Genomic DNA, 57,671 nt, shown 5'->3' with positions numbered 1-57,671 from the left:
ATGTATTTCTAATAAGCTTCTTTCAGAAAAAGGTACTTTTTCCTTTGATGAAGGCATATTATTAGTAATAAAGAGCCGAGATGTACTTATCTAGGGTCATTAACATAGGATAATCAGAAGTGATCTTTTATTGCTATCCGGAAAAGAGGAGGGGGATCTCATGAAATTTTATACGTTTAAACTCCCGCGGTTCATTGGTGGCTTTGTACGTGCAATTATGGGTTTGAAAAAGGATTAAACACAAAAAAAGCACCCTCAATGGGTGCTTTTTTTGTGTTTAACTGTATTATACTCGTTCAACTTTGCCTGATTTTAAAGCACGAGCAGATACATAAACGCGTTTTGGTTTACCGTCAACCATTATGCGTACTTTTTGAACATTAGCTTTCCAATTACGTTTATTAGCGTTCATCGCGTGAGAACGAGCGTTTCCTGCCGTCGTTTTACGACCAGTTACAGCGCATGTGCGTCCCATATAAAATCCCTCCTACTAACATCTATCTCTTTACATACTAATATAATCTAACACATAGGGAAGAATATTGCAATATATCGTTTCTTAATACTAATGATAAACCTAACTTGACAGAATTTTGATTTTCGTCCATTGTATAAAGGGGTTTGTTTCAAATAGGACTAGGGGTTTATGATTAAATAAATAGTTATCTATATTCAGTAAGGTGCTTTTTTACTAAAATTAGTGATACTAGGTTAGCTATTGTAAGTTGTTTTTTAGAATTAGCTTGAGAACGAATTTAAGATACATAATTGTTTGAAAGTGAAACAGCTTTTATATTTTCACGAGTTATAGTAAAATGACCTTAAATTTACGAGTTAGCCAAGGAGGATTACTTATGTCCATTGAACTTAATAATAAGGATGGTCATGTAACGATCACAAATGATGTTATATCTACGATTGCTGGCGGTGCAGCTATCGAATGCTATGGTATTGTAGGTATGGCTTCAAAAAACCAACTTAGAGATGGAATTGCAGAAATTCTTCGCAAAGAGAATTTTTCAAGAGGTGTAGTTGTTAGACAAGACGGAGAAAATTTGCACATTGATATGTATATCGTTGTTAGTTATGGAACGAAGATTTCCGAGGTTGCTAATAATGTACAGTCACAAGTGAAATATACATTAGATAAAACACTTGGTTTATCTATAAGCTCTGTCAATATTTATATTCAAGGTGTAAGAGTAGCTAATGATTAATAGTTGACTTTTTAGCACAAAAAATTATTTTATCCTAAATTATATTTTCTAATTACTGAGATGATAGTTCGGTCTGATAATATTCAACCGTTGAAGAAGGAGGTAGTTGTAAGTGACGTTACGAACGTTAGGCGGAAATACATTCGCACAAATGGTAAAAGCAGGAGCAAGCCATTTAACGAATAACGCCAAAATGATTGATGCATTAAATGTTTTTCCTGTACCCGACGGGGATACAGGTACTAATATGAATTTATCTATGACTTCAGGGGCTACTGAAGTTAAAAATACAAATACTGACAATGTTTCAGAGGTGACCCAGGCTTTTGCTAAAGGATTACTAATGGGGGCACGTGGAAACTCAGGCGTTATCCTGTCTCAATTGTTTAGAGGGTTTGCTAAGGGCGTTGAGGGTAAGAAAACACTAACGACTGAAGATTTAGCAGCAGGCTTTGACATGGGTGTGAAAACAGCTTATAAAGCTGTTATTAAGCCGGTAGAGGGAACAATCTTAACTGTTGCAAAGGATTCTGCTCACAGGGCTCAAAAGCTAGCTGAATCTCCAAATAAAGACATAATTGAGTTTATGGAGGGTGTTCTAGCGGAGGCAAAAGCATCGCTGAAAAGAACTCCTGACCTACTACCTGTTTTGAAAGAAGTAGGTGTTGTAGATAGTGGTGGACAAGGTCTTGTCACAATTTACGAAGGATTCCTATCATCACTAAAAGGCGAGGAGCTTCCTGAAACTGCTGATAATTCTATTGAGATGAGTGACATGGTCAATGCAGAGCATCATAAATTAGCTCAAGATTTTATGAATACTGAAGACATTGAATTTGGTTATTGCACTGAATTCATGGTGAAGATGGAAGAGGATAAGTTAGTATCAAATCCATTCAGTGAAGAAAATTTTAGAAACGAATTAAATGAATATGGTGATTCTTTACTCGTTGTCTCAGATGATGAGATTATAAAGGTTCACATTCACGCTGAACATCCTGGGGAAGTACTTAATTTAGGACAACGTTTTGGAAGCTTTATAAGTATAAAAGTAGATAATATGCGAGAACAACATACATCGATTGTTGGCGATCAGAAAAAACAAGAAAAAAAACCAAAGGATAAATCTGAGTATGGTATTGTCTCGGTTGCGATGGGTGAAGGTTTAAAGGAATTGTTAGAAAGCCTTGGTGCTACAGTAGTCATTCAAGGTGGACAAACAATGAACCCTAGTACTCAAGATATTACAGACGCAATTGGTGAAGCAAATGCGAAAAACATTATTATTCTGCCTAATAACAAAAATATTGTTATGGCTGCCGAGCAAGCTGCTGATTTAGCTTCAGAAAATGTTGCGGTTGTACCAACCAAAACAATCCCTCAAGGAATGAGTGCATTACTTGCTTTTCATCCAGAGGTTAACCTAGAAGAAAACAAGGAAAACATGGTAGAAGCAAGTAAACAGGTGAAAACCGGGCAAGTTACATATGCGGTTCGGGATACACAAATAGATGGAATGTCGATAGAAAATGGTCATTTCATGGGTCTAGCAGATGGTAAAATAAAGGCGACAAACAAAGATAAATTAGAAACGACGAAGCAATTGTTAACTGAAATGTTAACTGAAGAAGACGAAATTATTACTATCCTTCAAGGTGAGGATGCTACAGACGAAGAGCTTTCTTCCCTAACTAATTTCATAGAAGAAAATTATCAAGAAATAGAACTAGAAACACATAAAGGCAATCAGCCTATTTACTCCTTTATTTTTTCAATTGAATAAAAAATTGTAAAGCCCTTTCCTGTATAAGAGAGGGCTTTACCTATGTGGTAAAAAAGACAAAGTAGTAGATTGTAGAAATAAAAAATAAATAAGTCGCTTCTTTTTTTTATTAGTACCCTTTATACTTGGTATGAAGGATTTATCCTTCACCAGAAATCTTTTAAAAGGACGGTGTTAGAATGAAATTCAAATCCGTTTTTGATATTATTGGCCCTGTTATGATTGGCCCGTCTAGTTCTCATACTGCAGGGGCTGCTAGAATTGGAAAAGCAGCTAGAACTCTTTTTGGCATGGATCCGACATGGGCGGAGGTTCATCTCTATGGTTCTTTTGCTAAAACGTACAAAGGTCATGGAACAGATGTAGCTATCGTAGGAGGTCTACTTGGTTTTGATACTGATGATACAAGGATAAGCAGCTCTTTAGATATAGCAAAAGAAAAAGGATGGAATGTAGTTTTCTACCAGGATGAGGCAGCTACGGACCATCCCAATACGACTCGGATTAAAATTGGCAATGGCAAGGAAGACATGGAACTAGTAGGAGTTTCTATCGGTGGTGGAAAGGTGGAAATTACCGAATTAAATGGTTTTGAACTACACCTTTCTGGAAATCATCCAGCAATTCTTGTTATGCATAATGACCGGTTTGGAGCAATTGCTTCGGTAACTCAAATTTTAGCTAGACATGAAATTAATATCGGGAGAATGGAAGTATCTAGAAAAGATTTGGGAAAAGAAGCTTTAATGATAATTGAAGTTGATCAAAATGTGGAAGAAAATATCATTCAAGAATTAGAAGAAGCTGATCATATTCTACAAATAGCGAGAATTGTAGATTAAAATAAAATTTCTAGATGTCTATTTGAACAACGATGATTGAGCAACTTTTAAGCAAATGGAGGGGATACGCATGTTGTTTAGAAATGTAGCTGAATTAGTAGAAATTGCAAACCATGAAAAGATTCAATTATCAGAAGTAATGATCAGGCAGGAAATGGATGTTAACGACCGGACAAAAGAAGATGTGATGAGCCAAATGGAAAAAAACCTCCAAGTAATGGAGGATGCAGTAGAGGAAGGTTTAAAAGGCGTCTCTTCTCATTCAGGATTAACTGGTGGAGATGCAGTATTATTACAAAAGTATATAACAGAACAAGACCCATTATCCGGTACATTGTTACTGGATGCTGTTAGTAAAGCTGTAGCAACTAATGAAGTGAATGCAGCAATGGGCACCATTTGCGCAACACCAACTGCCGGTAGTGCTGGTTGTGTACCAGGTACGTTGTTTGCTGTGAAGAATAAGTTGAATCCAACTCGAGAACAAATGATCCGCTTTTTATTTACCTCAGGAGCATTTGGCTATGTCGTAGCAAACAATGCATTTATCTCAGGTGCTGCAGGTGGCTGTCAAGCTGAAGTTGGTTCTGCATCGGCTATGGCTTCTGCAGCTATTGTAGAAATGGCTGGTGGTACACCACAGCAAAGCTCAGAGGCATTCGCGATTACACTTAAGAATATGCTTGGTTTGGTTTGTGATCCGGTAGCTGGTTTAGTAGAGGTACCATGCGTGAAAAGAAATGCTGCAGGTGCGTCCAACGCGATTGTTTCTGCCGATATGGCTTTAGCTGGTGTTACAAGTAGAATTCCTTGTGATGAAGTAATTGGTGCTATGTATCGCATCGGTAAAACGATGCCAAGCGCATTAAGAGAAACTGCAGAAGGAGGCCTAGCGGCAACTCCTACAGGACGTGCTTTAGCATCAAAAATATATGGTATCCCGGTAGAGAAAGAGTGAGCAATTTGTTGAATGAACCGGTTAGTAACGTTAAGGGAATAGGAGATAAGCTGCAAGAGAATTTCACTGAAATTGGTATCAATACTGTTGAAGATTTGTTGTTTTATTTTCCAAATAGATACGATATCTATGAAATAAAACCTTTAAGTGAACTAATTCATGATGATAAAGTGACCATTGAGGGAGAAGTCATTGGAGAACCTACGCTAACCTTTTTTGGGAAAAAGAAGTCCAGATTAGTAGTAACATTACAGGTGGAACATGTAGTCGTTAAAGCAGTTATGTTTAATCGCCCCTTTGCGAAAAAGCAACTGCAGCATGGTGATACCGTTACGGTGACTGGTAAGTGGAACCAACATCGCTTACAAATCACCGTTAGTAATTATAAGAAAGGGCAGGCTAATAGCCAAGCACCAATACAGCCAGTCTATCCTCAAAAAGGGAATGTAAAAAATCAGCAGCTTAAAAAAATTATACGTCAGGCCTTTTTACAGTATAAAAACGATATAAAGGAAATACTTCCTACTAGCTATTTGCAGGAGTATAAATTACCAAAGAGAAACGAAGCACTATTTCAAATGCACTTTCCAACGAACAATCAAACGTTAAAACATGCCAGAAGAAGAATTACATATGAAGAATTTCTTTTATTCCAGCTCAAAATGCAATGGTTAAGAAAACGAAACAGAGAGGCTACACAAGGTAATAGCCAACTATTTAATCAGGTGAATGTTGACGAATTTATTAAAGAGTTACCTTTTACACTGACAAGAGCTCAGTTAAGGTCACTGAAAGAAATTCTTATTGATATGCGCTCTTCTTTTCATATGAACCGATTACTACAGGGGGATGTCGGTTCAGGAAAAACAGCTGTCGCAGCAATTTGTTTATATGCGTCAATTACAGCTGGAAAACAAGGAGCACTGATGGTTCCTACCGAAATTTTAGCTGAGCAACATTATCAATCTCTAAAAAGTTTATTCACGGATAGGGCCAATGTTGTATTATTAACAGGGTCAGTCAAAGGGAAAAAAAGAAAAGAAATACTTGAGTTGATTAAAACAAATAAAGCCGATATCATCATTGGAACACATGCATTGATACAGGAAGAAGTTGTATTTAACAACCTTGGAATGGCAATTGTCGATGAACAACACCGTTTTGGTGTTAAACAACGGAGAACATTAAGAGACAAAGGGCTTAATCCTGATGTGTTATTTATGACTGCTACACCGATTCCTAGAACTTTAGCTATTACTGCTTTTGGAGATATGGATGTATCACAAATTGATGAGATGCCTTCTGGTCGGAAAGAAGTTCAGACCTATTGGGTAAAAGATAACATGCTCAACCGCGTACTCCAATTTATCCAAAAAGAGGTTGATCAAGGATATCAAGCTTATGTAATCTGTCCACTTATTGAAGAAAGTGATAAGTTGGATATTCAAAATGCTGTAGATCTTCATCAACAGTTGGTTTCTTATTTTGAACCTGACATTCATGTCGGACTAATGCACGGTAGGTTACATACTACAGAAAAAGATGAAGTAATGAACAAATACGCTAATAATGAACTACAGGTGCTTGTTTCAACAACTGTTGTTGAGGTTGGCGTCAATGTACCAAATGCAACAATAATGGTTATCTATGATGCAGAGCGTTTTGGTTTATCGCAATTACATCAACTCCGGGGTCGTGTAGGGAGAGGTCAAGTTCAAAGCTATTGCATTCTATTAGCAGACCCCAAAAGTGATGTAGGAAAAGAAAGAATGCGAATTATGACAGAAACAACAAATGGATTTGAACTATCTGAACAAGATTTACAGTTAAGAGGACCAGGGGACTTTTTCGGTAAAAAGCAAAGTGGTTTACCTGAATTTAGAGTTGGTGATATGGTTCATGATTATCGAGCTTTAGAAACAGCTAGAAATGATGCCCAGGAAATTATTTATGCGAATTTATTAAATAATGATAAATCATATGGAAACTTAAAGGAAATGTTAAACGAAGAAATTGAAAAAGGTGTAACTTTAGATTAAAGGCTATGCTTGCATAATTTTTATTGGTATTATATATTACTATTAGTACCTAGTCTTAATTTATAAATACATTTAACTATTACGCTGTTTGTTTAGCTATTAGGGATAACTTGGATGGTGTGAGCAAATGAGAAGAAATAAAAAAAATAGGCAATTACAGCTCAAAGAAACAATAGAGGAAATGCCTTTTATAACTGATGAAGATTTAGCTAAAAAATTTGAAGTGAGTATCCAAACGATACGTTTAGATCGAATGGAACTATCGATACCTGAGTTGAGAGAACGTATTAAGTCAGTAGCGACCTATCAATGGAATGAGACAGTAAAGGCCTTGCCGATTGATGAAGTTATTGGTGAAGTTATTGATCTTGAATTAGATAAACGAGCTATCTCTATTTTAGATATTAGAGATGAACATGTTTTTTCTCGAAATAAAATTGCACGTGGTCACCACTTGTTTGCTCAAGCTAATTCTCTTGCAGTAGCTGTCATTAATGATGAACTAGCTTTGACTAGAGGAGCGGAAATTAAATTTACGAATCAGGTTAAGCAGGGAGAACGAGTGGTAGCAAAAGCTAAGGTAATTAACGCGGAACAAAAAGATAGAACTACTGTAGAAGTAGACAGCTTTGTAGAGACTGAAAAAGTATTTTCTGGTGTATTTGAAATGTTTCGTTCAAACGAACAAAAAGGAGAATAAAGTATGAATTTAGCCATTGACGCAATGGGCGGAGATCATGCACCAAAGGAAATTGTTTTAGGTGCGATGGAAGCTGTCAAAGAGATCGCTAACTTAGAAATTACTTTAGTTGGTGACGAAGAAAAAATATCTTCTTACTTAAGTGATTCGACCAATATTAAGATTTTACATACTACTGAAGTAATTACTGGTGATGATGAGCCTGTTCGAGCAGTGCGTAGAAAGAAAAATTCCTCACTTGTACTAATGGCAAAAGAAGTGAAAGAAAAAAGAGCGGATGCCTGCATATCGGCAGGAAACACAGGTGCATTGATGAGTGCTGGTTTGTTTGTTGTTGGACGTATAAAAGGAATTGACCGTCCAGCTTTAAGTCCAACCTTGCCAACACAAGACGGGAAAGGATTCTTACTTTTAGATGTTGGTGCTAACGTGGATGCTAAGGCGCAACATTTAGTTCAATACGGAATCATGGGTTCTATCTATACGGAACAAGTCCGAGGAATACCCTCTCCAAGAGTTGGATTGTTAAACATTGGTACAGAGGATGGAAAAGGAAACGAGCTAACTAAAAAAGCCTTCGAACAATTAAAGCAAACGCCAATCAACTTTATTGGCAATGTAGAAGCGCGTGATTTACTTAACGGCGTTGCTGATGTCGTTGTTACTGATGGATTCAGTGGTAACATTGCTTTGAAGACCATAGAAGGTACTGCGCAAACCATGTTTTCCATGATCAAAAAAACGTTCATGACAAATATGAAAACGAAGCTAGCTGCAGGGTTAATTAAATCTGACTTAAAAGGGCTAAAAGATCAATTGGATTATTCAGAATATGGTGGAGCTGGTTTATTTGGGTTGGCATCACCAGTGATCAAAGCCCATGGATCTTCTAATTCGCGTGCGATTTTTAATGCAATTAAACAAGCCTGTCACATGGTGGATCACAATGTCACTGGCACAATCGAAGAAACAATGAAATCAATCCAGGTAGATGAGGAGGAGTAAAATGAAGAAAGTAGCTTTTGTCTATCCAGGACAAGGCTCTCAAAAAGTGGGAATGGGAAAGGAAATGTACAGCAAGTATGCTGGTGTTAAAAAACTGTTTGACCAGGCTGATGAGTTGTTGGATTTTCCGTTAACAACATTAATGTTTGAAGGGCCGGCTGAGGAACTTACTAATACTGAAAATGCCCAACCGTCTTTACTATTAACAAGTGCTGTTATAAGTAAGTTATTGAACAATAACGATATTTATCCAGTGATGACAGCTGGACATAGTCTAGGGGAGTATAGTGCATTAGTTGCTTCTGGCGCGCTACGCCTTGAAGAAGCTTTACCGTTAGTAAGAACAAGAGGAACATTGATGGAAAGAGCTTATCCTAAAGGAAAAGGTGCGATGGCAGCAGTACTAGGTGCTAAGGTCGAGATGATCACTGAGGTATTAGCGGAAGTGAATGATTCTTCTGATGAAATAGTGGATATTGCTAATCTGAATTGTCCGGGTCAAGTCGTAATTTCTGGTACAAGACTTGGAATTGAGCAAGCTTCTGATAAATTAAAAGCAAACGGAGTTAAACGAGTAATTCCGTTAAATGTTTCTGGTCCTTTTCACTCTAGGTTAATGGAACCAGCATCAGAACAATTTTCTAAGGCTCTTGAGAAAATAGAGTTCTTTGATGCTGAAATTCCAGTCTATGCTAATGTAACGGCAGAACCAGTTAAAAGAAAAAGCGAAATTATTGATTTATTATTAAAACAACTCTATTCGCCAGTTAGATTTGAAGAAACAATTGAAAATATGATGAAAGAAGACTTGGACGCAATCGTCGAAATCGGTAGTGGCAAAGTCTTAAATGGTCTAGTTAAAAAGGTGAATCGTAAAATGACGACATTTGCTGTTCAAGACCCTGAATCATTAGAAACGTTTATCAATTGGTATAAGGAGGAATCATCCTAATGATTAAAGGAAAAGTTGCACTTGTAACCGGCGCTTCACGAGGAATTGGCAGAGCCATTGCACTTGAGCTTGCTAGTCAAGGTGCTAAAGTTGTTGTCAATTATGCGGGTAGTGAAGCAAAAGCGCAAAAAGTCGTTGATGAAATTAAGCAATTGGATACCGATGCTATAAAGATTCAAGCAGATGTATCAAATGAGTCCGAAGTGAAAAGCATGATTAAAGAAATTGTTGATGAATATGGAAGTCTTGATATACTTGTTAATAATGCGGGTATAACTAGAGATAACCTGTTAATGCGAATGAAAGAAGAAGAGTTTGATGAAGTTATTCGCATTAATTTAAAAGGAGTATTTCTATGTACCAAAGGCGTTACGAGACAGATGATGAAACAAAGAAGTGGAAGAATTATAAACATCGCCTCTGTAGTTGGTGTTAGTGGTAATCCTGGACAAGCGAATTATGTCGCAGCAAAAGCCGGTGTCATCGGTATGACAAAAACAACAGCAAAAGAGCTTGCTTCAAGAAATATTCTCGTCAATGCTATTGCTCCAGGCTTTATTGAGACAGATATGACGGATCAATTAACAGATGAGCAGCGCTCTAGTATGATGGAGATGATTCCTCTAGCAAAACTAGGCAAGGGTGAAGATGTAGCTCGAGTTGTAAAGTTTTTAGCGTCAGAGGATGCAAACTATATTACTGGTCAAACTATCCAAGTTGATGGTGGTATGGTTATGTAAGACGGGCAACATGCCGGGCTCTGCTTATGCATGTCGCGACTACCAAGCCTGTTTCGCTTTATACTCAACCTAGCTGCGGCTCCTAGGTCCTCGTTGTATAAGCAATCCCACTTCATGGCTAAAGAACACAGCCATTTTGTGGTTTTGCTTATCCAGTCGGACCAAACCAGTCGCCTACGCTTTATACTTTTTGAAAGGGGGTGAGGTTGCAATGGCAGATACTTTTGATCGCGTAAAGAAGATAGTTGTTGACCGTTTGGATGTTGAGGAATCTAAGGTTACAATGGAAGCTTCTTTTAAAGATGACTTAGAAGCAGATTCTCTAGATGTGGTGGAGCTTGTTATGGAGCTTGAAGACGAGTTCGATTTAGAAATTGCTGATGAAGATGCTGAAAAGATCGGAACGGTTGGCGATGCTGTAAACTACATAAGCAGCAAGCAATAATACATTACGTTTCAAAATACTGTTTATCAGCAGTGTAGATAATTATGGAAAGTCTCGCTACTTGCGGGACTTTCTCCATATAACCATAGAGATTTAGTAGGTGGAGAGACAATGAATTTTAAACAGTTACAAGATAAATTGGCTATTTCATTTAGTAATGAGAATTTGCTTAAGCAAGCATTTACCCATTCATCTTATGTGAATGAGCATCGTAAAAAAGATTTTGAGGATAATGAACGATTAGAATTTCTTGGAGATGCTGTTTTAGAACTGGGTGTATCTCAGTATTTATATCGTGAATTCCCTGAAATGGCAGAAGGCGAGTTGACAAAGCTTCGTGCATCGATTGTATGTGAACCTTCGCTTGTAAACTTTGCAAATGACATCGACTTCAGTGATTATATATTACTTGGAAAAGGTGAAGAACTGACTGGTGGTAGAAATCGCCCTGCACTTCTTGCTGATGTATTTGAAGCATTCATTGGTGCACTATATTTAGACTTAGGGTACGAGCAAGTTATTCAGTTCTTAGAAAAATATGTCTATCCCAAAATAAGTACAGGTGCTTTTTCTCATGCGATGGATTACAAAAGCCAACTTCAGGAAATCGTACAGCGCAATAAAAATGGTGTTGTTGATTATGAAATTACTGAAGAAAGAGGCCCAGCACACAATCGAGAATTTGTATCCGAGGTCCAAATTAATGGTAGTTTAGTTGGAGTTGGTTACGGTCGAACTAAGAAAGAAGCAGAACAACGTGCAGCCAAAAAAGCTATTGATGATTATCAAAGTAGTTTATAAAGAACAAAAGCGCAGGCGCCGGAGCTGGACGTGGCAAAGCTTAGGAATTAGTTAGCCACAGCAGTCCCATTTTATAATTTCCTAGACAAAAAACAACTGACACCTCATTGTATTCATTTAGAAGGTGTCAGATTTTTTGAAAATGAAGGAATTATAACTTTTCCCATTTAAATTTTCATCGATTATTTTCTAATAGTAGCTAACTCTTGAACAAAAGCTTGTGTTTCAGCTACACTTAATTGTCCTTTTTGTTTAATTAAATCATAAAGAGATTTTAACTCATCGTACTTTTCGAGATTATAGTCTTCTGGATCCATTATTGACTTGTTTACAACCTTCATTAAATCTGCCATTTCGTTAATGATAAACTCTAGATTTTCTTGTGTTGGTTCGTTTAAATCACTCATGTTATAAACACTCCTCATAGTAAATATTCAATGAATTCTTCTAAGTACCTTCCCTTTGTGATAAAATATATAGGTTGAAATACAAATTATCTTATCTTGAATTATACATAAATTTTTAACATAAAACAAAATGTACTTTAGTAGGAGAATAAAATTATGTTCCTTAAACGTTTAGATACGGTAGGTTTTAAATCATTTGCTGAACGCATTTCGGTTGATTTTGTTTCCGGTGTTACGGCTGTGGTCGGTCCTAATGGTAGCGGGAAAAGTAATATAACTGATGCAATAAGGTGGGTCCTTGGCGAGCAATCTGCGCGCTCTTTAAGAGGTTCAAAAATGGAAGATATTATTTTCCAAGGCAGTGATTCACGGAAGGCCTTAAATGTGGCTGAAGTCACCCTAACTCTAGATAATGCGGACCAAATGTTACCTGTAGATTATGAAGAAGTAAGTGTAACGAGACGAGTTTTTCGGTCTGGAGAAAGTGAATATCTAATAAATAAGCAAAGCTGTCGACTAAGAGATATTGTTGACTTGTTTTTGGACTCTGGACTTGGGAGAGAAGCTTTTTCTATTATAAGCCAGGGAAAAGTAGAAGAAATTTTAAGCTCGAAAGCTGAAGAGCGACGAACAATCTTCGAGGAAGCTGCAGGGGTATTAAAATATAAACAACGTAAGAAAAAAGCAGAATATAAACTTGCCGAAACACAAGAAAACTTAAACCGGATAGAAGATATTATTTATGAAATTGAAAATCAGTTGGATCCATTGAAGGAGCAAGCAGCTGTTGCTAACGATTATTTAGCAAAGAAAGATCAATTAAAAGAAAAAGAAATTTCTTTATTAATTGCGGAAATTGAAGAACTCCATTCCAAATGGAAAACAATGTTAGACGAAGTAGAAAAAGAAAAACGTAATGAAATAGAACTAAAGACGAAAATACAGGGAAAAGAAGCGAACTTGGAACAAGAACGCAGTCAAATTCAGGCTCTGGATGAGTCCATTGAAGAACTTCAAGAGACTTTACTTGTTCTCACCAAGGAACTCGAGAATTTAGATGGTAAGAAGAAATTAATAAATGAGCGATATAAGTATTTTGAATCGAATAAAGTGAAGTTACAAGAAGAAGGAAGCCAACTAGAAGAAAAGGTCTCAAAGCTTGATCTTGACCTTAAAAAAGAGCAACAGAAATTAGCTGACAATACATCAAACAGAGATTCAACTAAGGAACAGTCTCAACAGTTAAAAGAAAAGTTGGCTATGACAAAAGAAAATATCAAGGAGCAAATTGAGGAGCTTAAAAGTGAATACATTGAACGCTTAAATCAACAAGCTGCAAAGCGAAATGAAAGACAGTCAATTGAAAAACAAAACCAGCAGATAACTATAAAGAAAACTAACCAGCAGAATAAATTCAAAGGATTGCTGACAGAACGAGATGGACTTCTTGGCGAAATTGAACATCTTGAACAGGAACTAAATTCTAAAAAAACGGAACGGGAACAAACAGAGCAAGACCTAATTGATGCTAAAAACTACTTAGATACTGAGAAGGAAAAATATCAAGAGCTGCAAACTAAGTTGTATCAAGGTTATCAATATATTGAAAAGTTGAAGTCAAAAAAAGAAATGTTAGAAGATATGAAAGAGGATTTTCAAGGGTTCTTTCAGGGTGTAAAAGAAGTGTTGAAAGCAAGAGAAAATAATGTACTTACCCACATAGATGGAGCTGTGATTGAACTAATTAATGTACCAACTAAATACATTACCGGTATCGAGACGGCTCTTGGTGGACAAGCACAACACATTTCAGTAAAAGATGAGCCTGCTGCAAGAACTGCGATAAATTGGCTTAAAACGACAAATAAAGGTCGTGCAACTTTCTTACCACGAACAGCAATAAAACCAAAATACATCCCAAATGATCTCTTGAAAACAGTTGTCAATCAAAAAGGATTTATTGGTGTTGCTTCGGATTTGATTACATTCGATAATGATTATGAACGTGTAATTAAGAGCTTGTTAGGTAATGTTGTTATAGCAGAGACACTAAAAGACGCTAATGCGATTGCAGTGAAACTAAGTAGAAGGTACAGAGTAGTAACACTAGAAGGTGATGTTGTTAATCCAGGAGGTTCGATGTCTGGGGGAGCACAGAAGAAAACAAATCAATCTTTGTTTACCAGAGAAAAAGATCTTGAAGAAGTAACTAAAAAACTGACAGATTTTGAAAGTAAAGCTCTTGAATTTGAACAAAGAGTTAATAAACATAAACAAGCTATCGACGAAAAAGAGGAAAGTTTAGAGCAGTTAAGGGTTAATATCAGGCAAAAACAACAAGATGAACAATTAGCTAAATCAAAATTAACCGAGAAAGAAATGAATATTACACATTTAAATGAAAATTTACAGTTATTTGATCAAGATAAGGTTCAATTTGAACAAGACATAACAGGCTTAATGGAAAGAGATCAGCAGTTATCAAATCAACTAGAAGAGATTGAGAACAGTTTGGTTGATTTACAAGCAAATATCGATCAGCTTTCTAGACAACAGTCTGAATACCAACAAAATCATGATGATCTACAAAACAAATATCATCAATTACAAATTACATTGGCTGAACAAGAAACACTTGTTAAAAATCACCAAGAAAAGACTAGTCTTATTAAGGAATCATTAGACGAATCAAAAGAAGCACTTCTTGAAAATCAACAACAGCTTTCCGATATGTATGAATTTAAAAATAATGGTGAGTCAGAAGCAGAAATAGATGCGACGCTAAATGAAAAACAACAACAAAAAGATAATGTAGTTGAAACAATTCAATCAAGACGTCAAGAACGGTTGAAGCGAACACAAGCGGTTACAGATGATGAACGCGAATTAAAAGAACAAAACAGGTTACATCAATCACTTATACAGGCTGTACAAGATAAAGAAGTTAAATCCAATCGACTCGATGTTGAACTAGAAACCAGATTAAATCATTTGCAGAATGAATATACAATGACATTTGAAAAAGCACAAAAAGAATATCCAAAAGCATTGGATATTGAGGAAGCTAAACGGTCAGTTAAATTGATTAAACTCTCGATAGACGAACTTGGAACCGTGAATATTGGAGCAATTGAAGAGTACGAACGAATTGAGGAAAGATATCAGTTCCTTTCTGAACAAAAAGATGATCTTGTTCAAGCAAAAGAAACGCTGTACGGGGTTATTTCAGAAATGGACGATGAGATGAAGAGAAGATTCGAATCAACTTTTTATCAAATAAAAGAACAATTCGGTCAGGTTTTTGAACAGTTATTTGGAGGAGGCCATGCTGAGCTTAAGTTAACAGATCCAACTAACATTCTAGATACTGGAGTCGACATTATTGCTCAACCACCTGGGAAGAAATTACAGCACCTCGGATTACTATCAGGAGGTGAAAGAGCGTTAACTGCAATCGCACTATTATTTGCAATATTACGGATAAGACCAGTTCCTTTTTGTGTGTTGGACGAGGTTGAAGCAGCATTAGATGAGGCTAACGTTAATCGCTTCGCTCGTTATTTAAAACTATATAGTAAAGATACGCAATTTATAGTAATTACACATAGAAAAGGAACGATGGAAGAAGCTGACGTCCTATATGGAGTAACAATGCAGGAAGCTGGTGTATCACGTCTAGTATCAGTTAGGTTGGAAGACACCGCTGAACTTGTTCAGTCTTAGAAAGGAAGTATAACAAAATGAGTTTTTTAAAAAAATTAAAAGAAAAATTTAAGAGTGAAGAATCAGAGCAGGTATCAGATAAATATAAAGATGGTTTATCAAAAACTAGAAACTCCTTCTCTGGTAAAATTAATGACCTTGTTGCTAGATATCGTAAAGTCGATGAAGACTTTTTTGAGGATTTAGAGGAGATATTGATCTCAGCAGATGTAGGTGTTTCTACAGTCATGGATTTAATTGATGAACTGAAAATGGAAGTCAAACGCCAAAATATAAAAGATACAGCACAGGTAAAGGAAGTCATCTCGGAAAAACTAGTTGAAATATATCAAGGTGAAGATGATGATGTAGTAGAAGGTTTAAATATACAAGAGAATCAATTGTCTGTTATTTTATTTGTCGGTGTTAATGGTGTTGGTAAAACGACAACAATAGGCAAAATGGCAAATAAGCTAAAAGAAGAAGGAAAAAGTGTAGTTCTGGCTGCTGGTGATACATTTAGAGCAGGTGCGATAGAACAACTAGAAGTATGGGGCCAACGTGCAGATGTAGAAGTGATTAAACATAGCGAAGGAAGTGACCCGGCAGCTGTTATTTACGATGGAATTCAAGCAGCAAAATCACGTAAAGCAGATGTACTTCTTTGCGATACAGCAGGTAGATTACAAAATAAAGTTAACTTAATGAATGAATTAACAAAAGTAAAGCGAACAATTGAAAAAGAAATACCAGGGGCACCACATGAAGTTTTACTAGTTCTAGACGCTACCACAGGTCAAAATGCAATGAGTCAGGCAAAAACTTTCTCACAAGCTACAGACGTGTCCGGAATAGTGTTAACAAAGCTAGACGGTACAGCAAAAGGTGGTATTGTCCTTGCTATTCGAAATGAATTACAAATACCGGTTAAGTTTGTCGGTTTAGGAGAAAAGATTACAGATTTACAGCCTTTTGATGCGAATGCATTTGTATATGGTTTATTTGCTGATATGCTTGAGGACGATGTTCAGTAAAAGTGACGAGCTATAATCACTAGCTTCTTTAAGATATAAAAACTTTTTTTCAAGTACAATACAGAAATTCCCTTGACAGAATAAGGTTATTTCCTTTAATATCTTTATATGTAAAGGCATTTCACTTAACAAGGAGTGCTATAGTGTGTTAGAAAAAACAAACCATATTAATTCATTGTTTGATTTTTACCAAGATCTGTTAACTCCAAAGCAAAAAAATTATATGGAGTTGTATTATCTTGAAGATTATTCATTGGGAGAGATATCTGAATCCTTTGATGTTTCGAGACAAGCTGTTTATGATAATATCCGTAGAACAGAGACAATATTAGAAGCATATGAGGAGAAATTGCACTTATATGAAAAGTTTCAAGAACGAAAAAAATTATTAGAACAATTAGAAGAGAAATTAACTAATCAAGAATTGGAAGCTGTCAATCAGTTAGTTAAATCTCTAAAAGAATTAGATTAGGAGGGCACCTTCTATGGCATTTGAAGGCTTGGCCGACCGCCTGCAGAGTACGATACAAAAGATTAAAGGCAAAGGTAAAGTTTCCGAGCAAGATGTGAAAGAAATGACCCGTGAAGTTCGTCTTGCTTTACTTGAAGCAGATGTTAACTTTAAAGTTGTCAAAGACTTTGTGAAACGTGTAAAAGAGCGCTCGATTGGTCAAGAAGTAATGGAAAGTTTAACACCAGGCCAACAAGTAATTAAGGTAGTGAAAGAGGAACTTACAAGCTTAATGGGCGGTGAGCAAAGCAAGATTGCTGTTGCTGACAGGCCTCCTACTGTTATTATGATGGTTGGATTACAAGGTGCTGGTAAGACAACAACTACTGGTAAACTTGCTAATTTGTTAAGAAAGAAATTTAATAGAAATCCATTATTAGTTGCTGCTGACGTGTACCGTCCTGCTGCTATTAACCAATTACAAACACTAGGAAAACAATTGGATATGCCTGTTTTCTCCTTAGGTACTGAGGTTAGTCCTGTCGAAATTGCTAATAAGGCAATTGAACAGGCTAAAGAAAATCATAATGATTATGTCATAATCGACACAGCAGGTCGCTTGCATGTTGATACTGATTTAATGGATGAATTACAGCAAATTAAGTCTGATGTAAAACCAAACGAGATTTTTCTAGTCGTTGACGCCATGACTGGACAGGACGCTGTTAATGTAGCTGAAAGCTTTAATGAACAGTTAGATATATCCGGTGTTGTCCTTACTAAATTAGATGGTGATACTCGTGGTGGAGCGGCATTATCGATTAAGGCTGTGACAGATAAACCGATAAAGTTTGCTGGTATGGGTGAAAAATTAGATGAATTTGAGCCATTCCACCCGGAACGTATGGCTTCTCGTATTCTTGGTATGGGTGATGTCTTATCATTGATAGAAAAAGCCCAAGACAATGTAGATGAGAAGAAAGCGAAAGAATTAGAAGAAAAGATGCGCTCAGCATCTTTCACGTTTGATGACTTTTTGGATCAAATGGCCCAAGTTAAAAGTATGGGACCCATGGAGGATTTAATTGGTATGCTCCCAGGTGCCAATAAGATGAAGGGCTTAAAGAATGTCCAGTTTGATGAAAAACAGATTACACATGTTGAGGCTATTATCCAGTCAATGACAAAAAAAGAACGACAGGACCCTGGTTTAATGAATGCTAGTAGAAAGAAACGAATTGCCAAGGGATCCGGAAGAAGTGTTTCTGAAGTCAATCGCCTGCTGAAGCAGTTTGATGAAATGAAGAAAATGATGAAACAAATGACGAATCAGCAAAAAGGTAAAAAGGGTAAAAAAGGTAAAGGAATGAATTTTCCGTTCATGTAATGGAAAAACACTTTACAGACATTAAATCATCTGATACAATCTAAACTTGTGTAAAACAATTATTTGGAGGTGTAACAACATGGCAGTAAAAATTCGTCTAAGACGTATGGGATCTAAAAGAAATCCATTTTATCGTGTAGTAGTAGCTGATTCACGTGCTCCTCGTGATGGACGTTTGATTGAACAAATTGGCACATACAATCCGGTTACTAACCCGGTTGAAGTTAAGCTTGATGAAGCAAAAGCGCTTGACTGGATGGCTAAAGGTGCAAAACCAAGCGATACAGTACGTAACTTATTCTCAAATGAAGGCATCATGAAGAAATTCCACGACATGAAAAACCAAAAGTAAAGTAGTGTGATATCATGAAAGCCCTAATTGAAACAATAGTAACGCCATTAGTTGATTATCCAGAAGACATTGTTGTCGCTGTAAATGAAGAGGAACATAAGATTGTTTATCATTTAACAGTGAATGCAGATGATGTTGGTAAGGTGATTGGCAAAAATGGAAGAATTGCAAAAGCTGTTCGAACTGTTGTTTATGCGGCAGGATCGGATACAAAGAAACGTATTTATCTAGATATTATGTAAAAGACTTGATATTGAAAAAGGGAGAGGGAAACCTTTCCCTTTTTCAATAGATTGACAATACTCTTAAATTAATTGGCTGTTTATCAAGAGGGGCGGTAGTTGAATGAAAATAATCCGCAAAATTCCTGTCAAACAAATTATTACAGAAACAAGTAAAAGTAAACTAAAAAATCAATTCCTGAAGGATCAACAGCAGCTTGAACAAGAGTGTCAACAGCTTGTATTTGAACAAAAGAAACTGCAAAATAAAAAAGGGAATTCAAAACAAGAAGTATATAAAAGGTTCCAACAAGAAATAACAAGAAGAAAAGATAAAGTTACTTGGTTAACTTTTCAATTGGAGCAGTTGGAAATTTTACCCCTTGGAAGTCAAATAGTCGAAGATGAAGTTGAAGCTCTTGTTGAAGTTGAAGAAGGTACAAATTGGGAAGAACTAAACAAAGAGACAGCGATTATTATTAAGGATGGAATCGTAACTCAATTAAAATAGCGGGTGGACAAAATGGAAAATAATTTCTTTAATGTAGGAAAAATAGTCAATACACACGGAATTAAAGGTGAAGTAAAAGTAGTACGCATTACTGATTTCGACGAACGGTTTCAAAAGGGCAAACAGTTGTATTGGGTAGATAAAGATGGAAATAACCTTACACCTTTGACAGTTGCTGGACATCGAATACATAAAAATTTTGATTTACTTTACTTTGAGTCGTATAACTCAATTAATGATGTTGAACCTCTCAAAGAAGGAATGCTCAAAATAAATGAAGAAAGTTTAACAGATTTGGATGATGGAGAGTATTATTACCATGAGATCATTGGTTGTTCAGTTCAGACAACATCAGGAGAAGTACTTGGATCAGTTAAAGAGATTCTATCGCCTGGAGCGAATGATGTTTGGGTAGTTGAACGTCCAAAGCAAAAGGATTTACTTATTCCATATATTGCAGATGTAGTTAAACAAATCAATGTAGAGGAAAACCGAATAGTAATTGAACCATTGGAAGGACTGCTTGACTGATGAGAATAGACATTCTATCCCTTTTCCCAGAAATGTTTGAAGGTGTTTTTAGCTCTTCTATTCTTAAAAAGGCTCATGAACTTGGCGCGTTTGATTATAGATTCGTGAACTTTAGGGATTATACTGAAAATAAGCATAAAAAAGTAGATGATGCACCTTATGGGGGTGGTGCCGGTATGGTATTAACCCCTCAACCTATTTTTGATGCTGTGACAGATATAACTAAAGATAGTACAAAAAAGCCAAGGGTTGTCCTGATGTGTCCACAAGGTGAACCATATAACCAACAAAAAGCGGAAGAGTTAGCAAATGAAGAACATTTAGTCTTTATTTGTGGTCATTATGAAGGGTATGATGAACGAATTCGTGAGCACTTAGTTACAGATGAAATTTCGATTGGTGACTATGTGCTAACTGGTGGTGAATTGGGTGCGATGGTCGTAGTAGACAGTGTTGTCCGCTTACTTCCAGGTGTTCTCGGGAATGAAGCTTCTGCACCAGAGGATTCGTTCTCAAGTGGATTATTGGAACACCCACATTATACTCGTCCAGCTAATTTTCGTGGAATGGAAGTACCTGAAGTTTTAAAGTCAGGTAATCACGCAAAGATTGAAGAATGGCGAAAACTGCAATCTCTAAAAAGGACTTTCGAACGCCGAAAGGATCTACTTGATAGCTATCCACTTTCAGATAAAGAGAAAGACTGGTTAAAAAAATTATCTGAACATTAATTTTTTTGTTGTACTGATAGACCAAATATGTTATATTATTTGTTGTGCTTGAGTAGAATCTCAAGGGCATATAAACGATGTTCCGCTTTCGTATTTCGTTAAGAGCATTGGTTTGGAAGGAGTGTTACATGATGCAAAACATAATCGAAGAAGTAACCAAAGAACAGCTTCGCAGTGATCACCCTAATTTCCGTCCTGGTGATACGGTAAAGGTCCACGTTAAAGTTGTGGAAGGAAACCGTGAGCGTGTACAGGTATTCGAAGGCGTTGTAATTAAACGTCAAAACGGTGGAATTAGTGAAACTTTCACTGTACGTAAGATTTCTTATGGTGTAGGTGTTGAACGTACTTTTCCAGTACATTCTCCACGTCTAGATAAGATTGAAGTAAGCCGTCGTGGTAAAGTACGTCGTGCTAAACTTTACTATCTACGTGAACTACGTGGTAAAGCTGCTCGTATTAAAGAAATTCGTTAATTAGAAATGGAAAGGAGCTTGCACTGTCAAGCTCCTTTTTTCTAATACATAAATTAGAAAAAACTTAATGATTAACTTGTTAAATATCATCTCACATACGTATAAAAGTCAGTGGATTTTATAACAATAAATAGATTACCGTAAGTTGTGGGGGTAAAGGAATGGCCAAAAAAAAGAGTGAATGGATGGATTGGATCAAAGCACTAATTATTGCTGGTCTACTAGCCTTTATTGTGAGAACATTCCTTTTTGCACCTATTGTTGTCGATGGTCCATCTATGCTGCCATCCCTTGAAGATGGCGATCACATGATAGTAAATAAATTTTCCTATGTTTTAGGTGAGCCCGAACGATTTGATATTGTAGTATTCCATGCTACCGCAAATAAGGATTACATTAAACGTGTCATTGGTCTCCCAGGAGAGCATGTTGCCGTGGAAAATGATGCTTTGTATATCGATGGACAAAAAGTAGATGAAGGTTTTTTGAAGCTTGAAAAAAGTATGTTAGAGGCAAATCAAGTGTACACATATAACTTTTCTTTGGAAGACCTCCCTGGTGATTATAGTGAAATTCCGGCAAATCACGTACTAGTACTTGGTGATAACCGTGGTAATTCTACTGATAGCAGGCTATTGGGTCTAATACCGATTGACCAGTTGGTAGGTAACACGAAGCTCATTTATTGGCCACTAGATCGCATTCGAATACTAAACGATTAGGGGGACGTCAAGTTATGATAATACAATGGTTTCCCGGACATATGGCTAAAGCAAAAAAACAAGTGCAGGAGAAGCTAAAGCTTGTTGATTTTGTAATTGAATTGGTAGATGCTCGGGCTCCGGAATCATCTCAAAATCCAATGCTTGAGCAAGTGATTCAGGATAAACCCCGTATGTTAGTCTTAATGAAAAAGGATTTAGCCGATCCTAAACAAACAGCAAATTGGCTAAATCATTACAAAAATAACAACATACCCGCAATAGCTGTTGATGTACAGGAAAAGCAAGATATACAGGAAGTTATCGCGTTGGGTAAGGAAATGGGAAAAGAGAAACTAGAAAAGTTGAAGAAAAAAGGGATTAGGCCTAGACCTATTCGTGCAATGATTATAGGTATTCCTAATGTTGGAAAATCGACTTTAATTAATCGTCTAGCAAATAAAAAAATTGCTAAAACTGGTGATCGGCCTGGTATTACGACAAGCCAGCAATGGATCAAAGTTAAAAAAGATTTTGAATTGTTGGATACTCCAGGAATTCTGTGGCCAAAATTCGAAGATGAACTGGTTGGGTACAGATTAGCAGCTATTGGTACCATTAAAGATCAACTTTTGTCTTTGGAGGATATTGCAGCTTTTGTAATTAACTATTTACAAGAAAAATACCCAGAAATATTAGAATCAAGGTTCAAAGTAGCCGCTGATATGGAAGATATGGGTAAGATTTTTGATGAAATAGGAAGTTTAAGAGGTTGTTTAGAAAGTGGCGGAAAAATAAATTATGAAAAGACAGCTGATGTCGTTATTCGCGACTTAAGATCTGGACGACTTGGACGGTTAACATTAGAGGAACCAATTTCATGAACAAAAGCGAAAGTGCCTTCGAAATAAGAAATACACTTATTCTTTAAAGGTTATTCTAAGTTGCCTTCCTTTGTGCTCTCCTCCGACAAGCTCAGGGACCTCAGGCGAGGGGGCATTCGAAATAAGTAAATCGCTTATTTCCGGGTAGACGCTGAAGCTGGATGTGGCTAACTTAGTAATTAATTATCCAAAGAGCAGTCCATTTTATAAATTCCTAGACATAGAAAAAATAAGTAAAGGCATCTTTTAGAAGGTGCCTTTACTTATTTGTTGTACCATTTATGTTACTTTGTTTAGTAAATAATAAATTTACAGGTGACAATTTAAATTATTTATAAATTAACCGATATATAAGCAAATGGGGGAAAATGATGAATAATCAATTAACGATAGCTGAAATAACAGAGTTGATTTCTAGTGAAATGTTTACAAAAGTTGAACTTGAAAATTTAAAGTTAGATGAGCGCAAAGGAGTACAGAAGGTAATTAATAAATATGAAAAGAAACTACTATTAAAAGCTCAACAACAGGAAAACTTTAATCGCATGCTTGTTTTTGAAAACAGACAATACGATTTAGGGAATAGGACTGTCGCCGGTATCGATGAAGCTGGTAGAGGACCGCTTGCAGGCCCAGTGGTAGCTGCAGCTGTAATTCTAAAGAAAGATTTCTATCTACCTGGATTAAATGATTCGAAGCAGCTTAGTAAACAAATGCGTGAAAGTTTTTTTGCTATTATCAAAGAAGAAGCTATCTCCTATGGCGTGGGTGTAATTGACAATAACCAAATTGATGAAATAAATATTTACGAAGCAACGAAAAGAGCGATGAAATCCGCTATCCAACAACTAAATCCAATTCCGGATCATCTGTTAATAGATGCAGTACCGCTCGACAATTTGCCATGTACAAGTGAGTCAATTACTAAGGGAGATCAAAAAAGTATATCAATTGCTGCAGCAAGTGTACTTGCGAAAGTAACTAGAGATAAAATGATGGAAGAATTTCATACTAAGTATCCAATTTATAATTTTGCCTCTAACATGGGTTATGGCACAAAAGAGCACTTAAACGCCATTGATTTAAATGGAGTCTCTCCATATCATCGCAAATCCTTTGCCCCTGTTAGAGACGCTATAAGCGGGTAAGGAGGCCCTGTATGGTCGGTACAAACCAAATATCATCCGAACTAGTCACATCATTACATAAAGGAGCGCCACTTGCTGATAGGCAGTTGCAATTAAAGCCAGGCCAAATTCTTTCGGGTAAAGTTCTTGAACTATATCCAAATCAAAGAGCATCTATTTTGTTGGGTAATCAACAACTTACTGCACAGTTACAGGCACCTCTAAATCTTCATGAAAACTATTGGTTTCAGGTGCAATCTGTTGATAAACTACTCCGCCTAAAAGTAATTGCGGACAAAGCTACCAATAAGCGTACGCAAGGAATTGATGTCCTATTAAAGTCTATTGGACTTAAGAATAACAAAAATAATGCAGCGTTTTTAATGGAATTATTTGATGAAAAGATACCTTTTGATAAAGAAAATATAAAGGATGCAGTTCATTTACTAGAAAAACAATCGAATAAAAAGATGGCCCAATCAACCCTAATCGAAATGATAAAACATAAATTACCGATTACACAATCGGTATTTAATGCACTTTTAATGAAAAGTTCTACTAGTTTAACTGAACAAATTTCGACAGTACTTTCCGCCTTATCAAATGAGAATGACCTTACAAGCGCAGCATTGCAGCTACGACAACAATTGCAGTTGATCAACAATGAAAACACCAATCATAATATCATAGAGACAATTGCATCAAGCGCCGCAAAAGGAGAAACAAGCTTTTTTCAATTGCTAAAAGTTGCAGGTGAAATCCCTTCTTCAACTCAATTCGATCAATGGAAAGGCTCTTGGACAAATTGGACAAACAAGTCTGATTTCAAACCACCTTTTGGTGTCGATGAGTCTAAGCTTATTGATGCACTGCAGCAATTAAAAATGAAGCAATTGCATCTTTCCCAACCGGAACATTCTCAGTTGGTTAAGTTCATCAATCAATCTGAATTGGCGTTAAACGGGGCGGATAGTATGCAGGTTAATCGACTTAAAAACCTTTTCCTTTCAACAGCGAATTTGCAACGTATCTATTCCAAACTACCAAGTAGTTATCAGTCTTTACTAACCAAATGGTTAGATGAGCCAACCAAGAATAATTTACAACAAATGTTAACGCCACTTAAGCAATTAGTAGATAAACAGCTGAATTCAGAAATGGATAAAAATATGACCGAATTGTTAGTGAAGTCTGAACTGGGGCAGTTACAGGTAGCGAAAAATCCTAGAGACCATTTTATCACTCAATTAAAGCATTTTCTCTATTTTTCCGGATCACAATATGAAAATGATTTTTTAACTAGCTTAATGAACCAGAAAAATTTAAATGAGCAAAATTCCTTGAAATCGACTTTAATTCAAGTCATGCAAGAGGGTAATTTAAACAACACTAAGGCTATAGAGTCTCTGATCCATTTATTAAACGGCGTACAATTAACCTCTGTACAAGAAAACAATACAATGATGCTAGTAAACTTTCAACTACCAGGTGGTAGCTTTGGTTTAACAAAGGACTTACAGATAAGCTTTGAAAGTCAAAAGGATAAATCCAACCAAATTAACCCTGATTATTGTCACATTTTATTCTATTTACAGTTAGAGAAATTAGGAGATACAGTAATAGATATGCAAATCCAAAAGCGGATGGTGACGATAACTGTAGTGAATGATAAACCACAAGCGGAACAGATTTTATCTCAATTAAAACCCACTTTAAACGAAGGACTAAAACAACTAGATTACCAGCTATCTTCTGTTCAGTTTAGGAGTAATACTCCTGAAAAAAAAGCTATCGATACTAGTCCTAGCAACAATTATGATAAAGAACAACCCCTTTCAAGAGGAGTAGATTATAAAATATGAGTGAAACAAGAAAAAACAAAAAAGCTGCGGCATTAAGTTATGATATGAAAACAAATATGCCCCCAAAATTAACAGCGAGTGGAAAAGGCTATGTTGCTGAGAATATCTTGGATAAAGCGAAGAAGCATAATATTCCGATTCAAGAGGATCAAACGCTAGTTGAGCTACTTTCACAGATGAATATCAATGAAAATATACCAGAGGAACTCTATCAAGCTGTTGCGGAAGTATTTGCTTATATCTATCAAGTTGATAAAAAGCTATGATCTTCGATAGTGAATTTTCTATCATTTCAAAATAATAGAGGTAATTTGTGGACAATCTAACCCTTTTTTTAATACAATAAACATGCAGTGATTTTAGATGGGAGGATGAAAGATGAACATACACGAGTATCAGGGCAAAGAAATCTTGCGTAAATACGGTGTTGCTGTGCCTAATGGGCATGTTGCATATACAGTAGAAGAAGCTGTAGAAGCTGCCAAACATCTCGGAACTAAAGTGTCGGTTGTTAAGGCACAAATCCACGCAGGTGGAAGGGGTAAAGCTGGCGGTGTAAAAGTAGCTAAAAACCTTGATGAAGTGCGTACATATGCGGATGAAATTCTCGGGAAGACATTGGTTACACATCAAACCGGACCAGAAGGCAAAGAAGTTAAGCGTTTACTAATTGAAGAAGGATGCGACATTAAGCAAGAATACTATGTCGGATTAGTTCTAGACAGAGCGACTTCTAGAGTAACGATGATGGCCTCTGAAGAAGGTGGTACTGAAATTGAAGAAGTAGCAGAAAACAACCCTGAAAAAATATTCAAAGAGGTAATTGATCCAGTTGTTGGCTTAACGGCTTTCCAAGCACGTAGGCTTGCATTTAATATCAATTTACCAAAAGAATATCTTTCGAAAGCGGTTAAATTTATGCTTGGCCTCTATCAAGCATTTGTTGAAAAAGACTGTTCTATCGCAGAAATCAATCCTCTAGTAACAACTGGAGATGGTGAGGTTATCGCGTTAGATGCGAAATTAAATTTTGACGACAATAGTTTATTCCGCCAAAAAGACATTTCGGAGTACCGTGATTTAGATGAAGAAGATACAAAAGAAATAGAAGCATCCAAGTACGATTTAAGTTATGTTGCACTAGATGGCAATATTGGATGTATGGTAAATGGAGCAGGTTTGGCAATGTCTACGATGGATATTATCAAACATTCCGGCGGCGACCCCGCTAACTTCCTTGATGTTGGGGGTGGCGCAACAGCGGAAAAAGTAACGGAAGCATTTAAAATTATTTTATCTGACAAAAATGTTAAAGGGATATTTGTTAATATTTTTGGTGGTATTATGAAATGTGATGTTATCGCTGAAGGTGTTGTTGAAGCTACCAAGCAAGTTGGTTTAGAAATGCCACTTGTTGTCCGTCTAGAAGGTACTAATGTAGATTTAGGTAAAAAAATTCTTGCAGAATCTGGCCTGAACATTACTGCTGCAGAGTCGATGGCAGACGGCGCAGAAAAAATCGTTTCATTAGTTAAATAGAACTTAGAGAAAGCGCGACTATTTTATTCGCGATAAATATATGGTTGCTTTAAAACTGACATTGAGGTTACTAATGGGCTAGCTTTTACTACTAGACCAAATAGAGCTATTTGCCAAAGTGCGACTTTTTAACAAGTTTAATAAGGGAGGACGGACGTAAATGAGTGTGTATATAAATAAAGATACTAAAGTGATTGTTCAAGGTATCACAGGTTCAACAGCTCTTTTTCATACGAAGCAAATGCTTGAGTATGGTACAAAGATTGTTGGAGGAGTGACACCGAAAAAAGGTGGAACAGAAGTAGAAGGAGTACCTGTTTTTGATACAGTTAAAGATGCAGTTGATTCTACAGGTGCATCCGCTTCCGTAATCTATGTACCTGCTCCATTTGCAGCAGATGCAATTATGGAAGCTGTTGACGCTGAGCTTGACCTTGCTATTTGTATAACTGAACATATCCCAGTCCTTGACATGGTAAAGGTTAAACGTTATATGGAAGGCAAGAAAACAAGATTAGTTGGACCAAATTGTCCAGGAGTAATTACTCCTGACGAGTGTAAAATAGGAATCATGCCTGGTTACATTCATAAAAAGGGACATGTTGGGGTAGTATCACGGTCTGGTACGTTAACATATGAAGCTGTTCATCAGCTATCAGAGCAAGGGTTTGGACAATCAACTGCTGTCGGTATAGGTGGAGATCCAGTAAACGGCACTGACTTTATTGATGTGTTAAAGGCCTTCAATGAAGATCCAGATACCGAAGCTGTTATGATGATTGGTGAAATTGGCGGTACTGCTGAAGAAGAAGCCGCTGAATGGGTGAAACAAAACATGACTAAACCTGTTGTCGGATTTATAGGTGGACGAACAGCGCCTCCTGGAAAACGAATGGGTCATGCTGGCGCAATAATTTCTGGTGGAAAAGGCACAGCTGAAGAGAAAATCAAAGTAATGAACAATTGTGGTATTGAAGTTGCTGACACACCAGCAGTAATGGGTAAAACATTGATTGGCGTATTAAAAGAAAAAGGTCTACACGATAAATGTAAAACTCATTAAACGATAACTTGGAAGGGCTGACTTTAAAAGGTCAGCCCTTCATATAATCTTAGCAACCAATTAAAGGAGTGTTGTCGATGACAAATGTTAGATGGAGACTAATTCATTTACACAAGTCTAAGGGAGCTTCTAGACCCCTTATATGGAAAATACTTAAAAAAGATCCTACACTTAAAATAATCTATCAACTATCTTCCTCAGAATTCAGTAAATACTTCTTAATTACTCCTCAAAGAGCAAATAACTTGTATAGAGATCTTCACGATCAGGAGATTATTCAGTCCTTATTTAGTGATTTGAAATTATGTAAAGTAGTAACTATCCTCGACATTGATTATCCGCCGTTATTAAAAATAATAAATGATCCGCCTCTCGTTTTATACTTTATTGGTAATTATCAATTAGTCTTCCAGATGCCATTACTCAGTGTTGTCGGAACAAGAAATCCAACATGGGAAGCAAGCCGTAAAATGGATAAAATTATAATGCCATTAATAAAAGAAAATTATGTTATCGTAAGCGGAATGGCCAAAGGTATCGATGGTATTGCACATAAACTAGCGCTTGATAATCAGGGGAAAACAATTGCTGTTCTTGGTGGCGGTTTTAATTTTATCTATCCAAAACAACATCTAACTATGTTCCAGCAATTGGTGAATAAACAACTTGTTATTTCAGAGTATCCTCCAAACACTCCTCCAAAGTCCTATCATTTTCCTGAAAGAAATAGGATTATAAGCGGACTTGGTTTCGGTACGGTTGTTATTGAAGCTAAAGAAAAAAGTGGTTCTTTAATTACCGTTGAGCAAGCATTAGATCAAGGAAGGGAAGTTTATGCGGTGCCAGGTTCTCCGTTGTTTGAACAGACAAGTGGTTGTCACAAAATGATTCAAGATGGCGCAAAATTAGTTCAAAATACCTATGATATAGTAGAAGATTGGCTAGTTCAGAGAGAAAAATGGTGTCGATTATTGTCAGAATTAGAAGAAAACGCTTCCGTTCTGGATAGGCAATTTGGAACTGAAGTTTGACAAATCATCATTAAGTATTTAATAATAGGGAAGATTTATCAACTAAGTAACTTAACTTCACAAAAACCTATCGTTGTTTGACATTATTTAATACTGTTTCCTTTTATAAGGTTGTAATCTGAAACTAATTATTAAATAGACAAATTTATTGACTATTAAAGATACTATTTAAAATTATCTAAGGAAAAAAGAAAAAGAGAGATACCTCATGGGAGGAAAAGACATGGCAGATTATCTGGTAATTGTAGAATCTCCAGCAAAAGCAAAGACAATTGAACGGTATTTAGGAAAAAAGTATAAAGTGAAAGCATCTATGGGACACTTAAGGGATTTGCCGAAGAGTCAAATGGGCGTCAATGTAGAAGAACAATTTGAGCCTAAGTACATCACAATCCGAGGCAAAGGCCCCGTTCTAAAAGAATTAAAGACTGCTGCGAAAAAAGCGAAGAAAGTATTTCTCGCAGCTGACCCCGACAGAGAGGGAGAAGCTATTGCGTGGCATCTAGCTCATAGTCTTAATATTGATTTGAAATCAGAATGCAGAGTTGTATTTAATGAAATTACAAAAGAAGCTATTAAAGAGTCCTTTAAGCATCCTAGAACGATAAACATGGATTTAGTGGATGCACAGCAAGCACGTCGGATCTTGGACAGATTAGTCGGTTATAATATCAGTCCTTTATTATGGAAGAAAGTAAAAAAAGGTTTAAGTGCTGGTAGAGTCCAGTCAGTTGCGGTCAAGATGATCATGGACAGGGAGAGAGAAATTGGCAAGTTTGAACCAGAAGAATACTGGTCGATCGAAGCCAACTTCTTGAAGGACAAGGAAGAGTTCGAAGGAGTATTTTACGGGATTAATGGTAAAAAGCAAGAATTGAAAAATAAAGAAGAAGTTGACAAAGTTTTATCAACATTAAAAGGTAAAAAATTTAATGTTGATAAAGTTAATAGAAGAGAAAGAAAAAGGAATCCATCTGTCCCATTTACGACATCTTCTATTCAACAAGAAGCTGCTAGAAAGCTTAATTTTAGAGCTAGAAAAACAATGATGGTAGCACAACAGCTATATGAAGGTATTGATTTGGGGAAAAAAGAAGGCGGCATAACAGGTTTAATCACCTATATGCGTACCGATTCGACTAGAATATCGGATACAGCTAAGAAGGAAGCAGTTCAATATATTACCGAAAATTATGGTGAAGAATTTTTGGGTAAAAATATTAAACCAGCAAAAAAATCAGAAGGCGCTCAAGATGCTCACGAAGCAATTCGTCCAACTTCAGCTCTTCGTGACCCTAAATCGTTGAAAAGTATCCTATCTAGAGATCAATATAGACTTTATAAACTAATATGGGATCGTTTCACAGCAAGCCAAATGGCTCCAGCTGTTATGGATACGATGACAGTACACCTCGTCAACGAAGGTGTCGAATTTAGGGCAACTGGTTCAAAGGTGAAGTTTAAAGGGTTCATGAAGGTTTATATTGAAGGTAGAGATGATAATAAAAAAGAAGAAGATAAATTACTACCCGATATAGAAGAAGGTATGTCTGTTAGTACAAAGGATATCGAACCAAATCAACACTTTACTCAGCCTCCACCGAGATATACCGAGGCAAGATTAGTAAAGACGATGGAAGAACAGGGAATTGGTCGACCTTCAACCTTTGCGCCAACCTTGGATACTATTCAGCGTCGTGGATACGTCACACTAGATAACAAAAGATTCGTCCCTACTGAACTTGGAGAAATTGTAATTGATCTAATTGAAGAATTTTTCCCTGAAATTATCGACGTTGATTTTACCGTTAAAATGGAAGGTGATTTGGACTCGATTGAAGAAGGAAAAAGGGAATGGGTTCAGATTATTGACGGTTTCTATCAAGGCTTTGATAAACGATTAGAAATAGCTGAAAAAGAAATGGAAAAAATTGAGATTAAAGATGAACCCGCGGGGATCGATTGTGAAAATTGCGGAAATGAAATGGTCTATAAGATGGGTAGGTATGGCAAGTTCTTAGCTTGCTCTAATTTCCCAGAGTGTAGAAATACAAAACCGATTTTAAAAGAAATTGGTGTTAAATGTCCGAGGTGTAAAGAAGGCAATGTAGTCGAAAGAAAAACAAAGAAACGTCGTACCTTCTTTGGATGTGACAATTATCCAGAGTGTGATTTCATCTCATGGGATAAACCAATCACGAGACCTTGTCCAAAATGTGAATCGTTATTAGTTGAGAAGAAAAATAAAAAAGGCACACAAATCAACTGTACAGAATGTGATTATAAAGAAGAGCCGCAGAATTAATTTGAATGTAAAAAAGTCTACTGAGTGTTTATATACTTAAGTAGACTTTTTTGCGTATATAGATAAATCTTTTTTAACAAATATAGTATTCAGAAAGTTATATAAATAGAAGAAAAGAGAAATAATAATAGATGAAAGTGTGTCAATAATATGAATTTAGCAATGAATTTGACAATTATATTGACAATAAGAATTGTTAGGGATATAATTTCGTTTCTGTAAGGAATTTTTACTTTACATGTAATTTAGGTAAAACAATTCAGAATTTTTTTGCAATTTAGTTAAATTGATTGCAACTATAGGGAAGATTATGTTACTATTTATACGCCTTAGGCGAGGTGAAAATATGGATGGATTTGAAAATTATACTAACTCCTTTTTGGAATATTTACAAATTGAAAAAAATGCTTCTCCATACACAATTAAGTTTTACCTGAAGGATATGGAATCTTTTTTCTTATTTTTAAATAGGGAAGGGATGGATGATGACCTAGATAGTGTGGACTACCAAATTGTAAGGGTGTACCTTACTTCTTTATATGATCAACACCTTTCAAGAAGAAGTGTTTCGAGAAAAATTTCTAGTCTAAGAAGCTTCTATCGCTTTCTAGAAAGAGAAGAATTGGTTTCTACTAATCCCTTTAAAAATATATCACTACCTAAAGCAGACCATCCTGTTCCGGAATTTTTATACATGGAAGAACTTGAGAAACTTTTCACAATTAGTGATACTAGTACTCCTTTAGGTCAAAGGAATCAAGCGATTCTTGAACTTCTGTATGCAACAGGTATTCGTGTCAGTGAATGCACTGGATTAAAGTTAGCTGATGTTGATTTTCAGATAAACACTGTACTTGTTACTGGTAAAGGCAGAAAAGAAAGATATGTGCCTTTTGGCCGATTTGCAGAAGTTTCTCTACAAGAATACATAAAAAATGGACGGCTAGAATTACAAGCGAAAAGAAAAACTGGCGATGAAACCAAAGCTCTCTTTTTAAATTCTAGAGGAAATCCGCTGACAGGAAGAGGAATAAGTTTAATTCTGGATAAAATGGTAAAAGAAGCTGCATTAACTATCGATATTAATCCTCATAAATTAAGGCATACATTTGCTACGCACATGCTAAATGAAGGAGCTGATTTAAGAGCAGTCCAAGAATTATTAGGACATGAGCAACTTTCTTCAACTCAAATTTATACGCATGTGTCAAAAGACCATTTGCGTAATGTATATATGAATAGCCATCCCCGTGCCAAAGAACGGGAATAATCGAAATGAGGTGGAGATTATTAATCAAGAATTTCACGCAACCACCATATTCGCAGTCCAGCATAATGGCCAATGTGCGATGTGTGGTGATGGGCAAGTGACATTAGGAAACGCAGTTGTTATGAAGCATAAGGCTAAAAAGGTTCGTAGGTTATTCAGGGGTCAGGTATTAGCTGGCTTTGCCGGTTCTGTAGCTGATGCATTTACATTATTCGAGAAATTCGAAGGAAAACTAGAAGCATTCAACGGGAACCTATCTAGAGCTGCTGTAGAGTTGGCGAAAGAATGGCGAAGTGACAAAGTTCTTCGTAAATTGGAAGCAATGTTAATTGTAATGAACAAAGAAGAAATGCTACTTGTATCTGGTACAGGTGAAGTCATTGAACCGGATGACGGAATGCTTGCTATTGGATCAGGAGGTAATTATGCACTTAGTGCAGGAAGAGCTTTAAAGCGCTATTCAAAAGATTTAACTGCAAAAGAGATTGCTAATGCGGCTTTAGAGATAGCTGGGGAAATTTGTGTCTATACGAATGACCATATTACTTTAGAAACGATTGATTAATAAGGAGGTAGGCACATGGCGATGAACATGACGCCTAAACAAATTGTAGAGCAATTAGATCAATATATTATAGGGCAAAGAAATGCTAAAAAATCAGTTGCGATAGCGTTAAGAAATAGATATCGAAGAATGCAATTAGATGAGAAAATGCGTGACGAAATTGTACCTAAAAATATATTGATGATTGGTCCTACCGGAGTTGGTAAAACAGAAGTCGCTCGCAGGCTAGCTAAATTAGTAGGCGCGCCATTTGTGAAGGTAGAAGCAACTAAATTCACTGAGGTAGGCTATGTTGGTCGCGATGTCGAATCTATGGTTCGTGACCTAGTTGAGATGTCTGTCCGAATGGTGAAGGACGAAAAAATGGTCGGCGTTATGGATAAGGCGAGAGATTTAGCGAATAAAAAATTAGTAAAAATTATTGTTCCAAAAGAAAAAAAGCAAAATAATTTTAAAAATCCGCTTGAGATGTTTTTTTCTCCTCAACAATCCGGTGATGACATGAGTGAATCACAGGAGCAGGATGAAAAAAAACAGGAGATTGAGAGTAAAAGAAAGCAAATGGAGCGTCAATTGGCTTTAGGGGAACTAGAAGACAAAATTGTATCGATTGAAGTGGAAGAACAATCTTCTTCAATGTTTGATATGCTCCAAGGTTCGGGAATGGAACAAATGGGAATGAACATGCAAGATGCATTAGGACAGTTCATGCCTAAAAATAAGAAAACTCGTAAATTGCCTGTGTCAGAAGCTCGTAAAATATTGACGCAACAAGAAGCACAGAAGTTAGTTGATATGGATGAAGTAGCTCAAGAAGCTGTTGAAAAGGTAGAGCAATCCGGGATAATTTTTATTGATGAGATTGATAAAGTTGCAAGTAAAGGTGATCAATCTGCTAATGTCTCTAGAGAAGGTGTCCAGCGAGATATACTGCCAATTGTTGAGGGTTCTACAGTTGTTACCAAGCATGGTCCGGTAAAAACAGACCACGTTCTTTTTGTCGCAGCAGGTGCATTTCATATGTCAAAACCTTCTGATTTAATTCCTGAGCTACAAGGACGTTTTCCAATCAGGGTTGAATTTGATAAGTTGACTACTGATGATTTTAAAAAAATATTAACAGAACCATCCAATGCTTTGTTAAAGCAGTACGAAGCTCTCTTAGAAACAGAAGGTATAAATGTTACATTTACTGACGAAGCTGTAACAAGACTGGCAGAAGTAGCCTTTGAGGTTAACCAGGAAACAGATAATATTGGCGCTAGAAGGTTACACACAATCCTAGAAAAATTACTAGAAGATTTATCTTTTGAAGCACCAGATATTAACATGGAAAAAATAGAAATAACTAAAAGCTATGTGGATGAGAAACTTAGTTCTATTGCTAAAAATAAAGACTTAAGTCACTATATACTATAATACGAAAATCGATCGGAGGAACAATTATGTTATTAGAACGTGCAAGAAAAATAAACTCAATGTTACAAAAAGCAACAGGTAAGTCGGTTAACTTTAATGAAATGTCTGCTACTTTAAGAGACACGATTACGGCAAATATTTTTGTAGTAAGTCGTAGAGGTAAATTATTAGGGGTTGCTATTAATCAACAGATAGAAAATGAAAGAATGAAGTCGATGTTAGAGGAACGACAATTCCCTGAGGAATATACAGAAGGTCTATCTCGTGTTCAAGAAACGACTGCTAATATTGACATTGACAGTGAATACACAGCCTTCCCGGTAGAAAATAAAGAACTGTTTAAAAACGGTTTAACAACTGTTGTACCAATTATTGGTGGCGGTGAGAGACTTGGGACGCTAATTTTAAGTCGCTTAACTGATAGTTTTAATAATGATGACTTACTGCTAGCTGAATACGGCGCGACTGTGGTTGGAATGGAAATATTACATGAAAAAACAGAAGAAATAGAGATGGAAGCTAGAAGTAAAGCTGTTGTACAAATGGCGATTAGTTCTCTTTCTTATAGTGAGTTAGAAGCAATTGAACATATCTTTGAGGAACTTGATGGTAATGAAGGTTTACTAGTCGCAAGTAAGATCGCTGACCGTGTGGGTATTACAAGGTCAGTTATCGTTAATGCATTAAGGAAACTAGAAAGTGCCGGTGTCATTGAATCCCGTTCACTTGGTATGAAAGGTACGTATATTAAAGTGTTAAATAACAAGTTTCTTGTTGAATTAGAAAAGTTGAAATCTTAACAACAATTAAATGAGTTGATAAGAACATTCCTATCCTGGAATGTTCTTATTTTTTTAGAAATTAATTTACTTCATTAAAGATGCATAGTCAGCCATTTGCCACTACTGCAAGTAATTATTTTCTTTTAGGTCTTAATATGTGATAATAAAAAAGAATTAGCTAAATTATTCGACAAAAAATTACAATAATGATAATCCGCTTCCAAAATATGATTCATTAGTCCTATTTCGGTTGAAAAATATACCTGCTAAAGTAAGATTGTTGGTGATTGCCGTAGACACATTAGTACATATAATTTACAATATTCGATAACGAGAGACTTTTTATGACAGTCGATTAAAAAATAGATGGGGGAATTAGAATGTCTTTTTTTGGTAATACAATTAATAGTTTAGAGCAATCATTAGACTATGCCTCATTAAAAAATCAAACCATCTCGAATAATATTTCGAACGCAGATACTCCAAATTACAAAGCGAAAAATGTTGTGTTTAAAAATGTGTTGGATAATGAAATAGAAAACACATTTCAAGCTAAAAGAACACATGCTAAACATATCCCATTCCAATCTAGTATCAATCAACAATCCCACCGAGTCATATCAAATTCCAGTACAACGTATAACCATAATGGAAATAATGTTGATATTGATAAAGAAATGACAGAGCTTGCGAAAAATCAAATATATTATCAAGGTCTAGTAGATAGACTTAACGGTAAGTTTACTAGCCTTCAATCTGTAATTAAAGGAGGGAGATAAATGAGTATTTTTCATTCAATTAATACAAGTGCCAGTGCCCTAACCTCTCAAAGGCTTAGAATGGATACAATTTCTTCGAACATTGCTAATGCAGAAACAACAAGAGCGACTATAAATGAAGATGGGGAGTACGAGCCTTATCGAAGGAAGATGGTTGTTTTTGATCAAAATGAACAACGATTTTCTTCACATCTGCAAGCTGCATCGAATAGGACCCAAACTTCTGGTTCCGGTGTTAGGGTGAGTGAAATTACCGAAGATGATGAACCATTTAAGTTAGCATTTAATCCAAATCATCCAGATGCTAATGAAGAAGGCTATGTTCAATTGCCAAATGTAGACCCTTTAAAGGAAATGGTAGACCTTATGAGTGCAACTAGGTCATATGAAGCAAACGTTACTTCATTAAACGCTAGCAAAAGTATGTTGATGAAAGCACTAGAAATCGGGAAATAAAAAGGCAGGGATTAAATTATGGAGATTTCAACAATAAATTCATTACAGACACCAAAGCTTTCTATCCAAAACAACCAGGCACAAAAAGTTACTCCAGCTAATGCTCAAGGTCAGTTTTCAAGTAGCTTGAAGAATGCAATTGATCAGCTTAATGAAGCTCAAATAACTTCTGATAAAAAAACAAACGCATTGGCGAGTGGAGAAATTGATGACTTACATGATGTAATGATAACAGCCCAAAAAGCCAGTTTAACACTACAAACGGCTATTGAAGTACAAAGAAAAGCAATTGACGCTTATAACGAAGTAATGAGGATGCAAGTTTAATAAATAGATTTTTAACTAAACTTCCATAGAAAACAAAAGCTTCCTTATAAAAAATAGTCAGCTCGTCGGAGGCAAAAAATGAAAGAAAAAATTGTTATATATAAAGAGAAATTTATAAATTTTTGGTCAACTAGGACACGTTTCCAGCGAAGACTCTACATTGGTTCTGTTCTTTTGTTTCTTTTTCTCATTTTAGCTGGGAGTTTTCTCGCGAATTCTTCTAACATGGTACCGTTATATAATGACGTTTCTCTCCAAGAAGTAGGACAGATAAAAGCAGATTTAGATTCAAGAGGTATAAAATACGAACTTACAAATGGCGGTACGACGATAACAGTTCCATCCGAACAAGTTGATACGCTACTAGTTGAGCTTGCAGCACAAGGTATTCCAAATAGTGGCAGTATTGATTATTCATTTTTTAGTGCAAATACATCTTGGGGAATGACTGATAATGAATTCGATGTAATTAAGCTAGATGCGATGCAAACAGAACTTGGCAATTTAATGAAAAGCATCGATGGAATTGAAGATGCCAAGGTAATGATCAATAAGCCTGAGGATCCTATTTTTATGAGTGAACAGACACAAGAAGCCTCTGCTTCGATTGTTATAAATACTAGACCAGGTTATCAGTTTGAGGAAAGTCAAATTTTGTCACTACATCATCTGGTTTCAAAAACCGTTCCTAACCTACCTACTGATAATATCGTCATAATGAACCAAAACTTTGAGTATTTTGATCTAGAAAATTCAAATTCTTTTAGCGGAGATACATATACGTCTCAACAAAACGTGAAAAAGGATATAGAAAGGGATATCCAACGTCGAGTCCAACAGATGATTGGAATGATGGTAGGTGCAGATAAAGTAATTGCCTCTGTTACCGCTGACGTTGATTTCACCCAAGAGAACAGGATTGAAGAGTTAGTCGAATCACCTGATGAAGATACAATGAGCGGTTTACCGGTAAGTGTAGAATCAATTAAGGAAACTTATACCGGAAATCCTCCTATTAATGGGGAACCCGGAGTCGGAGATGAAGATATACCTAATTATCCTGCAGATGAAGCTGGGGATGGTGGAGACTATGAAATGGTTAAGGAATCCATTAATAATGAGTTCAATCGAATACATAAAGAAATAGTCGAAAGTCCATATAAAATTCGAGACCTAGGTATTCAAGTAGCGGTAGATAACACAAAGGATACGGAGAATGATAACGGGGATGTTCAATACTTGACACAGCAGGAACAAACGACCGTTGAAGAAGGTATCTCTTCTATCTTAAATTCTATTGTTTCTACTTCCATCGATAAAGGCTACGGGGAAGTATTACCAGAAGAAAAGGTTTCAATTGTATTTCAGGAGTTTAATGGAACGCAATCTAATCCGACAACTACAGTACCGGTGATTCCATATTGGGTTTATGGCCTCGGAGCGTTATTAATTATCGTTATTATAGCCCTAGCTATCGTGTTAAGAAAACGAAAGAAAAACGAGGAAGAAGTCGTAATGACTGAAGATGTTGTTGAAAAAGAAGTAGCAACTGTTCCTAACATCGAAGAAAGTGACAATGAAACGACGATAAGGAAAAAACAACTAGAAAAAATGGCGAATGAAAAACCAGAGGACTTCGCAAAACTTTTAAGAAGCTGGATTTCAGAAGAGTAGGAGGCATCCTTTATGGCTAGACAAAAACAATCATTAACTGGGAAACAAAAAGCTGCTATCCTTTTAATCTCTTTAGGTCCGGATGTATCAGCACAAGTCTATAAGCATCTAACAGAAGAAGAAATAGATAAATTAACCTTAGAAATTTCTTCTGTTAAAAAGGTTGATTCAGGTCAAAAAGAAAGCGTATTGGATCAGTTTCACCAAATAGCAGTTGCTCAGGATTATATCTCACAAGGAGGTATTAATTACGCGAAATCAATACTAGAAAAAGCATTAGGACAAAAAGAGGCTACAGACATCGTTAATCGTTTGACGTCGTCTTTACAAGTAAAACCATTTGATTTTGCAAGAAAAGCAGAGCCGACACAAATTTTAAATTTTATTCAAAATGAACATCCTCAGACAATAGCCTTAGTATTATCTTATCTAGATGCAGAACAGGCTAGTCAGATTCTATCGGAATTGCCGCAGGAGATGCAAGCGGATATAGCCAAAAGAATAGCAGTGATGGATTCAACATCACCTGAAATCATTTATGAAATAGAGCAAGTATTAGAAAGAAAGCTTTCAACATCAGTAACCCAAGATTACACGCAAACAGGTGGTATCCAGGCAGTAGTAGAGGTGTTAAACGGTGTTGACCGTAGCACGGAAAGAACAATTCTAGATGCTTTAGAAATTCAAGACCCTGAATTAGCGGAAGAAATTAAAAAACGGATGTTTGTCTTTGAGGATATTGTTACTTTAGATAACAGAGCAATTCAGCGAGTTATCCGTGAAGTAGAGAATGATGACTTGCGCCTTTCACTTAAAGTCGCTAGTGAAGAAGTTAAGGAAATTGTTTTCAAGAATATGTCTAATCGAATGGCAGAAACATTTAAAGAAGAAATGGAATTTATGGGGCCTGTTAGACTACGAGATGTGGAAGAGGCACAAACTAGAATAGTTTCTGTAGTTCGTAGGTTAGAAGAAGTAGGAGAAATTGTAATCGCGCGTGGTGGAGGAGATGATATCATTGTCTAATGTATTGAAACTCAATCAAAGTCACCAAAAAAATAAGATAATTGGAATCAAACCGATACAAGGGAATCAAGCTCAATCTACGTTAAACGAAGAGCAAGAATATGATGAAGATCAACACTTGCAGGAGCAACTGCGTGATGCAAAAAGTCAGTTAGAGAACGTTGAGCTACGCGCACAAGAAATTATCGAATCAGCCCATAAGCAGGTTGAAATAGACAAAGAGCAATGGAAAGATGAAAAAGAAAAACTCGTTCAACAAGCAACGGAATCTGGGTATAACGATGGGTATGTGTTAGGGAAACAAGAAAGTGTAACAAAATATAACACCCTAATAGATGAAGCTAGGTCTATTGTTGATATAGCTCAGGCTGATTATCACTCAACGATTGAAAAGAGTGAAGATGCAGTATTACAATTAGCATTATCTGCTGCATCTAAGATTCTTCACGTTGAAATCGAAGAAACGGATAACTTTATCAATTTAGTTAAGCACGTAATTAAAGAAATGAAAGAACAGTCGGCAGTAACTATATACTCCCATCCAGAGGATTATCGATTAATACTAACGTTTAAGGAAGAATTAGTTAATATTATCAGTAGCAAAGTAGAACTATCAATCTATCCTGATACTGCACTGAACAGGGGAAGTTGTATTGTTGAAACTCCCTATGGTAAAACAGATGCTAGTATAGATAGTCAGTTACAAGAACTGAGGAATAAGTTATTTGATTTCTCTCAGGAGGAAGATCGTGAACATTCAAGGATACCTTGATTTAATAAACCAAGTAGATACGTATAAGCGTTATGGAAAAATTGATAGAGTAATTGGTCTAATGATTGAATCGATTGGCCCTGAGGCGAGTATTGGAGATGTTTGTTATATCCATAATACTAAAAACCATAAAGTTATTGCGGCTGAGGTGGTTGGTTTTAATCAAGAAAAAGTTCTGTTGATGCCTTATTCGTCAATTAAGGATATTGGTCCAGGCTGTTTAGTTGAAGGAACGAGTCAGCCACTTAATATTAAGGTGGGGAAAGCCTTGATTGGTAAAGTAATAGATTCAATGGGTAAACCATTGGACGATACATCTTTACCTAAAGGGTTAACACCATATCCTTCCGAACAAATTCCACCCAACCCGTTAGATCGGCCAACAATTGATGAGCCTTTTGAAGTGGGCGTGAAATCGATTGACACCTTATTAACTGTTGGAAAAGGTCAAAGGATAGGTATATTTGCCGGTAGTGGTGTTGGTAAAAGTACTTTACTAGGAATGATAGCTAGAAATAGTAGTGCTGATATTAATGTAATTGCATTAATTGGTGAACGCGGTAGAGAAGTTAGAGAATTTGTTGAGAAGGATTTAGGTCGAGAGGGATTAAAGAAATCGATTATAGTGGTTGCTACCTCAGACCAACCAGCGCTGATGAGAATAAAAGGTGCATACACTGCGACTGCTATTAGCGAGTATTTTCGTGATCAAGGTTTACAGGTTAACTTAATGATGGATTCTGTCACAAGGGTGGCAATGGCACAGCGTGAGGTTGGATTAGCTATTGGAGAACCACCAACGACTAAGGGATATACACCTTCAGTTTTCGCCACCTTACCGAAATTACTTGAACGAACTGGAACAAATAAATTTGGGACAATAACAGCATTTTATACAGTTTTAGTCGATGGCGATGATATGAATGAGCCTATTGCTGATGCAACTAGAGGAATTCTAGATGGACACTTTGTTTTAGATAGGAAATTAGCAGAACAAGGTCAGTTTCCGGCTTTAAACGTTTTAAAATCTGTTAGTAGAGTAATGCCAAGTATCACAACAAGTGACAACCAGCGATTAGCGCAGCGTGTACGTTCCCTACTAGCTACTTATGATGAAAACCAAGAGTTAGTCCAAATAGGAGCTTATAAACGAGGTACTAGCCGACAAATTGATGAAGCAATTCAATATTATCCCAAAATAGTGAATTTTCTAAAACAGTCAACGGACGAGATTATTTCAAGAGATCAATCACTAGCATTGATAGCTGAATTGATTGACGGGAGTGTTGAATAATGGTTGAACCTGATACGTTTCAAAAAATATTAATTGTCCGAGAAAAAGAAAAAAAGCAAGTTCAAAAGGATTACAAGATAGCGGTTGATAGCTTCGAAGATATTGCATCGCGACTTTATACAATGCTTAAAAAAAAGGAAGAAGCGGAGAACAGTTACCGGCAACTGTTAGGTAACTCCGGACAGATAACTTCCTTAACGACTCACTATTCTTTTTTAGAAAAAATCAAATTAAATATTAGACAGTTAGAAACATCAGTAAATAAAGCAAGAACTAATATGGAAAATACACAAAGTAAATTAACAGCTGCCCATATAGAGGTGAAAAGGTTTGAAAAATTGATTGAACAAAAGCGTTGGAAACAATTAGAAAAAGAAAAAAAAGAAGATACAATGTTGATGGATGAGTTATCCGTGCGGCAGTTTTCTTATAACAGAGATAGGTGAGTGTATGGCTAGAAAGGCTTTTAATGAAGAAAAGACAAAGGCTGGTTTTTTTCAGTGGTCACTCGTAATAATTATTTCATTAGTTTTTGCAGTAGTATTAGCCTTAATAATCATGACTTTCGCGGGGATTGATGTTAAAGATAAAACAACGGATATCGCCAATCGCTTGCCATTTGTATCTGATGTAGTTACGACAGAGAATGAACAAGTAGAAGAAAATGAACATGATAAACTAATGGAAGAAATAACGAGTAAAGACAGTGAAATTAATCAATTAACTGTTGATGTAGCAGATAAAGAAAATACAATCGAACAATTAAATAATGAAATAGCTAAATTGAATAAACAAATAGAAGATCTAGTTTCTACTAATCAAAATCAACAAGAAAAAGTGGATGATGTTTCCTCTTCTTTTACAAATATGGAGCCAGCTGCAGTCGGACCAATAATTTCAAACTTAAGTGACGATTTAGCTGTTATGATTTTGGAAAATATGAAAGGTGAATTCCGAGGGCAAGTTCTTGGAGAGATGGAGCCGGAAGAAGCAGCAAGGCTAACAAATCTTCTATTGCAGGATTAAACAATTTAAATTCAGCCTTGAAGGGGGGTGATAATAATGCAAGACGTTGGGTTGTTTTTAAATCAGCAAGCTCCAGTGAAATTGATTAGTAAAGTGACAAGTAAAACAGACAATGAAAAAGGCAACTTTTTTCAAGTGTTAGGTAATTTAATAAATCAAAAGAACGCGCTAACTACTGATGGAAAAAAGACGAGTGAATTACCTTTGTCTGAATCAGTAATTTTAGAGGACCCATTACTGGATACTGAGAAGTTAAGTGATGAACAGCTATCGCTTATTTCATTCTTAAAAAACATGCAGCAAAGTGATGTTGATAACCTAGAGATGGCACTGTCTAGCGAAGATGATCAGGAAACAGAAATTTTGGCTTTAGCACAAATGGCTGAACTAAATCTAATGGACGATCCGAATAAAGGAATTAATGTAAGTCATGTACCTTTCCAACTAACCAAATTGGGTGAGTTGACAAACGTATCTAGTAATGAAGTTAAGATTAATTTAGAAAATAAACAACTTCTGTTAGAAAAACTTTCTAATTTATGGAGTAAAGTAGAATCGCTTTTAAATCAATCGCAAAATGATAGTACAAAAAAGAACGAAGCACAGTTTTTGAAACTTCTTGAACAGTGGACTAGCATCGAGAAACAATTAGGAAATAATATACCGAATCAAAATTTAGAAAAAGTGACGCTAAAAGAAGGTAGTAAAGAACAAGCGATTTGGAGTCAATTACTTCAAACCTATCAAAAACGAACTAATTTACAATCTACAAGTAAGTATCAAACCAATTCAATGGTGACAAGTAGTGATATCGCAAAATGGCTAAAGGAAGCTTTATCGAAAGTTACTGATGATTCTTCTGTTAATCTGTCAAAATCTAGTTCACTTGATTCTCAATCAAGTCAAATGCCAATTTCTAAGATTGAACAATATGTTATTCACGTAAGTCAAGGTTCAAATCAGGAAGCTAAATCTGATAAACTAATGGACGAATTTCAAAGAATTATTACTTCTAGTAAGTTTTTAAACTCAGCTGATGGTAAACAGCTATCACTGAAATTAAGCCCAGCAAACTTAGGTGAAATGATGGTCAAATTCACACAAATTGATGGTGAAATGATGGTCAAGATTACAGTCACCTCACAGGCAGCTAAAGAAATGTTAGAGGGGAATATGAGTCAACTAAGGCACATGTTTGCTCCGCAACAAGTTGTAGTAGAGAAACAAGAAACACAATCAATGCAACAAGAACAATATCAATCAGAAAAACAAAAGGAGAATAACTCCTCCAAACAATCGAATGCTGATGATTCACACTCTAATCAGGAGGAACAAAAAGATAAATCCGATGATGGGGCAAGTTTTCATCAACTATTAATGAACGAGAAAGTGTAGGTGAACCCAATGAAGGTTGATCCGTCCTTATATCTGAACAACCAAACAAGAGGAACGACAAGCTCGGACCTTGGAAAAGATGAATTTATGAAGATATTGATGGCACAGCTACAAAATCAGGATCCGTTGAATCCGATGGAAGACAAAGAGTTTATCTCACAAATGGCAACTTTTTCATCACTTGAGCAAATGATGAATATGTCAAGTTCAATTACTAACCTTACAAACAATCTTTCCGTGTCCCCAGTTGTTCAATATAGTAATTTTATCGATAAAGAGGTAAGTTACTACCATTTGGACGAAAATACAGGCGAAAAGACGGAACTTGTTACTAGTTTAGTAAAATCTGTTAGCCAAAAAGAAGGTAACGCAATACTAGAGTTAGAAAATGGTGAGAAGGTTTATGCAGATGAAATTGAAAAAGTTAGTAGTACAACTGAAAAATAAAGGATGGTGAGAATGTTTTGGATCATCGAATTCAACAATTACATCATCAGGCATTACTTCCAAAAGTAAACAATCCTAACATTAACACCAAACAAACGACATCATTTAAAGATGCACTTACTGAAGCGCAAGGATTAAAAGTAAGTAAGCATGCGAACGAGCGACTTGCGCAAAGAAACATAATGATAAATGATTCGTTATGGAAAAAAATATCAGAAAAAGTAACGGAAGCAAATCAAAAAGGAATAACTGATTCATTAGTAGTTACAAACGAGGCAGCACTACTTGTAAGTGCAAAAAATAATACAGTTGTAACAGCGATGGATCGCAAAGAAGCAACAAGTAGAATTTTTACGAACATAAATGGAACGATCTTAATAGACGAATAGGCTGGACCCATAAGGGAAGCCTTCAAGCTGCCGATTGATTGACGCAGCTACATTATAAAAAAGTGGAAGGATGTTACTGATGTTACGTTCAATGTACGCTGGAATTTCAGGTATGAAAGGTTTTCAAAATAAGTTAGATGTCGTGGGAAATAATATTGCCAATGTTAATACTTCTGGATTTAAAAAAGGAAGAATTACATTTCAAGATATGATGAGCCAGACACTGTCTGGTGCGGAGGGACCAACTGCTACACGTGGAGGAATCAATCCCTCTCAAGTAGGGCTAGGATCTCAGGTTGGCTCAATTGATAATATCCATACTCAGGGTAACAGACAAACAACAAATAGAACGCTTGATCTAGCCTTAGAAGGCGACGGTATGTTTGTTTTAGGTCAAGACCTTGATAATCCAGATAATATCGATCTTGAAGCATCAAATATAAGCTTCACACGTTCAGGGAATTTCTATCTTGATAATGATGGTAATGTTGTAAATTCTGACGGGTTATATTTACTCGGCGAGGGAGCTACAAATGGTGCACTTAATGGCAACTTAAACAGAATTCAGATTCCAGAAACAGCTGAAAGCTTTAGCATTCAAGGAAATGGAACTGTAACTTATGTAGATGAGGATGGAAATACTCAAAATGCTGGTCAAATTAGACTTGCAAGTTTCTCTAATCCAGGTGGGCTACAAAAAACAGGCTCGAATAATTTTCAACTGACAAACAATGCTGGGGTATTTACAGACGGCGATAATAATTTTAACGGGATAAACGATCTTGTAATACCGGAGCAAGATGGTTCAGCATCAATTGTGTCAGGTGCACTAGAAATGTCGAATGTCGACTTAGCGGAGGAATTTACTGAAATGATTACTGCACAACGTGGTTTTCAAGCAAATACTAGGATTATCACGACATCTGATGAAATTCTTCAAGAACTAGTAAATCTTAAACGATAATATGAAGGAGGTGGGGAGCTTGGTCCTGCTAAGCTCCCTCCATTTATGATAAAAGTTACAAGATTAAATGGTGATACCTTTACACTAAATGCAATCTTTATCGAACAGGTACAATCATTTCCTGATACAACTATTTCATTAATAAATAATAAAAAAATCATTATTAAAGAATCTGAATCGGAAGTGAACCAACTAATAACCAACTATTATCAACGAATTGGGTTACAGGAATGTCTAAAAGAAATAGGTGATAGTGAATGAATCGTAAATTAGTGAAAATTCTTGTTTCTGTACTAATAGTACTAACAATCTTAGGAATTGTAGCCTTTGTAGTTATTCTAAATGTATCAGGAGAACAAAAAGACAGTAGTGAATTATCATTAGACGAAATGGTCGAATATTCTTTTACGACATCAGATATGAACACAGATTTAAAGGACGGCAGTTTTGTTAGAATCCAATTCCAAATTATAACTGACAGTAAAAAAGCAAAAGAAGAAATTCAAAAACGAGAGTTTCAGCTAAAAAATATCTTTATAAAAGAATCTGTTGAAATGGTAGAAAAAGATCTACAGTCAGGTTTAACTGGTTTAGAAGATAGAATGAAGAAGAAAATGAATGAGTTAATGCTAGAAGGTAATATAAAAGAAGTCTACGTTGTAGGTAAAATAATACAGTGAATTATTGATAGACTCCTAACTGGAGGTGGACGCAATTGGCAGAAGAAGTACTATCTCAAAATGAAATTGATGCTCTCTTATCGGCACTTTCTTCAGGAGAAATGGATGCAAATCAACTGAGACAGGAAGAAAAGGAAAAGAGAATTAGAGTATATGATTTTAAAAGAGCACTTCGATTTTCAAAAGATCAAATCAGAAGTATCTCTCGAATACATGAAAATTTCGCAAGACTATTGACAACATTTTTTTCAGCGCAATTAAGGACATATGTCCATATTTCTGTGGCTTCAGTGGATCAAGTCCCATATGAAGAGTTTATCCGTTCCGTGCCGACAATGACTATATTGAATATTTATAGTGTTGCCCCTTTAAATGGGAGAATTATCTTTGAATTTAATCCGAATATCGCTTATGCGATGATGGATAGAATGCTAGGTGGCAAAGGAAATAGTGTGAACAAAATTGAGACTCTTACTGAAATTGAGACCACATTAATGTCACAGTTGTTTGAAAAAGCACTAGATAATTTGCAAGAAGCATGGAGTTCGGTAGTGGATATTGATCCTATGCTAGAGGAATTTGAAGTGAATCCACAGTTTTTACAGTTAGTTTCTCCTAACGAAACAGTGGTGGTAGTCTCATTAAATACAACTATTGGAGAAAGCAGTGGAATGATTAATATTTGTATTCCTCATGTGGTGTTGGAACCAATTATTCCTAAGTTATCCGTCCATTATTGGATGCAAAACGAAAGTACGAAAGAAAGAAAACCACAGGAATATGAAAATCTAACAAATACGATCGAAAAAACTGTGGTTGATGTAAGTGTTCTGTTAGGTGAATCATCAATAAGCATGAATGAACTACTCCACTTAAATGAAAATGATGTAATACAACTTAATCAATCTATTGATAGTGCATTGAAATTAAAAATAGATAAACAACCTAAGTTTTACGTGCAACCTGGAAAAAGAAAAAATAAGCTAGCTGTACAAGTGATAGACGAAATAAATGGGGGGAATGATGATGATGAATGATGGAATGTTATCCCAAGATGAAATTGATGCATTACTTAAGAATACAGAAGATGAACCAAATGAAGACGTACCTAAAGAAACACCCCCAGTAGAAGGCTATTTATCACCATTAGAACAAGATGCGCTTGGCGAAATCGGTAACATATCTTTTGGAAGTTCAGCTACTACTCTATCAACATTATTAAATCAAAAAGTTGATATTACTACTCCAGAAACATCAATGATAAATCGTAGTCAATTAATAGAGGAGTTTCCCCAACCTCATGTAGGTGTTGAGGTAGAATATACTCAAGGTTTTTCAGGAATAAACCTATTTGTATTGAAGTCAAAAGATGCAGCAATCATAGCCGATTTAATGCTAGGTGGAGAAGGGAATCCCTCTTCTAATGAGTTAAATGATATTTCTTTAAGTGCTGTCCAAGAAGCAATGAACCAAATGATGGGAACTGCTGCTACTAGTATGTCAACTGTATTTAATAAGCGAGTTGATATATCGCCACCATCAATTAATGTCCTTGATGTTGAGGATGGAGAAAGTAATCAAAATCTACCGGCAGATGATGTTCTCGTTAAAGTATCTTTTCAACTAAAAATTGGTAATTTGATAGATTCTAATATTATGCAACTTTTACCAGTTCAGTTTGCAAAGGAATTAGTTTATGAACTACTAAATCCCGCTAGTGAGAATCAACCAATTCAAGAGAAAAAAGCAGAGAGTGTTGACTCTCAACCAGTAGAATATGCTCAACAAGAACAAAAACAACAATCAAGTCAAGTGTCAGAGCCTGATCCGAAGCATTTAGGAGAAACGATGCATACTAATGCATCCATTCAACAGGCGGAGTTCTCAAACTTCGAGAGTACTATCTTGCCTAGTAAAGAAAAGCGGAATCTAGATATGCTTCTTGATATCCCTTTAAAAGTGACTGTCGAGCTAGGAAGAACCAAGCGGACAGTAAAAGATGTATTGGAGTTATCTTCGGGTTCTATCATTGAGCTAGACAAATTAGCTGGAGAGCCTGTTGATATCCATGTTAATGATAAATTAATTGCAAAAGGTGAGGTAGTTGTTATTGATGAAAACTTTGGTGTGAGGGTAACTGATATTGTCAGTCAAACAGATAGACTTAAAAGATTAAAATAAACAATGATCGAAAGGAAGATTATTTTGGGGAATAAAATACTAATAGTAGACGACGCAGCTTTTATGAGAATGATGATTAAAGACATCTTAACAAAGAATGGATATGAGGTTGTAGGTGAAGCTCAGGACGGAGCGCAAGCGGTGGAAAAATATAAAGAGTTGTCCCCTGATCTTGTAACAATGGACATTACTATGCCTGAAATGGATGGAATAACAGCATTAAAGGAAATAAAGAAGATGACTCCAGACGCTAAAATTATAATGTGCTCTGCAATGGGGCAACAGGCTATGGTTATTGATGCTATTCAAGCTGGTGCAAAAGACTTTATTGTAAAACCATTTCAATCTGAACGAGTTATTGAAGCCATTCAAAAAGCTTTAGATTAATGGGTGTTCCTATGATAAAGAAAATAGTAGTCTTATTTAGCTTGGCTGGTTTCTTTTTATTTTTTGGCGTTAATCAAACAGGTTCTATATCGGCAATGGTGTCAGATTGCAAAGAAAGCTTAACAGATTGTGAACCTGAAACGAGTATTAATCTTGAAAATGAATCTGACATTACAGGTGATACCGAAGAAGAGTCAATTGGTTCTTCACCAAACTTATTTCTTGTATTACTACAATTAGTATTAGCTCTTGCTTTTATATTAGCACTTATTTATTTCTTACTAAAATTTATTAATGGAAAAAACAAGATGTTTCAAAAAGTTCGTACATTAGAAAACCTAGGTGGAATTCCACTTGGCTCTAGTAAATCAATACAAGTGGTCAAAGTAGGAGAGCGCGTGTATGTCCTAGGGGTAGGAGATAATGTGGAATTATTGTCAGAGGTTACTGATCAACAAACAAAGGAAGATTTACTCGCTAATGATTCAAGATCTGAATACAAACCGGGTAATTTTCTTGCTTCGATATGGAAAAGAAAAGATGCCAAGGAAAAAGATGATGAAAGTAAGGAAAATTTCACCCAATTATTTCAAAGTGAGCTAAGCAGGTTAGCACAAGGACGTAAGAAGCTAACTGATAGACATAAGAAAAAGGAAGACGATCATCATGAATGAATTCGTTGATATCTTTTCAAGTTCAGATCCTGCTGATGTCTCAAACTCTGTAAGGTTATTATTACTATTAACGGTATTTTCATTAGCACCAAGTATTTTAATACTAATGACAAGTTTCACCCGTATATTAATCGTACTTTCATTTGTCAGAACTTCGCTTGCTACACAGCAAATGCCACCAAATCAAGTACTTATTGGAATTGCATTATTTCTAACTTTTTTCATTATGGCTCCAACCTTTCATGAAATTAATGAAGAAGCATTAACACCTTTATTTGAAGAAGAAATTACTTTAGATGAGGCTTATGAAAGAGCCAGTATGCCTATTAAAGAGTTTATGGCAAAACATACTAGACAAAAGGATTTAGCTCTTTTTATCAATTATTCTCAAATGGAAGAGCCTGAAACGCTTCAGGAATTACCTTTAACAACCTTAGTTCCTGCTTTTGCAATTAGTGAGTTAAAAACAGCTTTTCAAATGGGTTTTATGATATTTGTTCCTTTTCTAGTAATTGATATGGCCGTAGCCAGTGTTCTAATGTCAATGGGTATGATGATGCTTCCTCCTGTTATGATTTCTTTACCGTTCAAAATTTTATTGTTTGTCTTGGTTGATGGATGGTATTTAATTTCACAATCTTTGTTACAGGGATTCTAGTGAGAGAGGAGACTCGGAATGAGTGGTGAATTTGTTGTATCACTAGCACGACAAGGAATATATACGATTTTAGTCGTGACTGGTCCACTATTACTTCTAGCACTAGTAGTAGGTTTATTAGTGAGTATTTTTCAGGCTACAACTCAAATACAAGAACAGACACTTGCTTTTATCCCGAAAATTGTTGCAGTACTTGTTGGTTTGGTATTTTTCGGTCCGTGGATGTTATCGAGAATGGTTGAGTTTGCAGCTAATATATTTCAAAATTTAAACCAGTTTGTAGGTTGAAAGAATGCTAGAAGCTATTAATTTATCAAGTGTACCGGCGTTTTTATTAATATTAATTCGTGTGACATCATTTTTTGTCACATTACCCATTTTTTCATATCGTAATGTACCAACTCATCTTAAAATTGGATTCGGTTTTTTTCTAACTTGGATTATGTTTTACACGATATCATTACCAGAGATACCATTAGACAGTATGTTTATTTTGCTGATTTTAAAAGAAGCGTTAGTAGGATTACTAATCGGATTACTTGCCTATATTGTTTTGTCAGCTATTCAAATTGCTGGAGGATTTATTGACTTTCAAATGGGTTTTGCAATTGCTAATGTTATTGATCCTCAAACAGGAGCTCAAAGTCCATTAATAGGACAGTATTTTTATACAATAGCTATGTTATTTTTATTGGCAGTTAATGGGCACCACCTTCTGATTGATGGAATTTTTTACAGCTACCAAACGATTCCAATTGATTCATTTATTCCATTTGGGGATGAACGAATAGCATACTTTGTTATCGACACATTTAATCAGATGTTTATCATCGCTTTTCAGATGGCTATTCCGGTTGTCGGTTGTTTATTTTTAGTTGATGTTGCATTAGGAATAATCGCTAGAACCGTACCTCAATTGAATGTGTTCGTAGTAGGTCTTCCTCTGAAAATCTTAGTGGCATTTGTAGCTCTATTTGTATCAATAGCTTTTTATGTGATGTTGTTTCAGCACTTATTTGAATTAATGCTACAATCCATGCGGGGGCTAATGGAACTATTTGGGGGTGCCTAATGTATCTTAAGTTGGATTTACAATTTTTTGCAGGAGAGAAAACCGAAAGAGCAACACCAAAGAAACGGCAGGACTCTCGTAAAAAAGGACAAGTTGCTAAGAGCCAAGATGTTAATACAGCAATATTATTATTTTTTGTTTTTGTATTATTTATTGTTATTGGTGACTATTTAAAAAACATTATGATGGGCATGTACCAAAAGACATTTACAGAATACATCAATTGGAACGTGACACAAAATAATATACATCAAGTTTTCACAGAGACAACGATAGAAATGAGTAAAGGGCTAGCACCAATTATGGGGATTGCTATTGTTGCGGGCTTAGCATCAAATTTTATGCAAATCGGCTTTTTATTTACAGGTGACCCGCTGAAACTTAAGCTCAGTAAAATCAACCCGATTGAAGGAGCAAAAAGAATTTTCTCTGCTAGAGCGCTAGTTGAGATGGTTAAATCAATACTTAAGATTGTGGTTGTGGGAACGATTACGTTCTCGATTCTTTGGATTCGTAGGAATGAGATGCTGATGCTAGGTGGAAAGGATGTAACTGCTTCATTAGCGTTTTTTGGTGATACAACGGTCTTAATGGGAATTGCTTCCTCTATTGCTCTATTAATCATATCTGTAATTGATTATACCTATCAGAAATATGACTTCGAAAAAAATATCCGCATGTCAAAAAATGATGTAAAAGATGAATACAAAAATATTGAAGGAAATCCGCTAATTAAGTCGAAAATTAAAGAAAAGCAACGACAAATGGCGATGAGAAGAATGATGAGTGAAATACCTCAAGCAGACGTAGTCATTACTAATCCAACCCATTTCGCTATTGCAGTTAAGTACGATGAAAAGAAGTCCGATGCTCCTTATGTTGTTGCTAAAGGTGTCGATTATGTAGCTTTTAAAATTAGAGAAGTTGCAAATGCCAATAAAGTAATGCTTGTTGAGAATCGACCTTTAGCAAGAGCATTATATGAAGATGTTGAAATAGGTGATGTTATTGGTGAGGAATACTTCCAAGCTGTAGCCGAGATATTAGCTTATGTGTACAAACTAGAAAAAAAAGTTTAATCGTGTAACAAGGAGTGGAAACTGTGAAAACAAAAGACTTAACAGTATTATTAGGTGTTATTTTAATTATTATTATGTTAGTCATCCCTTTACCAGGATGGCTGTTAAGTGTGTTAATACTTGTCAATATTTCATTAGCTCTCCTTGTGATTTTAGTATCAATGAACACAACAGACGCGCTTCAGTTTTCGATCTTCCCCTCCCTTCTACTATTACTAACCTTATTTAGGCTAGGTCTTAACGTTTCCACAACTCGTTCGATACTGTCCAACGCAGAGGCAGGTGGAGTAGTAGAAACGTTTGGTACGTTTGTTATCGGCGATAATCCACTTGTCGGTTTTGTAGTATTTACAATTCTCGTGATTATTCAATTTTTGGTTATTACTAAAGGTAGTGAGCGTGTCTCTGAAGTTGCAGCAAGGTTTACCCTTGATGCAATGCCAGGGAAACAAATGAGCATTGATGCGGATTTAAATGCTGGAATGATTAATGAGTATCAAGCGAAAGAACGTAGAGAAAAAGTAGAGAATGAAGCGGACTTTTATGGTGCAATGGATGGTGCTACTAAATTCGTCAAAGGTGATGCGATTGCAGGTATCATCATTGTACTTATTAATATTGTCTTTGGATTAATTATTGGCATGATGCAAATGGATATGAGTTTTGGCGAAGCGGTAAATACTTATATGCAGTTAACTGTTGGTGATGGATTGGTAAGTCAAATACCCGCATTACTTATTTCTACTGCAACTGGTATAGTAGTTACCCGTGTGGCGAGTGAAGCTAATTTAGGAACAAATGTTACAGAACAACTATTAAGGTATCCTAATCTGTTATATATTGCTGCTGGAACAATCTTTCTACTTGGATTCACACCAATTAATTTTTTCTTAACACTGTCAATTGCACTAATATTAGCGATTGGAGCTTATATGTTATCTATACCTGTTAAAGAAGTCGAACCAGATACAAATGAAGAAGAACAGGCTCAAAGCGATCAAATGAAGTCGCCAGAAAACGTTGTTGGTTTGCTCAGCATGGATCCAGTCGAGTTCGAATTTGGTTATGCGTTAATTCCTTTAGCAGACACAAGTCAAGGTGGTGACCTGTTAGATCGGATTGTCATGATTCGGAGGCAATTAGCGATTGAACTAGGTATTGTTATTCCAGTTGTGAGAATTAGAGATAATATCCAATTAAATCCAAACGAATATCGGTTAAAAGTTAAGGGTAATGAGGTAGCTAAGGGCGAATTATTATTAGATCATTATCTAGCAATGAGCCCTGGTGTAGAAGATGATAGTATTGAAGGTATAGATACAAAAGAGCCAGCATTCGGCTTACCAGCTAAATGGATTAGTGAGGAATTAAAGGATGAAGCAGAATTGTCTGGATACACTGTAGTTGATCCACCATCGGTTGTGTCAACACATATTACAGAGGTTATTAAAAAGAATGCGCATCTGTTGTTAGGTAGACAAGAAACAAAGCAATTAATTGATCATTTAAAGGAAACCTATCCAATTTTAGTAGAAGAAGTTACGCCTGAGCCACTTGCTACTGGTGATGTCCAAAAGGTTTTAGCTAAGCTGTTGCGTGAGGGTATATCTATCCGTAACTTACCTATCATCTTTGAAACACTTGCTGATTTTGGGAAAATGACTACCGATACAGATTTACTAACGGAATATGTTAGACAGTCATTAGCTTCGCAAATTACTAAACAATATGTTCAAGCTGAAAACTCATTAAAAGTGATTACTATTTCAGGAGAAGTAGAGGGTATGATTTCTGAGCATATCCATCAGACGGAACACGGGAGTTATTTAGCGCTTGATCCAGAGTCTCAACAATTAATTATACGTTCTGTTACTGAGAAAGTAGAACAATTGGCCCTACAAGAAGAAACAGCTATTATTTTATGTTCTCCAGCTATCAGGATGTATGTCAAGCAGTTACTCGAGCGGTTCTTTCCTAATGTTGTTGTCTTATCATATAACGAATTAGAACCTAATCTTGAAGTTCAAAGCGTTGGGGTGGTGAATGTAGCATGAAGGTAAAAAAAATTGTTGCACCTACTATGCCGGAGGCAATGAGTAAAATCCGTAAAGAACTAGGTGCAGACGCTGTAATTTTAAACTCTAAAGTGATTTATTTAGGAGGATTTCTTGGGCTATTCAAAAAGAAAAATATTGAAGTAATTGCCGCACTTGATCCAAAGCCACAAAAACCAATTAAAGATAAGCAACCATTTAACAACAATAAATACCAGATGGAGAAAGAGCCATACAATAAGGAAATAAACAACAATAATCATGTTTTAGATGAGATAAAAGGCTTAAAGAAATGGATGGAAAAGAACGCGGTTTTAACTCAACCTTCTTATCCGGAAGTATATCAAGAATTATATGATTTACTGATTGATCAAGAGATTACACCTGACACTGCAAAAAAACTAATCAACGAAGCAAGTAAAAACAGTGATGGTGAAGTGGATTTTAGTAAAGCGAAAAAAGATTTAATTATTGAAATTAAAAAGAGTATGAAAGAAGAAGACTTTGGAGGTATCCACTATGATAAAAAAATTGTTCATTTAGTGGGGCCTACTGGTGTAGGAAAAACAACTACACTTGCTAAGATTGCGGCAAATAGTGTTCTAAAAGACAATAAAAAAGTTGCCTTTATTACTACTGACACTTATCGAATTGCAGCTATAGATCAGTTGAAAACCTACTCTAGGATTTTAGATATTCCACTTGAAATAGCATACACATTGGAGGATTATGGAAAAGCTAGAGAGCGCTTTAAGGATTATGATTTAATTTTAGTGGATACTGCTGGGCGGAATTTTAGAGATGAGAAATATATCAAGGAACTTGGTAAAATAGTAGATTTTAACGAAGATCTAGATACTTATTTAGTTTTATCGCTTACAACAAGAACAAGTGACCTAGAGCATATATTTTATCAATTTAAAAATGTGCCAATTAAGCAATTAATTTTCACTAAAAAAGATGAAACAAACACCTATGGTTCGATATTAAATTTATGCTTAACAAATGATATGGGAGTAGCCTATATTACTGATGGTCAAGATGTACCTGATGACATAAAGGAAACATCCATTAACAAAATTTGTGAGATGATAGTTGGTGAAAGTGCTGATGAATGATCAAGCTGCTAAACTAAGAAAAAAGGTAGAAATGTTAAGAGCATATAGACAAGCAAAGACAATAGCGATTGTTAGTGGTAAAGGTGGTGTAGGAAAGTCTAATTTTGCACTTAATTTTTCTCTTAGCCTAACAAAAAAACGTAAGAAAGTATTGATATTTGATATGGACATTGGTATGGGAAATATCGATATATTACTAGGGCTTACTCCAAAATATTCGATAGTTGATATGTTTGAAGAACATTTATCTATCGATGATGTAATCGAATCTGGACCTAATTCGTTATCTTATATAGCTGCTGGATCGGGTTTAGCTGATATTTTTACAATGGATGAAGAAAAATTTGATTATTTCCTTAACGAGTTAGAAGGTTTAGTGAATAGTTATGATTATATTATTTTTGATATGGGTGCTGGGGTTTCAGAGGCAACATTTTATTATATGTTAGCAGTAGATGAATGTATTGTTATAACTACGCCCGAGCCAACAAGTTTAACTGACGCCTATGCAATGATAAAACACGTATCATATAAAAGCGCTGAGCTGCCAATATCTTTATTAGTAAATCGAGCACAAAGTCAAAAAAGTGGTCAAAAAACAATGGAAAGATTACAACAAGTGGTCTTAAAATTTTTAGAGAAGGAAATTTCACCTCTTGGTGTCTTACCAGATGATAAAACAGTCATAAGAGCTGTTAGTAGTCAAACGCCTTTTTTAACCTATGATCCAAATGCACTTGTATCAGTAGCAATCAACCAAATCGTTGATCAGTATGTTAACGATAGGATAGATATTGAAAAGAAAGTTCCTATCTCTTTTATAAAAAAGCTTAAAAACTTCATAAAGGAACGATAACAGACATGGATAAAATTAAAGTTTTAGTAGTAGATGACTCAGCTTTTATGAGAAAAATGATCTCAGATATATTGAATTCAAATCCGGGAATTATCGTAGTAGGTACTGCAAGGAATGGTGAGGATGCACTTATTAAAATAATGGAAGTGTCTCCGGATGTAATTACGCTGGATGTAGAAATGCCGATTATGGATGGTATTTCCACACTCAAACAAATTATGCTAGAGATGCCGATTCCAGTCGTCATGTTATCTAGTCTAACATTAGAAGGCGCCGAAAAAACAATTGAAGCGATGTCTATAGGTGCTGTTGATTTCATCGCTAAGCCTTCTGGTTCAATTTCACTTGATATAGAAAGAATTAAAGAAGAAATCGTTAACAAGGTTATGATTGCTGCAGAGGTAACTATAGAGAAACATAAAATAAGTATTAAGAAACCGACTTATCAAAAGAGTACAAATCACAAGTTATCGAATGAAATTTCTACCACAAGTGGGTCGGGTAAAATGATTGTAGCGATTGGAACATCA

General features: G+C 35.9%; 65 protein-coding genes (2 of these 65 running past the window's edge). 63 read left to right on the top strand and 2 right to left on the bottom strand.

Features of this window, described 5'->3' with window-relative positions; all coding sequences use genetic code 11:
* Both LD272_RS02445 and spoVM read left to right on the top strand, forming a co-directional pair.
* Window positions 1-94: the 3' end of a thiamine diphosphokinase gene (locus tag LD272_RS02445; protein WP_226034987.1), read on the top strand. 560 nt of this gene lie to the left of the window's left edge; 94 of the gene's 654 nt are visible here — the last part of the coding sequence; its start codon lies beyond the left edge, outside the window; the stop codon is at window positions 92-94.
* Between the two features lie 66 nt (window positions 95-160).
* The gene (spoVM, locus tag LD272_RS02440) at window positions 161-238 is read left to right on the top strand and encodes a stage V sporulation protein SpoVM (protein WP_226035021.1); all 78 of its coding nucleotides are present in this window, start codon (window positions 161-163) and stop codon (window positions 236-238) included.
* A gap of 48 nt (window positions 239-286) precedes the next feature.
* Here spoVM and rpmB read toward each other — a convergent pair whose 3' ends face one another.
* Window positions 287-475, bottom strand: a complete 189-nt coding sequence (gene rpmB / locus LD272_RS02435) for a 50S ribosomal protein L28 (protein ID WP_226034986.1) — start codon at window positions 473-475, stop codon at window positions 287-289.
* 379 nt (window positions 476-854) lie between these two features.
* Between rpmB and LD272_RS02430 the strand changes: the two genes are divergently transcribed.
* The 11 genes from LD272_RS02430 to rnc all read left to right on the top strand — a co-directional run bounded on the left by LD272_RS02430 (window position 855) and on the right by rnc (window position 11,482).
* Window positions 855-1,217 carry an Asp23/Gls24 family envelope stress response protein gene (locus LD272_RS02430; RefSeq protein ID WP_226034985.1) on the top strand — a complete coding sequence of 121 codons (363 nt, stop codon included), beginning with the start codon at window positions 855-857 and terminating at the stop codon, window positions 1,215-1,217.
* 112 nt (window positions 1,218-1,329) lie between these two features.
* On the top strand, window positions 1,330-3,000 hold the full coding sequence (locus LD272_RS02425) for a DAK2 domain-containing protein (protein WP_226034984.1): 1,671 nt from the start codon (window positions 1,330-1,332) through the stop codon (window positions 2,998-3,000).
* A gap of 179 nt (window positions 3,001-3,179) precedes the next feature.
* Entirely contained in the window at window positions 3,180-3,842 is a 663-nt protein-coding gene (gene sdaAB / locus LD272_RS02420) for an L-serine ammonia-lyase, iron-sulfur-dependent subunit beta (RefSeq protein ID WP_226034983.1), read from the top strand.
* A gap of 73 nt (window positions 3,843-3,915) precedes the next feature.
* Window positions 3,916-4,800, top strand: a complete 885-nt coding sequence (sdaAA, locus tag LD272_RS02415; protein WP_226035020.1) for an L-serine ammonia-lyase, iron-sulfur-dependent, subunit alpha — start codon at window positions 3,916-3,918, stop codon at window positions 4,798-4,800.
* A gap of 5 nt (window positions 4,801-4,805) precedes the next feature.
* The gene (gene recG / locus LD272_RS02410) at window positions 4,806-6,839 is read left to right on the top strand and encodes an ATP-dependent DNA helicase RecG (protein ID WP_226034982.1); all 2,034 of its coding nucleotides are present in this window, start codon (window positions 4,806-4,808) and stop codon (window positions 6,837-6,839) included.
* A 127-nt stretch (window positions 6,840-6,966) separates the two neighbouring features.
* The gene (fapR, locus tag LD272_RS02405; protein WP_226034981.1) at window positions 6,967-7,539 is read left to right on the top strand and encodes a transcription factor FapR; all 573 of its coding nucleotides are present in this window, start codon (window positions 6,967-6,969) and stop codon (window positions 7,537-7,539) included.
* Between the two features lie 3 nt (window positions 7,540-7,542).
* The gene (gene plsX, locus LD272_RS02400; protein ID WP_226034980.1) at window positions 7,543-8,544 is read left to right on the top strand and encodes a phosphate acyltransferase PlsX; all 1,002 of its coding nucleotides are present in this window, start codon (window positions 7,543-7,545) and stop codon (window positions 8,542-8,544) included.
* A gap of 1 nt (window position 8,545) precedes the next feature.
* A complete protein-coding gene (gene fabD, locus LD272_RS02395; protein WP_226034979.1) occupies window positions 8,546-9,496 on the top strand; it encodes an ACP S-malonyltransferase in 951 nt (316 codons plus the stop codon).
* Window positions 9,496-10,236, top strand: a complete 741-nt coding sequence (gene fabG, locus LD272_RS02390) for a 3-oxoacyl-[acyl-carrier-protein] reductase (RefSeq protein WP_226034978.1) — start codon at window positions 9,496-9,498, stop codon at window positions 10,234-10,236. Before fabD ends, fabG begins: the two co-directional genes overlap by 1 nt.
* Before the next feature lie 211 nt (window positions 10,237-10,447).
* A complete protein-coding gene (locus LD272_RS02385) occupies window positions 10,448-10,681 on the top strand; it encodes an acyl carrier protein (protein WP_226034977.1) in 234 nt (77 codons plus the stop codon).
* Between the two features lie 111 nt (window positions 10,682-10,792).
* A complete protein-coding gene (gene rnc, locus LD272_RS02380; protein WP_226034976.1) occupies window positions 10,793-11,482 on the top strand; it encodes a ribonuclease III in 690 nt (229 codons plus the stop codon).
* 182 nt (window positions 11,483-11,664) lie between these two features.
* Here rnc and LD272_RS02375 read toward each other — a convergent pair whose 3' ends face one another.
* Window positions 11,665-11,889, bottom strand: a complete 225-nt coding sequence (locus LD272_RS02375; protein WP_226034975.1) for a DUF1128 domain-containing protein — start codon at window positions 11,887-11,889, stop codon at window positions 11,665-11,667.
* A gap of 156 nt (window positions 11,890-12,045) precedes the next feature.
* Here LD272_RS02375 and smc point away from each other — a divergent pair, with 156 nt between their 5' ends.
* From smc to LD272_RS02125, 50 genes are all read left to right on the top strand, one after another.
* Window positions 12,046-15,612 (top strand): chromosome segregation protein SMC, encoded by a 3,567-nt coding sequence (gene smc / locus LD272_RS02370; RefSeq protein WP_226034974.1) that lies wholly within the window; start codon window positions 12,046-12,048, stop codon window positions 15,610-15,612.
* A gap of 17 nt (window positions 15,613-15,629) precedes the next feature.
* Window positions 15,630-16,625 (top strand): signal recognition particle-docking protein FtsY, encoded by a 996-nt coding sequence (ftsY, locus tag LD272_RS02365; RefSeq protein WP_226034973.1) that lies wholly within the window; start codon window positions 15,630-15,632, stop codon window positions 16,623-16,625.
* A gap of 145 nt (window positions 16,626-16,770) precedes the next feature.
* Window positions 16,771-17,097, top strand: a complete 327-nt coding sequence (locus LD272_RS02360) for a putative DNA-binding protein (protein ID WP_226034972.1) — start codon at window positions 16,771-16,773, stop codon at window positions 17,095-17,097.
* A 13-nt stretch (window positions 17,098-17,110) separates the two neighbouring features.
* A complete protein-coding gene (gene ffh, locus LD272_RS02355) occupies window positions 17,111-18,463 on the top strand; it encodes a signal recognition particle protein (RefSeq protein ID WP_226034971.1) in 1,353 nt (450 codons plus the stop codon).
* Between the two features lie 79 nt (window positions 18,464-18,542).
* The gene (gene rpsP / locus LD272_RS02350; RefSeq protein WP_226034970.1) at window positions 18,543-18,815 is read left to right on the top strand and encodes a 30S ribosomal protein S16; all 273 of its coding nucleotides are present in this window, start codon (window positions 18,543-18,545) and stop codon (window positions 18,813-18,815) included.
* Between the two features lie 14 nt (window positions 18,816-18,829).
* A complete protein-coding gene (locus tag LD272_RS02345) occupies window positions 18,830-19,057 on the top strand; it encodes a KH domain-containing protein (protein ID WP_226034969.1) in 228 nt (75 codons plus the stop codon).
* Between the two features lie 103 nt (window positions 19,058-19,160).
* Window positions 19,161-19,547, top strand: coding sequence for a YlqD family protein (locus LD272_RS02340; RefSeq protein ID WP_226034968.1), 387 nt, complete (start codon window positions 19,161-19,163; stop codon window positions 19,545-19,547).
* A 12-nt stretch (window positions 19,548-19,559) separates the two neighbouring features.
* Complete coding sequence (gene rimM / locus LD272_RS02335) at window positions 19,560-20,078, top strand: ribosome maturation factor RimM (RefSeq protein ID WP_226034967.1); 519 nt, start codon at window positions 19,560-19,562, stop codon at window positions 20,076-20,078.
* Window positions 20,078-20,809 carry a tRNA (guanosine(37)-N1)-methyltransferase TrmD gene (trmD, locus tag LD272_RS02330; protein WP_226034966.1) on the top strand — a complete coding sequence of 244 codons (732 nt, stop codon included), beginning with the start codon at window positions 20,078-20,080 and terminating at the stop codon, window positions 20,807-20,809. Before rimM ends, trmD begins: the two co-directional genes overlap by 1 nt.
* Before the next feature lie 131 nt (window positions 20,810-20,940).
* On the top strand, window positions 20,941-21,285 hold the full coding sequence (rplS, locus tag LD272_RS02325) for a 50S ribosomal protein L19 (protein WP_226034965.1): 345 nt from the start codon (window positions 20,941-20,943) through the stop codon (window positions 21,283-21,285).
* 161 nt (window positions 21,286-21,446) lie between these two features.
* On the top strand, window positions 21,447-22,007 hold the full coding sequence (gene lepB, locus LD272_RS02320; protein ID WP_226034964.1) for a signal peptidase I: 561 nt from the start codon (window positions 21,447-21,449) through the stop codon (window positions 22,005-22,007).
* A gap of 14 nt (window positions 22,008-22,021) precedes the next feature.
* A complete protein-coding gene (ylqF, locus tag LD272_RS02315; RefSeq protein WP_226034963.1) occupies window positions 22,022-22,870 on the top strand; it encodes a ribosome biogenesis GTPase YlqF in 849 nt (282 codons plus the stop codon).
* A 371-nt stretch (window positions 22,871-23,241) separates the two neighbouring features.
* Window positions 23,242-24,018 (top strand): ribonuclease HII, encoded by a 777-nt coding sequence (rnhB, locus tag LD272_RS02310; protein ID WP_226034962.1) that lies wholly within the window; start codon window positions 23,242-23,244, stop codon window positions 24,016-24,018.
* A gap of 11 nt (window positions 24,019-24,029) precedes the next feature.
* The gene (locus tag LD272_RS02305; protein ID WP_226034961.1) at window positions 24,030-25,859 is read left to right on the top strand and encodes a Vir family protein; all 1,830 of its coding nucleotides are present in this window, start codon (window positions 24,030-24,032) and stop codon (window positions 25,857-25,859) included.
* Entirely contained in the window at window positions 25,856-26,125 is a 270-nt protein-coding gene (locus tag LD272_RS02300) for an EscU/YscU/HrcU family type III secretion system export apparatus switch protein (RefSeq protein WP_226034960.1), read from the top strand. Before LD272_RS02305 ends, LD272_RS02300 begins: the two co-directional genes overlap by 4 nt.
* Before the next feature lie 112 nt (window positions 26,126-26,237).
* Window positions 26,238-27,398 carry an ADP-forming succinate--CoA ligase subunit beta gene (gene sucC, locus LD272_RS02295; RefSeq protein WP_226034959.1) on the top strand — a complete coding sequence of 387 codons (1,161 nt, stop codon included), beginning with the start codon at window positions 26,238-26,240 and terminating at the stop codon, window positions 27,396-27,398.
* Window positions 27,399-27,558: 160 nt separating this feature from the next.
* Entirely contained in the window at window positions 27,559-28,461 is a 903-nt protein-coding gene (sucD, locus tag LD272_RS02290) for a succinate--CoA ligase subunit alpha (protein WP_226034958.1), read from the top strand.
* A gap of 77 nt (window positions 28,462-28,538) precedes the next feature.
* The gene (gene dprA, locus LD272_RS02285; protein WP_226034957.1) at window positions 28,539-29,492 is read left to right on the top strand and encodes a DNA-processing protein DprA; all 954 of its coding nucleotides are present in this window, start codon (window positions 28,539-28,541) and stop codon (window positions 29,490-29,492) included.
* A 223-nt stretch (window positions 29,493-29,715) separates the two neighbouring features.
* Window positions 29,716-31,797: a type I DNA topoisomerase gene (gene topA, locus LD272_RS02280; protein WP_226034956.1), complete on the top strand. Its 2,082-nt coding sequence runs from the start codon at window positions 29,716-29,718 to the stop codon at window positions 31,795-31,797.
* Between the two features lie 346 nt (window positions 31,798-32,143).
* Window positions 32,144-33,067 carry a tyrosine recombinase XerC gene (gene xerC, locus LD272_RS02275; RefSeq protein ID WP_226034955.1) on the top strand — a complete coding sequence of 308 codons (924 nt, stop codon included), beginning with the start codon at window positions 32,144-32,146 and terminating at the stop codon, window positions 33,065-33,067.
* 19 nt (window positions 33,068-33,086) lie between these two features.
* Window positions 33,087-33,632: an ATP-dependent protease subunit HslV gene (gene hslV / locus LD272_RS02270; RefSeq protein WP_226035019.1), complete on the top strand. Its 546-nt coding sequence runs from the start codon at window positions 33,087-33,089 to the stop codon at window positions 33,630-33,632.
* A 15-nt stretch (window positions 33,633-33,647) separates the two neighbouring features.
* A complete protein-coding gene (hslU, locus tag LD272_RS02265) occupies window positions 33,648-35,051 on the top strand; it encodes an ATP-dependent protease ATPase subunit HslU (RefSeq protein WP_226034954.1) in 1,404 nt (467 codons plus the stop codon).
* Between the two features lie 23 nt (window positions 35,052-35,074).
* Window positions 35,075-35,851: a GTP-sensing pleiotropic transcriptional regulator CodY gene (codY, locus tag LD272_RS02260; protein ID WP_226035018.1), complete on the top strand. Its 777-nt coding sequence runs from the start codon at window positions 35,075-35,077 to the stop codon at window positions 35,849-35,851.
* Between the two features lie 362 nt (window positions 35,852-36,213).
* Window positions 36,214-36,612, top strand: coding sequence for a flagellar basal body rod protein FlgB (gene flgB / locus LD272_RS02255; protein ID WP_226034953.1), 399 nt, complete (start codon window positions 36,214-36,216; stop codon window positions 36,610-36,612).
* Complete coding sequence (gene flgC, locus LD272_RS02250) at window positions 36,613-37,068, top strand: flagellar basal body rod protein FlgC (RefSeq protein ID WP_226034952.1); 456 nt, start codon at window positions 36,613-36,615, stop codon at window positions 37,066-37,068.
* Window positions 37,069-37,086: 18 nt separating this feature from the next.
* Window positions 37,087-37,395 (top strand): flagellar hook-basal body complex protein FliE, encoded by a 309-nt coding sequence (gene fliE, locus LD272_RS02245; protein WP_226034951.1) that lies wholly within the window; start codon window positions 37,087-37,089, stop codon window positions 37,393-37,395.
* Between the two features lie 78 nt (window positions 37,396-37,473).
* On the top strand, window positions 37,474-39,069 hold the full coding sequence (fliF, locus tag LD272_RS02240) for a flagellar basal-body MS-ring/collar protein FliF (RefSeq protein ID WP_226034950.1): 1,596 nt from the start codon (window positions 37,474-37,476) through the stop codon (window positions 39,067-39,069).
* A gap of 12 nt (window positions 39,070-39,081) precedes the next feature.
* Window positions 39,082-40,095: a flagellar motor switch protein FliG gene (fliG, locus tag LD272_RS02235; RefSeq protein ID WP_226034949.1), complete on the top strand. Its 1,014-nt coding sequence runs from the start codon at window positions 39,082-39,084 to the stop codon at window positions 40,093-40,095.
* A complete protein-coding gene (gene fliH, locus LD272_RS02230) occupies window positions 40,088-40,867 on the top strand; it encodes a flagellar assembly protein FliH (protein WP_226034948.1) in 780 nt (259 codons plus the stop codon). Before fliG ends, fliH begins: the two co-directional genes overlap by 8 nt.
* Window positions 40,845-42,161, top strand: coding sequence for a flagellar protein export ATPase FliI (gene fliI, locus LD272_RS02225; protein WP_226034947.1), 1,317 nt, complete (start codon window positions 40,845-40,847; stop codon window positions 42,159-42,161). The genes fliH and fliI overlap by 23 nt, the downstream gene beginning before the upstream one ends.
* The gene (gene fliJ, locus LD272_RS02220; RefSeq protein ID WP_226034946.1) at window positions 42,161-42,607 is read left to right on the top strand and encodes a flagellar export protein FliJ; all 447 of its coding nucleotides are present in this window, start codon (window positions 42,161-42,163) and stop codon (window positions 42,605-42,607) included. The genes fliI and fliJ overlap by 1 nt, the downstream gene beginning before the upstream one ends.
* A gap of 4 nt (window positions 42,608-42,611) precedes the next feature.
* Complete coding sequence (locus LD272_RS02215; protein WP_226034945.1) at window positions 42,612-43,187, top strand: MotE family protein; 576 nt, start codon at window positions 42,612-42,614, stop codon at window positions 43,185-43,187.
* A gap of 36 nt (window positions 43,188-43,223) precedes the next feature.
* Window positions 43,224-44,582, top strand: a complete 1,359-nt coding sequence (locus tag LD272_RS02210) for a flagellar hook-length control protein FliK (RefSeq protein WP_226034944.1) — start codon at window positions 43,224-43,226, stop codon at window positions 44,580-44,582.
* 9 nt (window positions 44,583-44,591) lie between these two features.
* Complete coding sequence (gene flgD / locus LD272_RS02205; protein ID WP_226034943.1) at window positions 44,592-45,029, top strand: flagellar hook assembly protein FlgD; 438 nt, start codon at window positions 44,592-44,594, stop codon at window positions 45,027-45,029.
* A gap of 17 nt (window positions 45,030-45,046) precedes the next feature.
* Complete coding sequence (locus tag LD272_RS02200) at window positions 45,047-45,418, top strand: TIGR02530 family flagellar biosynthesis protein (protein ID WP_255639600.1); 372 nt, start codon at window positions 45,047-45,049, stop codon at window positions 45,416-45,418.
* Window positions 45,419-45,497: 79 nt separating this feature from the next.
* Complete coding sequence (gene flgG, locus LD272_RS02195; protein ID WP_226034942.1) at window positions 45,498-46,382, top strand: flagellar basal body rod protein FlgG; 885 nt, start codon at window positions 45,498-45,500, stop codon at window positions 46,380-46,382.
* Between the two features lie 45 nt (window positions 46,383-46,427).
* Window positions 46,428-46,643, top strand: coding sequence for a flagellar FlbD family protein (locus LD272_RS02190; RefSeq protein WP_226034941.1), 216 nt, complete (start codon window positions 46,428-46,430; stop codon window positions 46,641-46,643).
* Window positions 46,640-47,062, top strand: a complete 423-nt coding sequence (gene fliL / locus LD272_RS02185) for a flagellar basal body-associated protein FliL (RefSeq protein WP_226034940.1) — start codon at window positions 46,640-46,642, stop codon at window positions 47,060-47,062. Before LD272_RS02190 ends, fliL begins: the two co-directional genes overlap by 4 nt.
* 35 nt (window positions 47,063-47,097) lie before the next feature.
* Entirely contained in the window at window positions 47,098-48,099 is a 1,002-nt protein-coding gene (gene fliM, locus LD272_RS02180; RefSeq protein ID WP_226034939.1) for a flagellar motor switch protein FliM, read from the top strand.
* Window positions 48,089-49,243 carry a flagellar motor switch phosphatase FliY gene (gene fliY / locus LD272_RS02175; protein ID WP_226034938.1) on the top strand — a complete coding sequence of 385 codons (1,155 nt, stop codon included), beginning with the start codon at window positions 48,089-48,091 and terminating at the stop codon, window positions 49,241-49,243. The genes fliM and fliY overlap by 11 nt, the downstream gene beginning before the upstream one ends.
* A 24-nt stretch (window positions 49,244-49,267) precedes the next feature.
* Window positions 49,268-49,630 (top strand): response regulator, encoded by a 363-nt coding sequence (locus LD272_RS02170; RefSeq protein ID WP_226034937.1) that lies wholly within the window; start codon window positions 49,268-49,270, stop codon window positions 49,628-49,630.
* 11 nt (window positions 49,631-49,641) lie between these two features.
* Window positions 49,642-50,304, top strand: coding sequence for a flagellar biosynthetic protein FliO (fliO, locus tag LD272_RS02165; protein WP_226034936.1), 663 nt, complete (start codon window positions 49,642-49,644; stop codon window positions 50,302-50,304).
* Window positions 50,297-50,962, top strand: coding sequence for a flagellar type III secretion system pore protein FliP (gene fliP, locus LD272_RS02160; protein ID WP_226034935.1), 666 nt, complete (start codon window positions 50,297-50,299; stop codon window positions 50,960-50,962). Before fliO ends, fliP begins: the two co-directional genes overlap by 8 nt.
* Window positions 50,963-50,980: 18 nt before the next feature.
* Entirely contained in the window at window positions 50,981-51,250 is a 270-nt protein-coding gene (gene fliQ / locus LD272_RS02155; protein ID WP_226034934.1) for a flagellar biosynthesis protein FliQ, read from the top strand.
* A gap of 4 nt (window positions 51,251-51,254) precedes the next feature.
* Window positions 51,255-52,034 (top strand): flagellar biosynthetic protein FliR, encoded by a 780-nt coding sequence (gene fliR, locus LD272_RS02150; RefSeq protein WP_226034933.1) that lies wholly within the window; start codon window positions 51,255-51,257, stop codon window positions 52,032-52,034.
* A complete protein-coding gene (gene flhB, locus LD272_RS02145) occupies window positions 52,034-53,113 on the top strand; it encodes a flagellar biosynthesis protein FlhB (RefSeq protein WP_226034932.1) in 1,080 nt (359 codons plus the stop codon). The genes fliR and flhB overlap by 1 nt, the downstream gene beginning before the upstream one ends.
* Before the next feature lie 74 nt (window positions 53,114-53,187).
* A complete protein-coding gene (gene flhA / locus LD272_RS02140; protein WP_439647373.1) occupies window positions 53,188-55,167 on the top strand; it encodes a flagellar biosynthesis protein FlhA in 1,980 nt (659 codons plus the stop codon).
* Window positions 55,164-56,285 carry a flagellar biosynthesis GTPase FlhF gene (flhF, locus tag LD272_RS02135; RefSeq protein WP_226034930.1) on the top strand — a complete coding sequence of 374 codons (1,122 nt, stop codon included), beginning with the start codon at window positions 55,164-55,166 and terminating at the stop codon, window positions 56,283-56,285. The genes flhA and flhF overlap by 4 nt, the downstream gene beginning before the upstream one ends.
* On the top strand, window positions 56,278-57,141 hold the full coding sequence (locus tag LD272_RS02130; protein ID WP_226034929.1) for a MinD/ParA family protein: 864 nt from the start codon (window positions 56,278-56,280) through the stop codon (window positions 57,139-57,141). The genes flhF and LD272_RS02130 overlap by 8 nt, the downstream gene beginning before the upstream one ends.
* 5 nt (window positions 57,142-57,146) lie before the next feature.
* Window positions 57,147-57,671, top strand: the 5' portion of a protein-coding gene (locus LD272_RS02125; RefSeq protein ID WP_226034928.1) for a protein-glutamate methylesterase/protein-glutamine glutaminase. 558 nt of this gene lie beyond the right edge of the window; only the first 525 of its 1,083 coding nucleotides appear in the window; the start codon lies at window positions 57,147-57,149; the stop codon falls past the right edge of the window.

This window comes from Aquibacillus saliphilus (genome assembly GCF_020404745.1).
GTDB lineage: Bacteria > Bacillota > Bacilli > Bacillales > Amphibacillaceae > Aquibacillus > Aquibacillus saliphilus.
This window is presented reverse-complemented; position numbering and strand designations above follow the sequence as displayed.

Excerpts from the sequence above, each read along its gene's own strand:
- spoVM (WP_226035021.1), top strand. The coding sequence starts at position 161 with ATGAAATTTTATACGTTTAAACTCCCGCGGTTCATTGGTGGCTTTGTA.
- rpmB (WP_226034986.1), bottom strand. The coding sequence starts at position 475 with ATGGGACGCACATGCGCTGTAACTGGTCGTAAAACGACGGCAGGAAAC.
- LD272_RS02430 (WP_226034985.1), top strand. The coding sequence starts at position 855 with ATGTCCATTGAACTTAATAATAAGGATGGTCATGTAACGATCACAAAT.
- sdaAB (WP_226034983.1), top strand. The coding sequence starts at position 3,180 with ATGAAATTCAAATCCGTTTTTGATATTATTGGCCCTGTTATGATTGGC.
- fapR (WP_226034981.1), top strand. The coding sequence starts at position 6,967 with ATGAGAAGAAATAAAAAAAATAGGCAATTACAGCTCAAAGAAACAATA.
- plsX (WP_226034980.1), top strand. The coding sequence starts at position 7,543 with ATGAATTTAGCCATTGACGCAATGGGCGGAGATCATGCACCAAAGGAA.
- fabD (WP_226034979.1), top strand. The coding sequence starts at position 8,546 with ATGAAGAAAGTAGCTTTTGTCTATCCAGGACAAGGCTCTCAAAAAGTG.
- fabG (WP_226034978.1), top strand. The coding sequence starts at position 9,496 with ATGATTAAAGGAAAAGTTGCACTTGTAACCGGCGCTTCACGAGGAATT.
- LD272_RS02385 (WP_226034977.1), top strand. The coding sequence starts at position 10,448 with ATGGCAGATACTTTTGATCGCGTAAAGAAGATAGTTGTTGACCGTTTG.
- rnc (WP_226034976.1), top strand. The coding sequence starts at position 10,793 with ATGAATTTTAAACAGTTACAAGATAAATTGGCTATTTCATTTAGTAAT.
- LD272_RS02375 (WP_226034975.1), bottom strand. The coding sequence starts at position 11,889 with ATGAGTGATTTAAACGAACCAACACAAGAAAATCTAGAGTTTATCATT.
- smc (WP_226034974.1), top strand. The coding sequence starts at position 12,046 with ATGTTCCTTAAACGTTTAGATACGGTAGGTTTTAAATCATTTGCTGAA.
- ftsY (WP_226034973.1), top strand. The coding sequence starts at position 15,630 with ATGAGTTTTTTAAAAAAATTAAAAGAAAAATTTAAGAGTGAAGAATCA.
- ffh (WP_226034971.1), top strand. The coding sequence starts at position 17,111 with ATGGCATTTGAAGGCTTGGCCGACCGCCTGCAGAGTACGATACAAAAG.
- rpsP (WP_226034970.1), top strand. The coding sequence starts at position 18,543 with ATGGCAGTAAAAATTCGTCTAAGACGTATGGGATCTAAAAGAAATCCA.
- LD272_RS02345 (WP_226034969.1), top strand. The coding sequence starts at position 18,830 with ATGAAAGCCCTAATTGAAACAATAGTAACGCCATTAGTTGATTATCCA.
- LD272_RS02340 (WP_226034968.1), top strand. The coding sequence starts at position 19,161 with ATGAAAATAATCCGCAAAATTCCTGTCAAACAAATTATTACAGAAACA.
- rimM (WP_226034967.1), top strand. The coding sequence starts at position 19,560 with ATGGAAAATAATTTCTTTAATGTAGGAAAAATAGTCAATACACACGGA.
- trmD (WP_226034966.1), top strand. The coding sequence starts at position 20,078 with ATGAGAATAGACATTCTATCCCTTTTCCCAGAAATGTTTGAAGGTGTT.
- rplS (WP_226034965.1), top strand. The coding sequence starts at position 20,941 with ATGCAAAACATAATCGAAGAAGTAACCAAAGAACAGCTTCGCAGTGAT.
- lepB (WP_226034964.1), top strand. The coding sequence starts at position 21,447 with ATGGCCAAAAAAAAGAGTGAATGGATGGATTGGATCAAAGCACTAATT.
- ylqF (WP_226034963.1), top strand. The coding sequence starts at position 22,022 with ATGATAATACAATGGTTTCCCGGACATATGGCTAAAGCAAAAAAACAA.
- rnhB (WP_226034962.1), top strand. The coding sequence starts at position 23,242 with ATGAATAATCAATTAACGATAGCTGAAATAACAGAGTTGATTTCTAGT.
- LD272_RS02305 (WP_226034961.1), top strand. The coding sequence starts at position 24,030 with ATGGTCGGTACAAACCAAATATCATCCGAACTAGTCACATCATTACAT.
- LD272_RS02300 (WP_226034960.1), top strand. The coding sequence starts at position 25,856 with ATGAGTGAAACAAGAAAAAACAAAAAAGCTGCGGCATTAAGTTATGAT.
- sucC (WP_226034959.1), top strand. The coding sequence starts at position 26,238 with ATGAACATACACGAGTATCAGGGCAAAGAAATCTTGCGTAAATACGGT.
- sucD (WP_226034958.1), top strand. The coding sequence starts at position 27,559 with ATGAGTGTGTATATAAATAAAGATACTAAAGTGATTGTTCAAGGTATC.
- dprA (WP_226034957.1), top strand. The coding sequence starts at position 28,539 with ATGACAAATGTTAGATGGAGACTAATTCATTTACACAAGTCTAAGGGA.
- topA (WP_226034956.1), top strand. The coding sequence starts at position 29,716 with ATGGCAGATTATCTGGTAATTGTAGAATCTCCAGCAAAAGCAAAGACA.
- xerC (WP_226034955.1), top strand. The coding sequence starts at position 32,144 with ATGGATGGATTTGAAAATTATACTAACTCCTTTTTGGAATATTTACAA.
- hslU (WP_226034954.1), top strand. The coding sequence starts at position 33,648 with ATGGCGATGAACATGACGCCTAAACAAATTGTAGAGCAATTAGATCAA.
- flgB (WP_226034953.1), top strand. The coding sequence starts at position 36,214 with ATGTCTTTTTTTGGTAATACAATTAATAGTTTAGAGCAATCATTAGAC.
- flgC (WP_226034952.1), top strand. The coding sequence starts at position 36,613 with ATGAGTATTTTTCATTCAATTAATACAAGTGCCAGTGCCCTAACCTCT.
- fliE (WP_226034951.1), top strand. The coding sequence starts at position 37,087 with ATGGAGATTTCAACAATAAATTCATTACAGACACCAAAGCTTTCTATC.
- fliF (WP_226034950.1), top strand. The coding sequence starts at position 37,474 with ATGAAAGAAAAAATTGTTATATATAAAGAGAAATTTATAAATTTTTGG.
- fliG (WP_226034949.1), top strand. The coding sequence starts at position 39,082 with ATGGCTAGACAAAAACAATCATTAACTGGGAAACAAAAAGCTGCTATC.
- fliJ (WP_226034946.1), top strand. The coding sequence starts at position 42,161 with ATGGTTGAACCTGATACGTTTCAAAAAATATTAATTGTCCGAGAAAAA.
- LD272_RS02215 (WP_226034945.1), top strand. The coding sequence starts at position 42,612 with ATGGCTAGAAAGGCTTTTAATGAAGAAAAGACAAAGGCTGGTTTTTTT.
- LD272_RS02210 (WP_226034944.1), top strand. The coding sequence starts at position 43,224 with ATGCAAGACGTTGGGTTGTTTTTAAATCAGCAAGCTCCAGTGAAATTG.
- flgD (WP_226034943.1), top strand. The coding sequence starts at position 44,592 with ATGAAGGTTGATCCGTCCTTATATCTGAACAACCAAACAAGAGGAACG.
- flgG (WP_226034942.1), top strand. The coding sequence starts at position 45,498 with ATGTTACGTTCAATGTACGCTGGAATTTCAGGTATGAAAGGTTTTCAA.
- LD272_RS02190 (WP_226034941.1), top strand. The coding sequence starts at position 46,428 with ATGATAAAAGTTACAAGATTAAATGGTGATACCTTTACACTAAATGCA.
- fliL (WP_226034940.1), top strand. The coding sequence starts at position 46,640 with ATGAATCGTAAATTAGTGAAAATTCTTGTTTCTGTACTAATAGTACTA.
- fliY (WP_226034938.1), top strand. The coding sequence starts at position 48,089 with ATGATGAATGATGGAATGTTATCCCAAGATGAAATTGATGCATTACTT.
- fliO (WP_226034936.1), top strand. The coding sequence starts at position 49,642 with ATGATAAAGAAAATAGTAGTCTTATTTAGCTTGGCTGGTTTCTTTTTA.
- fliP (WP_226034935.1), top strand. The coding sequence starts at position 50,297 with ATGAATGAATTCGTTGATATCTTTTCAAGTTCAGATCCTGCTGATGTC.
- fliQ (WP_226034934.1), top strand. The coding sequence starts at position 50,981 with ATGAGTGGTGAATTTGTTGTATCACTAGCACGACAAGGAATATATACG.
- fliR (WP_226034933.1), top strand. The coding sequence starts at position 51,255 with ATGCTAGAAGCTATTAATTTATCAAGTGTACCGGCGTTTTTATTAATA.
- flhB (WP_226034932.1), top strand. The coding sequence starts at position 52,034 with ATGTATCTTAAGTTGGATTTACAATTTTTTGCAGGAGAGAAAACCGAA.
- flhA (WP_439647373.1), top strand. The coding sequence starts at position 53,188 with ATGTTAGTCATCCCTTTACCAGGATGGCTGTTAAGTGTGTTAATACTT.
- flhF (WP_226034930.1), top strand. The coding sequence starts at position 55,164 with ATGAAGGTAAAAAAAATTGTTGCACCTACTATGCCGGAGGCAATGAGT.
- LD272_RS02130 (WP_226034929.1), top strand. The coding sequence starts at position 56,278 with ATGAATGATCAAGCTGCTAAACTAAGAAAAAAGGTAGAAATGTTAAGA.